Source organism: Zoogloea dura, from assembly GCF_012927165.1.
Classification (GTDB): Bacteria; Pseudomonadota; Gammaproteobacteria; order Burkholderiales; family Rhodocyclaceae; genus Zoogloea; species Zoogloea dura.
Window position 1 is genome coordinate 1 of record NZ_JABBGA010000017.1, and the last position, 56,319, is coordinate 56,319.

Here is a 56,319-nt window from a genome sequence, read left to right on the forward strand (position 1 = left end):
AGCAGGCCGCCACCATCGTCACCAGCAACCTCGACTTCACCGAGTGGGACCAGGCCTTCCCGGGCAACCGGCTGCTCGCTTCGGCCACCGTCGATCGGCTGCGCCACAACGCCTATTGCCTGACCCTTGACGGGGCCTCCTACCGGGCCCCTCGACAGGGTCCAAACAAGGCCAAAACAGCACTTGCCAGCACCCCGAAAAACAACCAACCTTGAACCCCCGAAGACGTTCGTCAGAGCCTATTCAAACTGGCTCCTATATGCCGATCATCGGTGGCTCTATTGTGCCGGTCAGTGACAGGCGGTGAAGGCGAGGTAGGACTCGACGTCCTTCAGCGTTTGTTTGGGGGATACCTGAGTGCTTTCGCTGACGTTGTTCATGCTGTCTCCTGATGTGTTGTGGGTGTGCGACGGGGCACGTGTTGATACTAGAATCCCATATGCATACATACAAGACATCAGCATTCTCGAAACACTATCTTTCAGTTGGCGATGGCTGTGCCGGGCGGCCGGAGGGGTGTTGCAGGGGAGTGGATGCGGGATGCGTGGGGGCCTGCCTTTGATACGGCGCCATTGGCCCCCAGGCCGGAGCTTTTATTTCAGGCTCGTGCCTTCTTCAAGCCCATGCCTTTCGCGGAGATGCTGAGGCGACAGGCGGGTGGCGCTGGCGGTTTGCCTGGTTGTCGTCTGCGCGCTGGCCAGGGACAGATCGGGTCGCATGGAGAAGTGCCATGCCGCGGCGAGCACCGCGGGCACGTTGAAGCGGAAGGCGCTGTTGTCGGCGTTAGCGAGGACGTCGCAGCTTTTGTGATAGCAAGCGTCGTAGGCGACCCCGCTGGTTCCGCCCCAGAGTGCCGCCTGCTCTGCCGACTTGATGCCGTCGTGGCCGGAGAAGATGCCGCCGACGGGGATTCCGGCCGACGCAAACGAGAGATGGTCCGTCGACAGCTTCAGGTCCACGCTATGCGGCTGAACCCCGTGCCTCCGGTAGTAATCTCCAAGCACGCTCTCGATCTCGCCGGAGCCCGGTGGCCCGGCAAAGCCACTGCTCGATCCGTCGCCGTCGTAGACGAAGAACCCGGCGTTGGGCGAGCCGATCATGTCGAAGTTGAGGTAGAGCGCCAAGGCTTCCTTCTGCGCGGGCGAAAGCGCTCCGACGTAGAACTGCGATCCCAGGTCGCCCAGCTCTTCGGCGCCCCACAGCGCGATACGGACGGTGTTGGAAGGCCTGGATCTGGCCAGTTGTGCGGCCGCCTCGAGCAGTGCGGCCACGCCGCTCCCGTTGTCGTTGATGCCCGGCCCGGCATTCACCGAATCGAGATGGGCGCCCAGCATAACGACGCGCCCGGGCTTGGAGCCCGCCAGCTCGGCGATCACATTGCTGCTGCGGATGTTGCCGCGGACGGTCTGCGCCTCCAGGCGCATCCTGAGCCCGGCCGTCCGGGCCAGACGCTCGCCGTCCTCCTGCGAGATGGAGACGACCGGGATGTTCGGGGTGAAGTCGGCCAGCAGGTTGATCCTGAGTTCGCCCTCCACATTGTTGTAGAACAAGACCCCGCTGGCACCTGCCAGGTAGGCGTTGTTCGCCTTCACCGGAAAGGTGCAGTCGCCACGCTTGATCAGGGCGATGTTGCCCACGGGAAAGCCGGCAAAGGCCGCGGCGGTGCACCCCGTTGCCGAAGAAGGCTGAGCGACGGCGGCCGTTGCGCTGCCGCTGCCGGAATACAGCGCAATGACCTTGTCCAGGCTGCCGCTGCCCGCAGCCGGGGCGACCTGCTCCAGGCGGCCCGGCGTAACCCAGTAGAATCCATCAAAGTTGAAATACTGCCGATTCACCGTGAAGCCGGCGTTCTGCAGGGCGCGTTCGGCATAGGACGCCGACTCGTCGAAGCCCGTCGATCCGGCGGCGCGGTGGCCGCCGTTGGCGTCGGCAATGGCCTGCAGCGCGACGAGATGCTTGCGGGCTGCCGCCGCGGTCGTGTTTGTCAGGTCCGCGCGAAGCACCGCAAAGCCGGCACCGCTGGAAAACTCGGCGCCGCGGTACCTCCGTCGCCCCGCAGAGATGTACAGCGAGTTGTCTGGCCCTATCGCGAGCACGTCGGGCAGTCGCAGGCGACCAGGCAATGCCCCGGTCGTCACCGCTCCGCCGATGACATAGGGGTTGTCGTCTGTGACACCCAGATTCGGTGCGTTTGCGGGTAGCACACCGATCACCGTGCTGACGCTTCCGTCGGGCGCTATCTTCCTGATGGCCTCGTTGAGCACGTCGGATAAGTAGACGTTCCCGACACTGTCCACGGCGATGTCTGCGGCGTAGTTGAAGCGTGCACCATTGGCAGGCCCGTCCGCTGCGCCGACGGTCCCGGTCGTCGTCGATCCAGCCAGGGTGGTCGCGTTGCCCGCCGTGTCGATCTTGAGCACCGAAGAGCTGTTGATGGCTGTGTAGCACCGTTCGATGCACGGCCCGATCACTCCCGTCTTTACCGTAAGGTAGAGCGACCCGACCGAGTCGACAGCCATTCGACCCGGATTGGAAAGCGCGCCCAGCGCGCCGCCGGCAACACGCTTCACCTCTCCTGTCGCGAGCAGCTTGCGCACGTGTCGGCCAGCACTTGGGTCGGCTCCAAGGTTGTCCACGACGAAGACGTTTCCGCCACGGTCCACCGCAATCTCGCGGGGCGCCATCCAGCGCACCGAGCTGGCTGGGCCGTCAGTGAAGGCCGCTGCGCCCGCAACCCCGGATACGGTGATGACCTGCCCTGATGGGCTCACCTTCCGGATGACCGCATTGCCCGTGTCGCTGACGAACAGGTTTCCATCCCTGTCCGATGCCAGGCCGTAGATCCTGTTGAAGCGGGCCGCCGCCCCATTGCCATCGCTGTGACCGCAGGTGCCACCCACGAAGTCCTGCACCACCTTGTCGGGGCCGACACGCTTGATTGCGCAGTCGTAGGCCAGGTACAGCACACCCGAGGGGGCCACCGTCATGGCCGTGAAGTACTGGTCGTCGGATTTTGACAACGCGGGCCCGCGCTCTGAGTCCGGATCACCGATCACGATGGATAGCGTTCCCTGGACTGTCGGTGTCCCACCTGGCGCGGGGGGTTCGCCAGTTGTTCCAGCCCCATCACCGCCCCCGCCGCCACACGACGCCAGGAGGACTGCACCGATCAAGACAACCATCTCAGCGGCACGCCTGCCGTTCAACACCTTCATTCCGAACCCTCTCTCAACAGAAACCGCCATTGCACGATGTGTCGTGGTCAGGTTCCACAGCACGCGCAGATACTAGAATCCCATCTGCATTCCCACAAGACAAAAGCATTCTCCAAACACTGTTTTTCAGTGCGAGATGGAGGCGCCGGGTGGCTGGTGGGGTGTTGCGGGGCGACGGATGCGCGGTGCGCGAGGGCTTGCTTGAGATCCGGTGCCGGTTTACTCGATCAAGCGGCGGCGGATTTGAGTTCCGAGGTGCCGGATTTGAGTTCCGGGGTGTCGGATTTGAATTCTGGAGGTCCGGATCTCAATTCTGCGGCAGCGGATGTCAAATCCGTGGGTCCGGATGTCAATTCCGGCGCTGCGGATTTGAGTTCCGGGGTGCCGGATTTGAGTTCCGGGGTGCCGGATTTGAATTCTGGAGGTCAGGATTTCAATTCCGTGGCGGCGGATCTCAAATCCGCGGGTCAGGATCTCAATTCCGGTGCGGCGGATTTGAGTTCCGGGTGTGCGTGATCGAGATCGCGGGGCGATGCAGGGCCCTCGGGTGCCCGGTACATCAGCAGCAACAGTTTGTATGCCACCGAACACGTGGCCACCACGATGCCGACGGTGATGAGGATGGCGTCCAGCATGAGAGCAGCTCCTTGGTTGCCGGCGGGAGGGTCGAGGCCGGCCGATGACGAACAGGGAGATGATATGAATTCTGTGCCGGGTGCGGCATGACAAATCCAGATGTGTGCATTCTCAAAAGGAGATTGACAGCTGGGCCACCCTGGGGGGAGATGGTGCTACCAGGGGGGTGGATTCAGGGGCGGCTTCAGACGGATGTCGTCAGGCCGGCAAGCTTCATCAGCAGGCGCATCAGCCAGGCGACGACGCCGAGGGAGAGGACGCTCGCGGTCCAGATTGCCAGCAGCCACCCTAGCTGGCGCAGGCGTGAGGGCGGCTGGGGTGGCGTGCCGGGCTTGTGTGTTGCGCCGCGCATCAGTGATAGCCCTCGCCGGGATCGACCTTGCCGCGGAAAACGTAGTAGCTCCAGGCTGTGTACATCAGGATCAGCGGGATGATCAGCAGCGCGCCGACCAGGGCGAAGCCCATGCTCTGCAGGGGGGCCGCGGCGTCCCGGATCGAGATGGCCGGCGGGATGATGTTGGGCCAGATGCTGATGCCGAGCCCGCTGTAGCCCAGGAAGACGAGGAAGAGGGTCAGCACGAAGGGCGCAGCGTTCGGCTGCTTGTCGAGTTGCCTGAGCAACTGCCAGACGGTGGCCACCACGAGCAGCGGCACCGGCATGAACCACGGCAGGTTGCTTCCGTTGAACCAGCGGGCAGCGATCGCCTCGTGGGCGAGGGGCGTCCACAGGCTGATGACACCGATGACCGCCGCCAGCGCCCAGATCAGCGGGCGGGCCAGGGCGATCATGCGTGCCTGCAGATCGCCAGCGGTCTTCATGATCAGCCAGGTGCAGCCGAGCAGTGCATACGTCATGACCAGCCCGAGGCCGGTGAACAGCGAGAACGGCGTGAGCCAGTCGAACACGCCGCCGGCATAGGCGTGATCGACGACGCGGATGCCCTGGATGAAGCCGCCCAGGGTGACGCCCTGGCAGAAGGTCGCGACGAGCGAGCCGCCGATGAAGGCCTTGTCCCACCAGGGGCGGTGCGCCTCGTCGGCCTTGAAGCGGAACTCGAAGGCCACGCCGCGGAAGATCAGGCCGAGCAGCATGAGCATCAGGGGCAGGTAGAAGGCGGTGAGGATCACCGAATAGGCGAGCGGAAAGGCCGCCAGCAGGCCTGCCCCGCCCAGCACCAGCCAGGTTTCGTTGCCATCCCACACCGGCGCGACGGAATTCATCATGACGTCGCGGTCGGTCTTGTCGGGCAGGAAGGGATAGAGCAGGCCGATGCCGAGATCGAAGCCGTCCATGACGACGTACATCATGACCCCGAACAGGATGATCACGGCCCAGATCAACGGCAGATCGATACCCATGGCGTTCAGCTCCGTGTGGAAGAAAGGGCGGCGATGCCAGCGGTAGCGCTCGGCGGCGGATGCCCGCCTGCGTGCGCCACCGGCCCGTGGCCGATCAGGCGCAGCAGGTAGCCGACACCCGCGCCAAAAACCATGACATAGACGATGACAAAGAGGGCAAGGCTCACGCCGAGCTGGCCGGCGCCCACCGGAGACACCGCATCGGCGGTGCGCTGCAGGCCGTACACGACCCAGGGCTGGCGGCCGACCTCGGTGGTGATCCAGCCGGCGAGCAGCGCGACCAGGCCGCTCGCGCCCATCCACAAGGTGAAGCGCAACAGGCGCCGCGACCGGTACAAGGCCCCTCCCCGGCGCGCCGCGAAGGCCCACAGCGCCAGTGCGATCATGAGCATGCCGAGCCCGACCATGATGCGGAAGCTCCAGAAGACAATGGTGGAGTTCGGGCGGTTCTCCGGCGGGAATTCCTTGAGCCCGGGAAACTGGCCGTCCCACGAATGGGTCAGGATCAGGCTGCCCAGGCGCGGGATCTCGAGCGCAAAGCGGGTTGTCTCGTGCTGCATGTCGGGCCAGCCGAAAAGGATCAGCGGCACGCCGGCCCCGGGTTCGTTTTCCCAATGGCCTTCCATCGCGGCGATCTTCGCCGGTTGGTGCTCGAGCGTGTTGAGGCCGTGGAAGTCGCCCACCACCGCCTGCAGCGGTGCCACCGCCAGCAGCATCCACATGGCCATCGACAGCATCGTGCGCACGGCCGCGCTGTCTCGGCCGCGCAGCAGGTGCCAGGCGGCCGAGGCGGCGACCAGCAGGGCCGTCGAGATGAAGGCGGCCAGCACCATGTGCACCAGGCGGTAGGGGAAGGAGGGATTGAAGATCACCGCCAGCCAATCCACCGGCACCACCCGGCCGTCGATGATCTCGAAGCCCGCGGGAGTCTGCATCCAGCTGTTGGAGGCGAGAATCCAGGTCGCAGAGACCAGGGTGCCGAGCGCGACCATCACGGTGGCGAAGAAATGCAGCCCCGGGCCGACGCGCTTCCAGCCGAACAGCATCACGCCGAGAAAGCCGGCCTCGAGGAAGAAGGCGGTCAGGACTTCGTAGGCCAGCAGCGGCCCGGTGACGCCGCCGGCGAAGGTGGAGAAGACGCTCCAGTTGGTGCCGAACTGGTAGGCCATGACCAGGCCCGACACCACGCCCATGCCGAAATTAACCGAGAAGATCTTTGACCAGAAGTGGTAGAGATCGAGGTAAACCTCGCGGCCGGTACGCAGCCAGCACGCTTCCAGCACGGCAAGAAAGCTCGCCAGGCCGATCGTGATCGCCGGAAAGACGATGTGGAAGGAAATGGTAAATGCAAACTGGATCCGCGCCAGCGTCAGCGCATCAAGCGTATCCATGTCAGGCCTCTCCGGTCATCAAGACAGTATGGGGTCGCAGGCCTGGACAGCTCGACGTGCCAGCCGGGTCTGACGGTGGCATACAGTACAGCATCACTTGCCCGGCGAGAGCAGGTTCAGATCATACAAATTGTCTCCGGCACAGATCGGGCGGAGCCCCCCTCTCCCCCTCATCCCCCAAACCGGCCGGGGCAAAACAAAGCCCCCGGCAGGCGGGGGCTTTGTGGGGTGATGCTGCAGCGGGGGCTGGGTATCAGCGGGCCGGCACCATGATGTCGGCTTCGCCTTCGACCACCACCTTGCCGCGCACGGTACACACGGTGTCGAACTTGGCCTTGCGCTTTTCGGGGGTGAGTTCCTTGATGGTGCAGCGGGCCACCACGGTGTCGCCGATCTTGACCGGGGCCTTGAACTTGAGGGTCTGGGACAGGTAGATGCAGCCCGGGCCGGGGAACTTGGTGCCGAACACGGTGGAGATGAAACCTGCGGACAGCATGCCGTGGGCGATGCGGCCACCGAACATGCTGGCGGCGGCCAGCTCTTCATTGACGTGGACGGGGTTGAAGTCGCCGGTGACGCCGGCAAAGGCGAGAATGTCGGCCTCGGTCACGGTGCGGGCATAGACGCCGCTCTGGCCTACCTGGAGATCCTCGAACTTGCTGCCGTAGAACTCTTCGAAGCTGTTGTTTTGATCGCTCATGTAACTGTTCCCTTCTTCGTGTGCTGCTAGGGTTGTTGGTCTGACTGCCTGGATTCCCATCCCACGGCCACGACACCTCTTGTCTGTGGCGTGCCCCATGAGCATACCCGAAAAGCGATGACGGATTTCGTACCGGGGCGCGGGCCCCGGCGGCGGGTTGTCAGACCTCGGCGAGCAGGCCCTGCTTCTCGATGAAGGCGATGATCTCGGCCAGGCCCTGGCCGGTCTTGAGGTTGCTGAAGATGAAGGGCCGCTCGCCGCGCATCTTCTTGGCGTCGCGGTCCATCACCTCGAGGGAGGCGCCGACCAGCGGGGCGAGGTCGATCTTGTTGATGACCAGCAGGTCGCTCTTGGTGATGCCGGGGCCACCCTTGCGGGGGATCTTGTCGCCGGCGGAGACGTCGATGACGTAGAGGGTCAGGTCGGACAGCTCGGGCGAGAAGGTGGCGGCCAGGTTGTCGCCGCCGGATTCGACAAAGATCAGCTCCACATCGGGAAACTTGCGGATCAGGCGGTCCACCGCCTCGAGGTTGATGGAGGCGTCCTCGCGGATGGCGGTGTGGGGGCAGCCGCCGGTCTCCACGCCGATGATGCGCTCGGGCACCAGGGCTTCGTTACGCACCAGGAACTGGGCGTCCTCGGCGGTGTAGATGTCGTTGGTCACCACGCACAGGTCGTACTTGTCGCGCAGGGCCTGGCACAGGGCCAGGGTCAGGGCGGTCTTGCCGGAGCCGACGGGGCCGCCGATGCCGACGCGGAGGGGTTGGCCTTTCATGGGGGAATCCTTTGTCTTTCTGGGTTGTACGGGTTTCAGACAGTCACCAGGCGGCGCCATTGGGCGGCCAGGGCCGGGTCGTCGAGCAGGCTTTCCAGCTCGGCGGGATCGGGCCAGGCCGGGTTGGGGAAGTCGAGGGCGCAGGCTTCGGTCATGCTGTGGTGCGGGCGCACCAGCTCGTGGCCCGTGGCGGCGCGGTGGGCGGCGGCAATGCCTTCGGCCATCAGCGCGTCGATGAAGTCCGGGTCGCGGTTGAGCTTGGAGGCGTAGTTGAGCCGGTAGCGCGACAGCGGCCCTTCGGGGCGTTCGCCAAGGCGGATGAAGCACACCGTCACCGGCTTGTAGTCGGCCAGCGGGCCTTCCAGCCTGGGCAGCTCGGCCAGCTGGAAGGCGATCCGGTTCACCACGTCGATGGCGCGCAGCTCCTGGGCCAGCGACAGGTTGCCCGACAGCTCGTTGCGCCGGTCGTCCTGGTCGTCGGGGGTGAGCGGGCCGCCGGGGCTGCCTTCGTAGGTGTTGGGGTTGATCTGCACCACCCACAGCAGGTCGGGCTTGCAGTTGCGCTGGCGGTTGATGAAGAAGTCGTTGATCGGCGGGTTCTGGGAATACAGGCCGTCCCAGAAGATCCGCCCCTCGCGCTGGCCGGAGCCGTCGCCTTTGTCCACGCTGAGCGGCTGGGCGACGAAGAGCTCGGGAATGCAGGCACTGGCGAGCAGCTCATCGAGGCGCAGGCCGGCCTCGGGGCTCTCGGGAAAGGTGCGGAAGGCTGTCTCGGGCTCGCCGCCGGGATTCACCACATCCACCGCCCCGACAAAGAGATCGAGCCCCTCACGGCCAAAGAAACGGTCGGCATCCGCCGTCAAACCGACCACCGCGCGCATGTCGTCACGCATGCGCTCCTGCACCAGGGACGAGGTGAAGGGCGACGGCGGCAGGTTCACCGCAGGTAGCCAGTTCTGCCAGGCGCTGGCCAGCTGGGCGGCGGCGTTGGTGAAGTACTCGCCCCACCACAAGGGCAGCTTGCCCTTCAACTCCAGGCTGGCCTTGTTGCGGTTCCAGTAGTGCAGCACGCGCCGGGCGCCTTCTGACCAGCTGCCGTCGGGCGCAGCGCTCCAGGCCATCGCCGCGGTGATCGCCCCGCCCGAAGTGCCGGAGAGCCCCACCAGGCTGAACCACTTTTCGTCCTCGCCGCGGCGGCGGAAATGCTCGAAGGACAGGAACAGATAGGCCAGCACGCCGGCGGTGAAGGCCGTGTGCGCGCCGCCCCCCTGGCAGGCGATGCCGAGGCGGGGAGCGGGGGACGAAGACTTGGGAGTCGAAGGCACGGGTGCCTTGCGGGGCTTCTTGGTAGGCATATCGGGATCAGGACCGGAACAGGCGCGAATACTGGGTTTCGTGGCGGGCGCTGGCGATCGCCAGGCCGGGCTGGAAATTGGACCAGTTCTGCGGCGCCATGACAATCGCTTTATCCACCTGTTGCGGCACCCGCGCCGACAGATCCGACAGCAGGCGCTGGCCCGCCGCCTGGCCGAGGGGCACGGCTTTCACCGCCGCCATCACCATGTTCTCCAGCCAGGCCCAGGCGTAACCGGCCAGCGCATCGGCCGGCGCCACGCCCCAGGCCGTTGCGGCAGCCGACCACACGGCGGGAAACACCGGCTCATCCAGCGCGCGGACGCGTGCCAGCCAGCCCGGCAGCTGGGCAAAGGCCGGCAGATCGACCAGCAGGCGAACCATCGAATAGCCCATCTGCACCGTCTCGGCGCGCAGCTCGGAAGTCTCGCGGCTGGCCAGGGCGCGGGCGTTGAGATCGGCCACGGCCGCATCGTCCCCCGCCGCCCAGGCGTCCATCAACCGTGCCAGCAGGGGCAGTTCGTAGTTGCCGAAGGCGCCGTCCAGCGCATCGCCGATCCACTCGCCCACCTGGGCCTCGGTCTTGACCCGGCCCGCATCGATGACCCACTCCAGGCCCTGGGAATAGGTGTAAGCGCCCACCGGCAGCGCCGGGCTGACCAGTTGCAGCAGGCGGATCAAGGGCAGGCTCACGAGTACTGATGGATCTTCGCTTCGGTGGCACCGCGCTCGGCATGGTGGTGACCATGGGCGTAGGCGCCGGCTTCCGGCTCGAAGGGCGCGGCCAGCGCATGCACCTGGGCGCCCAGGCCGGTCAACATGGTTTCCAGCACGTGGTCGGCCTGGATGCGCAGCCAGCCCTCCCCCACCTGCACCGCGACGTGGCGGTTGCCCAGGTGGTAGGCCGCCCGCGCCAGCGCAAAAGCGTCGGCGCAACGCGCCTCGAGCAGATCCTCCGGCGCCGAAGCCACCTCGACCACCCGCCCGTCCTGGGCCAGCAGCCGGTCACCGCCACGCAGGATGGTGCCGCGCGGCAGAAACAGGCCCACCTCCTCCCCATCCGCCAGCCGCGTGCGCAGCCGGCTCTTGGTGCGGGCATCAAAGTTGAGTTCAAGACGCGCCGCGGGGGCGGCGTCGCCGGTGTAGAGGGATTCGATGAGGAGCATGTTCAGAACAGGAAATAACGTTGGGCCATCGGCAGCACGCTGGCCGGTTCGCAGGTGAGGATCTCGCCTGCGGCGCGCACTTCGTAGGTTTCGGGGTCGACGCTGATCTCGCCCTGCCAGTCGTTGTGGATCATCGAGGCCTTGGTGACGCTGCGGATGCCGCGCACGGCTTCGAGGGGCTTGGCGAGGCGCAGGCTGTCGAGGGCGCCGCTGGCCAGGGCGATCTGGGAGACGAAGGTGAGGGAGGTCTGCAGGCCGCCGGCAAAGGCGCCGAACATGGGGCGGTAATGCACCGGTTGCGGCGTGGGAATGGAGGCGTTGGCGTCGCCCATGGCGGCCGCGGCGATCATGCCGCCCTTGAGGATGAGGCTGGGCTTGACGCCGAAGAAGGCCGGCTTCCAGATCACCAGGTCGGCCAGCTTGCCCGGCTCGATGGAGCCCACCACGTGGCCGATGCCGTGGGTGATGGCCGGGTTGATGGTGTATTTGGCGATGTAGCGCTTGGCCCGGAAGTTGTCGCTGCGGGCCGTGTCCCCGGCCAGGGCGCCGCGCTGCACCTTCATCTTGTGGGCGGTCTGCCAGGTACGGATGATCACCTCGCCGACCCGGCCCATGGCCTGGGAGTCGGACGAGAACATGGACAGGGCGCCGATGTCGTGCAGGATGTCCTCGGCGGCGATGGTCTCGCGGCGGATGCGGCTTTCGGCGAAGGCCACGTCCTCGGCGATGGCCGGGTCCAGGTGGTGGCACACCATCAGCATGTCGAGGTGCTCGTCGATGGTATTGACGGTGTAGGGCCGGGTCGGGTTGGTGGAGCTGGGCAGCACGTTGGGCAGGCCGGCCAGCTTGACGATGTCCGGCGCATGGCCGCCGCCGGCGCCTTCGGTATGGAAGGTGTGGATGCTGCGGCCCTTGAAGGCAGCGGCGGTGGTTTCGACGAAGCCGGATTCGTTGAGGGTGTCGGAGTGGATGGCGACCTGGATGTCCATCTCCTCGGCCACCGTCAGGCAGTTGTCGATGGCCGCCGGGGTGGTGCCCCAGTCTTCGTGCAGCTTGAGGCCGATGACGCCGGCCTCCACCTGCTCGCGCAGGGGGTCGGGCAGGCTGGCGTTGCCCTTGCCCAGGAAGCCCAGGTTCATCGGGAAGGCGTCCGCCGCCTGCAGCATGCGGGCAATGTGCCAGGGCCCGGGGGTGCAGGTGGTGGCGTAGGTGCCGGTGGCCGGGCCGGTGCCGCCGCCGATCATGGTGGTGACGCCGCTCATCAGGGCCTCTTCGATCTGCTGCGGGCAGATGAAGTGGATGTGGGTGTCGATGCCGCCGGCGGTGACGATCATGCCTTCACCGGCAATGACCTCGGTGGCGGCGCCGATGGCTATCGTGACGCCCGGCTGGATGTCGGGGTTGCCGGCCTTGCCGATGGCGCTGATGCGGCCGTTCTTGATGCCGATGTCGGCCTTGACGACGCCCCAGTGGTCGAGGATCAGGGCGTTGGTGATGACCGTGTCGGCCACTTCGGCGGCCAGGCGCTGGCCCTGCCCCATGCCGTCGCGGATCACCTTGCCGCCGCCGAACTTCACTTCCTCACCGTAGATGGTGAAGTCCTTCTCGACCTCGATCCACAGCTCGGTGTCGGCCAGGCGCACCCGGTCACCCACCGTGGGGCCGAACATTTCCGCGTAGGCGCGGCGGGAGATCTTGGCCATCACAGGGCTCCCATCACTTGAGCGTTGAAGCCGAATACCTTGCGGTCGCCGCCCAGGGCCACCAGCTCGACGCTGCGGGTCTGGCCGGGCTCGAAGCGCACGGCGGTGCCGGCGGCGATGTTGAGGCGGAAGCCCCGTGCCGCAGCCCGGTCGAAGTCGAGCGCCGCATTGGTTTCGGCAAAGTGGTAGTGGGAGCCCACCTGGACCGGCCGGTCGCCGGTGTTGGCGACCACCAGGGTCAGGGTCGGGCGGCCGACGTTGAGCTCCAGCTCGCCGTCGAGGGTGTCGATTTCACCGGGGATCATGCTGGCTCCTCAAACAATCGGCTGGTGGACGGTGACCAGCTTGGTGCCGTCCGGGAAGGTGGCTTCCACCTGGATCTCGGGGATCAGCTCGGGCACGCCCTCCATCACGTCGGCGCGGCCCAGCAGGGTGGTGCCGTAGTGCATCAGCTCAGCCACGCTGCGGCCGTCGCGGGCGCCCTCCAGCAGGGCGGCACTGATGTAGGCCACCGCCTCGGGGTAATTGAGCTTGAGGCCGCGGGCCTTGCGCCTTTCGGCCACCAGGCCGGCGGTGAAGATCAGCAGCTTGTCTTTTTCGCGGGGGGTCAGTTCCATGCGCAATCCCTTTCTGTTCGGTCGTGTCGGGCGGGCACCAGGCGCGCCGCAAATGATAGGGGTGGTGCCGTGTGCCGGCCATCCGCCCCGGCCAATATCATGTATGCCAGATTCGCGGCACCTCCGCGGCCCGCCCCGCCAGGGCCGGGCGCAGTGCGGCCCACAGGGCGACGAACCAGGCGCGCGCGGGTTCCGCCGCAGGCCCCAGGTAGCGCGCCACCAGCAGGCCGGGCAGGCGCGTCACGCCGCCCTCCCCCACCGCCGGGCGGATCTCCCGGCAGGCCTCGAGCAGGCCCGCATCGATCGCCTCCGAGGCCACCAGCAGGGTGCCGGTGACCGGCTGCCCGGCCAGGCCCACCGGCGATTCGAGCAGGCGCGAGCCCCCCTCGATGAGGCCCTGCTCGCTCCACATCAGGCGACCGTCCCGCTCGATGCGCGAGGCCATGCCCAGGCTGCCCCGCTCCAGCCGCTCGCCGGACGCGGTGCGCCCCAGGCACAGCAGATCGAGGCCGATGTAGCAGGCATCGCCGGCCAGCCGCACGCGGGTTTCGGTGGCACCGCGGACCCGGTCGAAGACGATGCTCTCCTGGGGCAGCCATTCGAGAACTCCGCCTGCTGCCACCTCGAAATCCAGCAACTGGGTGGCCAGCGGGCCATTGCTGCGATACCACTTGCCGGCCCCCGGCGTGGTGACCAGCGCATGGGCGCCCTCGCCCACGCGCACCTGCACGGTCAGCGCATCGCCCCCGGCAATGCCGGCCGGCGGATGCAGCAGCAGGGCATGGCAGACCGCCGGGCCTTCGGGATAGAGGGCCTTCTGCACCCGAAGGGGGCCTTCGTGGCGACGATGGACGAGCACGCTGCGGCCGTCACTGGCCGCAAAACCCAGTTCGAGCCGTGCCCGCCAGCCTTCGCCCGGCGCCCCCGGGGACACAGGCGGCTCGGTGGAACTCAAGGGAAAGGGGGGAGCAAGCAACATGGGTGCAAAAGATAGCAAAGGCTGTGCCGGAGCCCTCGTTGCGGGCCGAACCGCGGGGCGGAACAGCGTGGAGACCGGGGCAAAAGCCGCAATAAAAGCCCACCACAGCCCGCCCACGGAACTTCCAGCCTCATGAATGGAGCCTGGCGCCATAAAAATGTGGCTCGAAGCCCGGCGTTTATCCCACAACGGTGCACGGCCGGCGCACCCACCCGCAAAGAAACACCAATCTGGTGCGCGCATGGAGCATGCGAGATCCATTTATATACCGTGAAGCTACTTTTATCCGGCGCCCACCCCTTTGAATGCACCAAAAATGGGCGCCCATATACCCGGCAGCCCCGGGCATGGCCCTTCGACTTGTCATCTTGCAGCTCGCCGGCTATTTTGCGCGGCTGCAAGGGGCAAACACTGGGCAGGAATGGACCAGGAATGGACCAAGCATGGGGCACGTCGCGGCGCGCCCGGCCACTGCTGCCCCTCCGTCCAACTCCGCCGCCGACCCGCCTCATCATGGACACCATCGCACTGGCACTGCTCGGCTGCGGCCTGGTCATCAATGGCCTCTCGCTGCTTGCAGGCCTCCACTACCTTGCCCGCCTGCGCCTGCCGGCAACGGCCCGGCCGGCGCAGGTCTCGATCCTGCTGCCGCTGACCGGCGACCTTCCCCGCCTGCACGCCCTGCTGGCCGCGCTGGCGGCGCAGAGCCTGCCGCCGCGGCGCCTCATCGTGGCGGTGGAGAGCACGGCCGACCCGGCCTTCCGGCAGGTCCGCGCGCTGGCCGCCAACCAGCCCTTCCCGGTGGACCTTGTGGTGGCAGGCGAAGCCTGCGGACAGGCCCAGAAGTGCCGCAACCTGGTGGCCGCCGCCGCCAGCCTGGACGGGGACGACGACGCGGTGGTGCTGATGGATGGCGACATCGAGCCGCCCACTTGGTGGCTGTCGGCCCTGGCCACGCCGCTGATCGACGGCCGTGCCGACATCGTCACCGGCTACCGCTGGCAGATGCTGGCCGCGCCGCGCCTGGGCGCCCACCTGATCAGCCTGGTAGACCGGGCCCTGCCCCTCATGCCACGCCTGGACACGGCCTGGTCGAGCGTGGTGTGGGGGGGCTCCACGGCCTTGTCGCGGCAGGCCCTGGCGACCCTCAACCTGGCGGAGTGCTTCAGGGCCACCCTCTCCGATGACCTTGCACTGGCCCGCCGGGCCCACCGCCTGGGCCTGCGCATCCTCACCCGCGGCGCCCTGCTGCTGCCCACGCCCAACAGCCATGGCCTGGCCTCGGGCTGGCGCTTCGGCCGCCGCCAGTACCAGATGATCCGCCTCTACCGGCCGGGGCTGTGGTGGCTCGCCAGCGGCCTCATCACCCTGCGCCTGGGCGCCTGGGCCGCCGTGCCCGTCCTCGCCGGCATGGGCTCGGCCCTGGCCGCCCCGGGGCTGGCGGGCCTGCTGCTGCTGGCCCTGGCCAAGCTGCGGGTGGTCGATGCCGTGGGTGCCCGCCTGGGCTTCCGCGAGGCCAGCAGCGCACAGGCCCTCCGCTACACCCTGGGCGGCCCGCTGCAGGCCGGCGTGGACGCCTTCCATCTGAGCATGATCCTGGCCGCCGCGCGCCCCCGCGAAATCGTCTGGGGGCATGTCCACTACGCGGTCGCGGCACCGGACCGGATCCGCATCAGCGCACGCCAGCCCTGGCCGCCGGCCTGAAGGCGTGCTCCAATCCGGCCTCCTCCGACCTGCCCTTCCCACCCCACCGCCATGACGCAGCCTGCTCCAGCCGCCGCCCTGCCCCCCTGTCCGATCACCGGCCGTCCGGCCCTGCGCCGTGTCCATGGCGTCGCGGCGAGTACCCTGCGCGGCCTGTGGCGGCATGGTCAGGGGGTGGACGTGGACCGCCTGCTCGACGGCACGACCAGCCTTGGCCTGTACGAATCCGATTGCGGCCTGATGTTCTTCGATCCGCTCATCGCCGGCGACGGCCGCTTTTATGCCGACTATTACGCGCGCCAGAAGATCCACCTGCACCTGTCCCGCCTGGCCGCCACCCGCAGCGACTTCCTGCAGGCCGCCAGCCATATCCCCCGGGGAGCCCGCGTGCTGGACGTCGGCGCAGGCAGCGCGGCCTTCCGCCAGCACCTGGCCCACGCCGACTACCGCGGGCTCGACCCCTACGCCGACCACGACGACCCGGCCATCCACCGCGAGAGCCTCGAGGAGCACGCTGCACGCCACGCCGGTGAATACGACGCCGTCTGCGCCTTCCACGTCATCGAGCACCTGGCCATGCCGCTGCAAGCGGCGCGCCTGATGGCCCGCCTGCTCAAGCCCGGCGGGCTGCTGATCCTGGCTGCGCCACTGCATCCGTCGCCCCTCACCGAGATCCCCAACCTACCCTTGAACCTGCCGCCCCACCATCTGAGCTGGTGGAACCCCCGGGCCTTCTCGGCCCTGGCCGGGGCCCTCGGGCTGGAGGTGCGCGAAGCCTGCGCCCTGCCCCCGTCACCGCACGCAGGCCTGGTGTACTGGATCCATCGCCTGCTGCCGCTCCGCAGCAGCCCGCCGCCCGACGAACGCTACGTGGCCCACCGGCTGCGCTGGCACCTGTCCCTGCTGATTGCCTACGGCCTCGCCCGCTGCATCGCTCCCGTCATGCCCCTGCCCGCCGGCGCGCGCCCCATCGATGCCTTCCTGGTGGCGCGCAAGTCAGCCTGAGGGGCTCACACCGACAGCATCTCCCGCACCTTGTTGGCCTCCATGTCCTCGCCCTTGCCGGCGCTGATGATCTCGCCGCGTTCCATCAGCAGGTAATGGTCGGCCAGGGAGCGGGCGAAGTCGTAGTACTGCTCGACCAGCAGGATGGCCATTTCGCCGGTTTCGGCGAGGGCGCGGATGGCGCGCTCGATGTCCTTGATGATGGACGGCTGGATGCCTTCGGTGGGCTCATCGAGGATCAGCAGCTTGGGCCCCGGGGCGAGGGCGCGGCCGATGGCGAGCTGCTGCTGCTGGCCGCCGGAAAGGTCGCCGCCGCGGCGCCGCATCATCTGCTTGAGCACCGGGAACATCTCGAAGATGCGGGTCGGCACCTGGGCGCTGGCGGGCCGGGTGGCGAGGCCCATCAGGAGGTTCTCCTCGACGGTCAGGCGCGGGAAGATCTCGCGCCCCTGGGGCACATAGCCGATGCCGGCGCGCACCCGGCCATAGCTGGGGGCGCGGGTGATCTCGGCGCCGTCCAGGGTGATGCTGCCGGTGGCGGCGGGCACCAGGCCCATGAGGGTCTTGAGCAGCGTGGTCTTGCCCACCCCGTTGCGCCCGAGCAGGGTGGTGACCTTGCCCATCGGCACCTCGAAGCTGAGGTTGCGCAGGATGTGGGAGCCGCCGTAGTACTGGTTGAGGTTGGTGACGGTGAGCATGGGTGGCCTCGATTCGATTGTTCGGTGGGGCGCGGGCCCTGCGGCTCAGCGCCCCAGGTAGACCTCGATGACGCGCGGGTCGGCCTGCACGGTGGCGAGGTCGCCTTCGGCCAGCACGGAGCCTTCGCACAGCACGGTGACCTTGCCGCCGAGGGCTTCGACGAAGGCCATGTCGTGCTCGACGACCATCAGCGAGTGCTTGCCCTTGAGGCTGACGAAGAGCTCCGCGGTGCGCTCGGTTTCGTCGTCGGTCATGCCGGCGACGGGCTCGTCGAGGAGCAGCAGCTTGGGGTCCTGCACCAGCAACATGCCGATCTCCAGCCACTGCTTCTGGCCGTGGGAGAGCAGCCCGGCGGGCCGGTCGGCCTGGTCGGCCAGGCGGATCTGTTTGAGGGTGTCGGAGATCTTGTCGAGGTCGTCGCCGAACAGGCGGGCAAACAGGCTCTTCTTGACCCGCTTGTCGGTCTTGAGGGCCAGCTCCAGGTTCTCGAACACGCTGTGGTTCTCGAACACGGTGGGCTTCTGGAACTTGCGGCCGATGCCGGTGTGGGCGATCTGCGGTTCGGTCAGGCGGGTCAGGTCGATGGTCTGGCCGAAGAAGGCCTTGCCGGAGTCCGGCCGGGTCTTGCCGGTGATGACGTCCATCATGGTGGTCTTGCCGGCACCGTTGGGGCCGATGATGCAGCGCAGCTCGCCGGCGTCGATCTGCAGCGACAGCTTGTTGAGGGCGCGGAAGCCGTCGAAGCTGACCGTGATGTCGTCCAGGTAGAGCATGACCCCGTGGGACAGGTCGAGCTCGCCGGGCTTGAGCACGTGGCTGGTGCTGGCGGCGCCGTCCCAGCCTTCCTTCTGGCCGTCGGCGGGGGCATTGCGGGAGATGGAGGATTCGACGCGCATCTCAGGCTCCTTTGGCCACGGTGGCAGCGGTGCCGTTGGGGATCTTGGCTTCGGGGGCGGCCGTGGCGCGGGGGGCGGCGGCCACGCTGGCGCGGGCCTCAGCCAGAGCGGCTTTCTCGGCCTTGCGGGCCTTGAGCCTGGCCCACAGCCCGACCACACCCTGGGGCAGGTAGAGGGTGACCAGGATGAACAGCAGGCCCAGGAAGAACAGCCAGTATTCCGGAAAGCTGGTGGTGAACCAGGTCTTGGAGAGGTTCACGATGCCGGCGCCGAAGACCGGCCCGATCAGGGTGCCGCGCCCGCCCACGGCCACCCAGATGGCGATCTCGATGGAGTTGGCGACGGACATCTCCGAGGGGTTGATGATGCCCACCTGGGGCACGTACAGGGCCCCCGCCAGGCCGCACAGCATGGCCGACAGCGTCCAGATGAAGAGCTTGTAGTGGAGCGGGTTGTAGCCGATGAACATGACCCGGTTCTCGGCGTCGCGGATGGCGGTGAGGACCTTGCCGAACTTGGAGGCGATGAGGGCCTTGCCCAGCACGATGGTGGCCAGCAGCAGGGTCACCGACAGGCCGAACAGCACCACCCGGGTTTCCGGCGCGGTGATGGAATAGCCGAGGATGCGCTTGAAGTCGGTGAAGCCGTTGTTGCCGCCAAAGCCGGTCTCGTTGCGGAAGAAGAAGAGCATGGCCGCGTAGGTGAGGGCCTGGGTGATGATCGAGAAATACACCCCCTTGATCCGCGAGCGGAAGGCGAAGTAACCGAAAATGAAGGCGATCACGCCGGGCACCGCCATGGCCAGCAATAGACACCACAGGAAACTGTCGGTGCCGGCCCAGTACCAGGGCAGTTCCTTCCAGTCGAGGAAGACCATGAAGTCAGGGATGGCCGCCCCGTAGCTGCCGTCGCGGCCGATCTGGCGCATCAGGTACATGCCGAAGCTGTAGCCGCCCAGGGCGAAGAACAGGCCGTGGCCGAGGGACAGGATGCCGCCGAAGCCCCAGATCAGGTCCATCGCCACCGCCACCACGGCGTAGCAGAGGATCTTGCCGAGCAGGGTGATGGCGTAGGTGGAGACGTGCAGCGGATGGCTCTCGGGCAGCATCAGGTGGGCCAGGGGCACCCCGACCCAGGCCACCAGGGCCACGGCGGCAATCGCCAGCCAGCCCTTGGGGCCGAGGCCGGCCACCAGTCTTACGCTTGCAGGTGTGCGCATTGTCGTGCTCCCTGTATCAATCGACGAACCGGCCCTTGAGGGCAAACAGCCCCTGGGGTCGCTTCTGGATGAAGATGATGATGAAGACCAGCACCAGGATCTTGGCGATCACCGCACCGGCCCAGCCTTCGAGGAACTTGGTGACAATGCCCAGGCCGAGAGCCGCCCACACGGCGCCGGCCAGCTGCCCCACCCCGCCGAGCACCACCACCATGAAGGAATCGACGATGTAGCCCTGGCCCATGTCCGGCCCCACGTTGGCGATCTGCGACAAGGCCACCCCGCCCAGCCCGGCGATGCCGGAGCCGATGCCGAAGGCCAGGGTGTCGATGCGCGCGGTGGGCACGCCCACGCAGCCGGCCATCGGGCGGTTCTGGGTGACGGCGCGGACGAACATGCCGAGACGCGTCTTGTTCATCATCAGCCACACCACCAGCAGCACGAAGCCAGAGAAGGCCACGATGACCAGGCGGTTCCAGGGCAGCGACAGGTTGTCGGCCAGTTGCACCCCGCCGGACATCCAGGCCGGGTTAGCCACTTCCACGTTCTGCGCGCCGAAGAGCAGGCGGGCAGCCTGGATCAGCACCAGGGACAGGCCCCAGGTGGCCAGCAGGGTTTCCAGCGGACGCCCGTAGAGGTGACGGATCACCGTGCGCTCCATGGCCATGCCGACGGCGGCGGCGACGAAGAAGGCCACCGGCACGGCGGCCAGCAAGTAGTAATCGACAAACTCCGGAAACCTGGCCCGGAACAGGGCCTGCATGGCGTAGGCGGAATAGGCACCGACCATCAGCAGCTCGCCGTGGGCCATGTTGATGACGCCCATCACCCCGTAGGTGATGGCCAGGCCGAGGGCGGCCAGCAGCAGGATGGAGCCGAGGGAGATGCCGGTGAAGATCTGGCCGGCGGTGTCGCTCCAGGCCAGGCGGCCGTCGATGGCCTTGATGGCGGTCTGGGCGGCCAGGCGCACCTTCTCGTCGGGCTCGGCGAAGTCGTCGCCCTGCTTGTCGAGCAGGCCCAGCAGCAGGGCCTTGACCGCCGGGCTGGCGGATTCGCCCAGCTCCTGCACGGCCTTCAGGCGCACCGCCGCGTCCGGGCTGCCGAGGCTGGCCTGGGCATGCAGGCGCACCAGGATGTCCTTGATCACCGGGTCCTGCTCGTGGGCCAGGGCCTTGTCGAGCAGCGGCAGCAGCACCGCACCGTCGCCCATGTCGGCGAGGAGCAGTCTTGCGGCGGCCAGGCGCTCGGCGGTGTCGGTGGAGAACAGGCGCAGCGCCGCCAGGGCGCCATCGACCTGCTGGCGCAGGCTGTTGTTGAGGCTGATGGATTCGGAGTTGGCCGGGGCCGGCTTGATGGCGGCGCCGCTGGCCGCATCCAGCACCTGGTCGCCCGCCACGATGACGACCCGCTCGCCGGCCACGGCCACCGCATCGTCGGACAGGGCTTTCAGCAGGCGCTGGGCATCGGCGTCATCGCCGGCGGCGGCGAGGCCGGCCACGGCGGCCTGCTTCGCATCGAAATCGTCGGAGGCCAGGCCCTTGAGGATGGCCGGGTCCAGCGCTGCACCGGCGCTCCCGGCCCACAGACCAAGCACGAGGCTCAACAGCAAGAATATTCGTTTCATCGTTTTCCCCGATTACGGGTCATGCAGGGGTCTGCACACCCCGGCATTCCCTGCAAAAAGGCCGGCGACGGGCCCGGAGCCCTTCCGCCGGCCAACACTGCTTTCGCGAGAGGAGGTCGCGAGCGCTTACAGCTTCTGCTTGCCTTCGTTGCCCGGGATGAAGGGGCTCCAGGGCTGGGCGCGGATCGGGCCCTTGGTCTTCCAGACGGTGTTGAACTGGCCGTCGGCCTTGATCTCGCCGATGAAGACCGGCTTGTGCAGGTGGTGGTTGGTCTCGTCCATCTTCAGGGTGAAGCCCGACGGCGCCTTGAAGCTCTGGCCGGCCATGGCGGCGATGACCTTGTCGGTGTCGGTGGATTTGGCCTTCTCGACGGCCTGGGCCCACATGTGGATGCCGACGTAGGTGGCTTCCATCGGGTCGTTGGTGACCACCGACTCGGCCTTCGGCAGCTTGGCCTTCTTGGCCCAGTCGCGGTACATCTTGATGAACTTGTCGTTCTCGGGGTTCTTCACCGACATGAAGTAGTTCCAGGCCGCCAGGTGGCCGACCAGCGGCTTGGCATCGACGCCGCGCAGTTCTTCCTCACCCACCGAGAAGGCCACCACCGGCACGTCCTTGGCCTTCAGGCCGGCATTGCCCAGCTCCTTGTAGAAGGGCACGTTGGAGTCACCGTTGATGGTGGAGATCACCGCCGTTTTCTTGCCCTCACCGGCAAACTTCTTGATCTTGGCGATGATGGTCTGGTAGTCCGAGTGACCGAAGGGGGTGTATTCCTCCATGATGTCCGCATCCGCCACGCCCTTGCTGTGCAGGAAGGCGCGCAGGATCTTGTTGGTGGTGCGCGGATACACGTAGTCGGTGCCCAGCAGCACGAAGCGCTTGGCCGAGCCGCCTTCCTTGCTCATCAGGTATTCCACCGCCGGGATGGCCTGCTGGTTGGGCGCGGCACCGGTGTAGAAGACGTTCTTCTCGAGCTCCTCGCCTTCGTACTGCACCGGGTAGAAGAGCAGGCCGTTGAGTTCCTTGTAGACCGGCAGCACCGACTTGCGGGACACCGAGGTCCAACAGCCGAAGGTCACCGCGACCTTGTCCTGGGACAGCAGCTGGCGGGCCTTCTCGGCAAACTTGGGCCAGTCGGAGGCCGGATCCACCACCACCGGCTCGAGCTTCTTGCCGAGCACGCCGCCCTTGGCGTTGATTTCCTCGATGGTCATCAGCGCGGTTTCCTTGAGGGCGGTCTCGGAGATCGCCATGGTGCCGGACAGGGAATGCAGGATGCCCACCTTGATGGTGTCGGCGGCGTAGGCGCCGGCCGGCAGGCCACCGATGGCGGCGATGGAGGCGGAGAGTACGGCGGCCTTGATGAAGGAACGGCGGTTTTGCATCGAAGACTCCTTGGTCAGTGGGTTCGGTATTCGGCGTAATGCGGTGCAGCAATGGAACGCAGGTTACGGAGCCCGCCCCGGCACCGGAATACGTCAGATTGCGTAGGTGATGCGCAGGCCGCACGGCTCAGGCCGGGGTCGGCTAGAATCGGGGCGTTCCCAATCTCTCCCAGCCTCCTCCCCCGCCATGTCCCTACCCGATCCCGCAGAAGTCGACCGTCTTCTCAAGGGCATCAGCATTCCGCCCCGCCCCGAAGTCCTGACCCGCCTGCAGAAGGAGATCGACTCACCGAACATGTCGCTGACCACGGTGGCCCAGATCATCAACAGCGACGTGGCCCTGGCCGCGGCGGTCATGAAGGTGGCCAATTCGCCGGGCTTCGGGCTCAGCCGCAAGGTCAGCACCGTGCAGCAGGCCATTCCGGTGCTGGGCTCGCGCACACTGGCCAGCCTGGTGGCCGGCGTCACCCTGCGCAACAGCCTGTCCTCCGGGCCGGTGCGCCTGGACCGCTTCTGGGATTCCAGCCTCCGCTGCGCCCAGCTGTGCGCCCGCCTGACCCGCGAGTTCCGCGGCGTGCCGGCCGAGCACGCCTACACCTTCGGGCTGTTCCACGACTGCGGCATCGCCGTGCTGATGCAGCGCTTCCCGGACTACCGTGACACCCTGCAACTGGCCAACAACGACACCAGCCGGCCCTTCACCGAGGTCGAGGAAGCACAGCACGCCACCCACCATGCGGTCATCGGCTACCTGCTGACCCGCAACTGGGGCCTCCCGGAGGACATCAGCCAGGCAACCCTGCTGCATCACGACCTGGGCATCTTCGACGGCAATGCCGACGCGGCGGCGGCCCGTTGCCGCACCCTGGTGTCGCTGGCCGAGCTGGCCGGCTGCTACGTGGGCAGCTTCATGCGCATGAACGAAGACTCCAGCTGGCTGCGCAGCCGCTCCGCGGTGATGGCCCACCTGGGGCTGGGCGAGAACGACTTCCACGATCTGCGCGAGATGGCCTTCGAACTGCTCGAGCAGGTTTCCTGACAGCCTCTGCAAGCCCCCCATGCACGCCGCGCCCCTCCCGATCTACCCCGTCAGCGCCATCCGCGACCTCGAGGCCTTGGCCATCCCGGGCGCCATGCCGCCACTGATGGAACGGGCCGGCGAGGCCGCCGCCACGCTCGCCCTGTCCCTGCTGAAGACGCCCGCTGCAGTGCTGATCGCCTGCGGGCCCGGCAACAATGGCGGGGACGGCTTCGTGATGGCCCGCCTGCTGCGCGATGCCGGGCACGCCGTGCATATCGCCTTCGCCGCCGATCCCGAACGCCTGCCCGCCGATGCCGCCTCCGCCCACGCCGCCTGGCTGGCCGCCGGCGGCGAGACGCTGCCCGAGCTGCCGCCCACTCCGCCCGGCGGCTGGGCGCTGGTGGTGGATGCCCTCTTCGGGATCGGCCTGCAGCGTCCTCTGGAAGGCCGCTACGCCGAGTGGATCGACAGCCTCAATACCCAACCCTGCCCGCGCCTGGCCCTGGACATCCCCAGCGGTCTCGACGCCGACACCGGGCGTTGCCTCGGCCCCTGTTTCGCCGCCACCCACACGCTCAGCTTCATCGCTCTGAAGCCGGGCCTGCTGACCCTCGACGGGCCGGACCAGTGTGGCCTGGTCCAGGTTGCCGCGCTCGGTCTTGATCCGCAAGCGCTGCTGCCAGCCCCCGGCCACAGCATCGCGCCGGGCCTGTTCGAAACCCGCCTGAGGCCCCGCCGCCGCAATTCCCACAAGGGCAGCCACGGTGACGTGGCGGTGATCGGCGGCGCGCCGGGCATGGTTGGTGCCGCGCTGCTGGCCGGACGGGCCGCAGCCAGCCTGGGCGCCGGACGGGTGCTGGTCGGCCTGCTCGATCCGAGCGCGCTGAGCGTGGACCCACTGCGTCCCGAGTTGATGTTCCGCACAGCCACCGCGCTGCTTGAAGGCCCGCTGCCGAACGCCCTGGTGGTCGGCCCCGGGCTGGGCCAGTCAGACAACGCCGGCCGCTGCGTCGACCAGGCCATCGGACTGCCGGTGCCGCTCCTCCTCGACGCCGACGCCCTGAACCTGCTGGCCCTGTCGGCAGCCCGCCAGGAGACCCTCGCCCGTCGCCAGCACCCCACGCTGCTGACCCCCCACCCCGCGGAGGCAGCCCGCCTGCTGGCCTGCGGCACCACCGAGGTGCAGGCCGACCGCCTCGCGGCGGCCCGACGGATCGCCCGCCGCCTGCAGGCCTGGGTGGTGCTGAAGGGCTGCGGCAGCATCGTCGCCGCGCCGGACGGCGCCTGGTGGATCAACTCCAGCGGCAACCCGGCCATGGCCACCGCCGGCATGGGCGATGTGCTGAGCGGCCTGGTCGGCACGCTCCTGGCCGGCGGCTGGAATGCCGGCGAGGCGCTGCTGGCCGGCGTGCATCTGCATGGCTGCGCCGGCGATCACCTGAGCGCTACGCTCAACATCGACTCAGGCCTGCTGGCCGACGAAATGTCCACGGCGGCCCGCCACTGCTTCAACGCCTGGATCCGCCCACCCACCATGAGGGACACGGCAACGTGGGACGGGCCGGCACACCCCTGAGCCCCATGCAGTCCGAACCCACTCCGTGAATCATCCGCAACGCCCGCTGTTCGGGGCCGGCCTGGCCATGGTCGCCCTCATCCTGTTCGTGCTGCTGGACGCCACCGCCAAGCATCTGAGCAGCCGCTATCCGGTGCCTCTGCTGATCTGGGCACGCTACACGGTGCATCTGGCCCTGATGCTGGTGCTGCTCGCCCCCCGCCTGGGCCACCGCCTGTATCGCACCCGCCGGCCGGCACTCCACCTGCTGCGCGCCGGCCTGCTGCTGGGCACCAGCCTGTGCGGCCTGGCGGCCTTCAACCGCCTGCCTCTGGCCGAGGCCACCGCCGTGATCTTCGCCTCGCCGGTGATTGTCGTGCTGCTGGCCCGCCCACTGCTCGGCGAGCAGATCGGCCCCTGGCGCAGCACCGCCGTGGTGATGGGCTTCGCAGGCGTCCTGCTGGTGGCCCGGCCGGGCGGCGGGCTGGGTCCGGAAGGCATCGCCTTCGCGCTGGCGGCCGCCGTGTTCTACGCGATCTACCAGATCCTCACCCGCAAGATGTCACGCACGGAGAGCCCGGTCACGCTGCTCTTCCACACCGCGCTCACCGGCAGCCTGGCCATGAGCGCAGCCCTGCCCGGCTTCGATCACGGCCCGGCGCCCGATACCCGTGAATATCTGCTCTTCCTGGCCATGGGCACCCTGGCCGCAACGGCCCATTTCCTGCTCACCAAGGCATTCAGGGAAGCCCCTGCCTCCCTGCTGTCACCCATGCTCTACGTGCAGATCGTGTGGGCCACCCTGTTCGGCTGGCTGGTCTTCGGGCAGGTGCCGGACACAGTCGCCCTCGCCGGCATGGCTGTTATCGGCGTGGCCGGCATCCTCATCGCAGTGGACGGGCGCCGCAGCAGCCGGCCTGGCCCGGTCGGCTGAGGGCCAGGCCGGGAGGAAGTGAGTCAGCGGGCTTTCAGTGCCTCGACCGCGGGCGGATAGCCGCCGGCAGCCGCAGCCTTCAACCAGCGCAGGGCCTCGACCGGATCCCGTGCTTGCCCGACCCCGGTCTCCAGCATGACCGACAGGGCATACCCGGCCTCACTCTCCCCCGCCTCCGCCGCACGGCGAAAAAGCCGGGCCGCCTCATCAAGGTTCCGGGGCACCCCACGCCCGGCCTCATACAGCCAGGCCAGCCGGGTCACCCCACGTGCATCCCCCTCGTCCGCCAGCCCCTGGTAGGCCGTGACGGCATCGACGAGGTTGCCGTCGGCCTCAAGGCGACGCGCCTCGGCCAGCCGTCGATCGCGGGGCCCGAGCGGCACCGGGCTGCGCCCTTCGAGCACGGCGAGCTGGACTGCCGCCTCCTCGTCCCCCATCCCAGCCGCCAGCACAAGCCAGCGCCGCGCCGCCACCGGGTCGGCCGCCCCCAGCCGGTTGCCCTGCAGCGAGATGCCCAGCCGCAGGGCCGCATTGCGACTGCCAGCCAGCGCGGCCTGCTCGTAGCGGCGGCGCGCCTCAGCGGCGTCCCGGGGCTCACCCAGCCCGTCTTCTGCCAGGATCCCGAGATTGAACCAGGCCTCCCCCATGCCCCGCTCCGAGAGCGCCGTCCAGATCTGACGTGCCTCCGCGTAGTGGGCCATCTTGAACTCCGCATAGCCCTTGTACAGCCCGATCGCCGGCTTGCGGATCACGTCGGCAAGCTCATCTTCACCGAGCAGCTCCGCGTGGGCCATGGGGGCGATCACGATCAGCAACAGTGCAGCAATTCGCGTACAGCGGGTCGGTACATGCACCATCTTGTCTCCGTTGTTGTTGTACAGCCTGTGCCCACGGACTCCGGGAAGAGGAGCGCCGCGAACAGCGCCTGCATGAGTCTGCATGGTGTCAGGAAATTGGAGGACTTAATGAGGGATGCGGGACACAAAAAATATTTCTTCGAATTTTCTTGACACACCCCAGGTCGTTAACTACAATGCGTGCTCATCACCTGCCGGGCGGTTAACTCAGCGGTAGAGTGCCACCTTCACACGGTGGAAGCCACTGGTTCGATCCCAGTACCGCCCACCAAATTAAGAATGGAGATGGATTCAATTTCTTCATTCAATAAAAAGGCGCCTTCGGGCGCCTTTTTTATTTCCCATCTATTCCCCCTCGCCTGCAATGAAATAGCGGACAAGGCGAAAAAGCATCGCACCACCCTCTCTCGCCCCCCTCCACGCAAGAGCAATAACGCCAGCCGCGAACCGGAGAGCCAATTCCGCCCGACAAGCCCACCGCAAAGCAGACAGGCAGGCAGGCACCTCTGGGCACATATACGGGAAAGCCGGAACGTAATAGCACCAGGACCGGACAGACCGAACAAGAGAATCCAGCAGCAAGCCTCACGCCCTCACGCCCGAGAACAAATCCAGCCAAAGGCACAAGCTCTCCACCCGGCCCCGGCAAACTCGCAGCGTGAAAGAAAACAGGCCGCATCCGCAATGTGCGGAACACACCCCACACTACCAGTGACACAAGGCAGATCAAGCCCACCTCACCCAGCCTGCACTCCCCGGATGTCACCTTACTTGAGAGAGAGGCCAACCCTGAAACCCAAAACAAAAAAGCCACTCTTTCGAGTGGCTTTTTCGCGGGATTGGTGGTCGGGGAAAGAGGATTCGAACCTCCGGCCCCTGCGTCCCGAACGCAGTGCTCTACCAGGCTGAGCTATTCCCCGACGCTTATTTGAAAGACCTTATCGATCAATCAACACAACCGAGTCGCACATTATATTTACTGTTCAACTCTTTGTAAAGCTTTTTGCACTTCAATTACTGCGGCAAAAAAAACCAGCTGCCTCAATACTTTCGTGCAACAGCGAACTTTGACAATTCTATCAACGATTCCCTGAAAATGGAAGGGGGCAATGCAGAAAGCGCCTCCAGCGCCAATTGCGCTTCAGCCTCTGCAACCCGACGGGTTTCCTCGAGAGCTCCGGTGGCACGAATAGCCGCCAGCACCGCAGGGAAATCATCGCGACCGCCATTCTCGATTGCCTTGCGAACACAGGCCGCCTGTTCGGCATTGCCGTGCTTCATCACGTGAATCAGTGGCAGGGTCGGCTTGCCCTCTGCCAGGTCATCGCCAATATGCTTGCCGGTATCGGCTTCCTCGCCGGAATAATCAAGCACATCGTCGATCAGCTGGAAGGCGGTTCCGATATGCATGCCGAAAGCCGCCAGCTTGTCTTCAAGTTCCTCGCCGACATTTCCGAGAATGCCGCCCAGACGGGCCGCCGCCTCAAACAGCTTGGCCGTCTTGTAGCGGATCACGCGGAGATAGCCCTCCACTTCCACATCCGCGTCATGGCAATTGAGGAGCTGGAGGACTTCGCCTTCGGCGATCACGTTGGTGGCGTCTGCGAGAACCCGCATCACCTTCATGTTGTCCGCGCCGACCATCATCTGGAATGCCCGGGAATACAGAAAGTCACCGACAAGAACAGAGGCGGCATTGCCGAACATGGCGTTGGCGGTCTTGTTTCCGCGCCGAAGCTCGGATTCGTCCACCACGTCGTCATGAAGCAGGGTCGCGGTATGGATGAATTCCACCACTGCAGCCAATTCGCGGTGATAGCTGCCCGTATAGCCGGCAGCCCCGGCGGTGAACAGCACCATGGCGGGACGCAGGCGTTTGCCGCCGCTGCCGATGATGTACTCGGCCACTTGGCGGATAAGCACCACGTCGGAGTAGAGGCGATCCCTGATGACGGCATCGAGCGCCTTCATGTCTTCGGCGATCGGCGCGTAAAGCTGCGAGAGAGACAAGGCAATGCCCAGACTAGAAAAAACGCGATGTTAGGGGGCTTGGCAGACTTCCGTCAAGGTGGCTGGATCAATGCAATTTCCGCAGCCTTATGTACGAAATGCTCATCGGATGAGATCGGGACGATCGGAAAATACACCGGTCACGCCCCAAGCCCTCAGCCGCGCCGCTTCCGGCGCATCGTTGACCGTGTAGACCAGCACGTGCAGGCCCGCTGCAGTTGCCTGCCGCACGTGTTCAGGGAGGAGACCCCGCCGCCCCAGATTGAGCCCACCACACCCGAGTTGCAGGGCCCGGGCCTGCGCAACGGTCGAATACGTTTCGGTCAACAAGGCCCTCGGCAGATGGGGAGCACGCTGCGCCGCAGCCTCGAGTGCCTCGGCTGAGAAGGACGACAGGAGCACATCCACACCGTGCTCCCGACGAACGAGCATGTCACCGACAACCCTCCCCGTCTCCACCTCGAAGCCTTGCGCAGGCTTGATCTCCACGTTGGCAACCAGGCTCAGCCCGGCACAGGCCGCCAGGACGGACTCGAAGGACGGCAGAGTCTCGCCCCGGAAGGCGGGATGAAAAGCCTGGCCGACATCCACAGCCAGCAGCTCCGCGGCGGCCATGCGGGAAACCCGCCCCTGCCGTCCGGCAGTGCGCTCCAGGGTTTCATCGTGGATCACGATCGGCACGCCATCGGCCGACAGCATGACGTCGAACTCCACCGCCGCGCAGCCCAGCCGGCCCGCGATGTTCAGGCCGGCCAGGGTGTTCTCCGGCGCCAGGGCACCGCCACAGCGATGCACGTAGAGCGCGGGGCCGGGCCAGGCAAACATATGGCAGTGGAGCGGACGGAAGACGTCAGTCGAGCTGGCGGGAGCGCACGACAGCCGTGTCAAGGGCCAGCTTGGAAGGCTTGCGGTCTTCCCAGACAGACTCCAGCTCTTCTTCGATGATGCGGCGCACAGCCACTTTCTGGGGATAGGTGCTGGCCTTGCTGGCGGCAGTGACCTTCTTGTTGACCAGTTGCTGGACCCCCACGTGGATGTTGGCCAGATCGTCGGCCAGCAGGCGGCTCTCGGAGGCCAGCAGACCAGCGCGGTTTAGGGGCAGGTAGCCGGCGTTGCGCTGCCATTCCACCTGGCTCTCGCCGGTCAGCCAGAAACTGACGAAGCGCGCCGCAGCCTTGTACTCCACCGGTGTCTTGCCTGCCGCGACCCACATGGCGGGACCATCGGCGAGGGTGTTCTGGGGTGCGCCGTAGTACTCCTCATGGTAGGGCAGCGTGGCCACGCCGACATCGAAACCGGCCTGACGGCGCAGTGTAGGCCAGTCGCCTGAAGCGGAGGTCAGCACCGCGCACTCACCCTTGGCAAAGTGCTCGGCCGCTTCGTCACCACGACCGAACAGGTGCAGATAGCGGGCCTTGACCCAGGAGGACAGCATGGCCACGTGCTTGACCTCAAGCATGCCGTTGATCGCCAGGGAGGCCTTCTTGCCCTCGGCGACTACCGGCTCGTTGTGCCAGGCGCTCATGTTCTCCACCAGGATCCAGGCCGGCTGGGTGGTGGTGTAGGGGCAGGTCTGACCTGCGGCGACCAGTTGCCCGAGGGAGGCCTGCAGCGCCTGCCAGGTCTTGGGCGGGGCGTCAGGATTGAGGCCGGCGTCCCGGAAGGCCTGCTTGTTGTAGAACATCACCGGGGTGGACAGCCCCACCGGCAAGGCCAACAGACGACCCGAGCCGTCGATCGGGGTCGGGGTCATCACAGCGGGCGCGCGCAGGGTTTCAAAGCGCTCGCCGGCGTCCTTCATGACCTGGAACAGGGGGCGATAGCGCTGCGGCCCATTCAGGAAACCAGGCAGCTCACGCTCACCGAGGATCATCAGGTGCGGAACACTCCCATCGTTCCAGGCGCGCTCATGGACGACGATGCGGGTGTTGCGATTGGCTTCGTTGAAGCGATCCACCAGTTTCTGCAGCTGGGCGCCCTTGTCGGCCCCCAGGCTGTGCACCAGTTCGATCTCGGTGACTGCTGCGGGCGCCGCAGCGCGGGGCTCTTGAGGTTTGGCGGCCGGCTTCTTGGGCGCGGCAAAGGCAGGAGAGGCAAGCAGGGTAGCCAGGGCGAAGCCCAGGACGGTACGGCTGAAGGTGTTCATGGGGGTCCGGTTCATCGACGGCAAAAACGATCAGTCCTGAATTATAAGTTGAAGGGCTGGACTTGGCTCCCGCCACTTTGCAAGCATCTGTTCAAGTCAGTTCCGCGCGCGCCGTAGACTTCGGCAAAGCAACCGGCCTTCAACGCCATGACACCTGTGTTCATCCGCATCCGACTCATCGCAGCCCTGCTGGCGTGTGCAGCGCTGGCCAGCGCCTGCGATCGCATCGGCATTCCCGACCCGACCAAGATCGCCGCGCAGACCGAAGCGGAGGGCAAAGCCATCGGCAGCGCCTGCCGCCACGCAGGGCGGGCCATCGAGGACTGCTTCACGCTCAACCAGGCGGCCCCGAAAGCAGCCGTCTTCGCGGGCTGGAAGGAAATGAACGACTACATGGTCGAAAACAAGATCGCCGAGGTGACCCCGGTGCTGCCCCCCCCGCCGCCTCCGGCTACGGCGGAGAGCAAGCGCAAGGCCAAGAAGGCCAGCGCGGAAGCCGACAAGGCGGCAGAGAGCGAACACGGCGACGCCGAAGCCACGGCCAAGGAAGACAGCGAGACGCCCGCCGAGCCGGAGCCGCGCAAGCGCCGCAAGATCAGGGAATGACCGGCAGAGCCCGCCTCAGGTGGGTTCGTGCGGCGTGTTGAGCCGGGCTTCCCACCAGGCAATGAACTGGTCCACCGGCATCGGCGGCGCATAGAAGTAACCTTGGGCCCGGTTGCACCCCATGTCCCGGAGCACCGCTTCGGTGGCGGCATCCTCGACGCCTTCGGCCACCACCTCAAGCCCGAACGTATGGGCGATCCTCACCATCAGGGCGACGATGGCCCGGTCGCTGTCACCCAGGGTGATGCGCTCGACAAAGGACTTGTCCAGCTTCAGCTCGTCGAGCGGCAGGCGGCGCAGGTAGTCCATGGACGAATAGCCTGTCCCGAAATCATCAAGGGCCAGGCGCCCGCCCCCTTCCCGTAAGGCCTGCAGATTGCTGACCGACATGCCATCCCGAGACACCAGCCCGCTCTCCGTCAGTTCAAAACACATGCGCGACACGGGGATCCGCCAGGTATCGCAGGTCTGGCGGATGAACAAGGGCAGCTCAGGATCCTTGAGGTCGTCCGCCACCAGGTTGACCGACACCCCCACGTCACAGCCCACGGCATCAAGGGCCGCCAGGTGCTGGGCCGCCTGCTGGACCACCCAGCGGGACAGCTCGGCCATCAGACCGATGCGCTCCAGCACCGCGAGGATGTCCGGCGGCGAGGCATAGGCACCGTCGCGCTGCCAGCGCAGCAAGGCCTCAGCCCCCACCAGGCGACGGGACGGCAGCTCCACCTGGGGCTGCAGGAACAGCTGGAACTGGCGGGACTCGAGGGCCCGCGCCACTTCGGACTCGAAACCGGCATCCCCCATGGCACGGGCCGCCACATCATCGGAAAACAGAGCAAAGGCGCGCCCCTCCGACTTGGCCGCCACCATCGCCGAACGGGCCGCCTGCTCCAGCCCGAGCGGGTCCCGGGCGTGTTCGGGAGCCCAGGCGCCGCCGGCGCAAAAACGCCCGCGCAGGGACGGAAAGTTGTTGCCCCGCGTCACTTCGCAGACATCCACCAGTTTGCTGCCAGCCAGGGCAACCTGGGCCGGGTGCATCAGGTCGGGCAGGATCACCGCCCATTCATCCTCGCCTAGGGTGCACAGCACGTCGCCCGGGCGCAGCTGGGCACGCATTGCATCGGACAGGGCCAGGCGGAGATGGTCGCGCTCGTCGAGAGCCAGCACGTCCACCGAGCGCCCCCACTCCATGCGCAACACCAGCAGCCCCAGGAAGCCGCGCTGCCCGGCCAGTCCGAGAAAATCGGTCAACAGGGTCAGGAAGCGGCGCCGGTTCGGGATGCCGAGCACCGTGTCGCCATCTTCGGCATGCATGCGGAAGGCCTGCTCCTGCACCACCGAGGCTTCCGACAGCAGGCCGCCGAGACACCAGCCGAGACGGACCAGGGCCGCGAGGATGTCAAGCTCCAGGCGATGGACCATGGCCCGATCGGAAAACAGCTGCTCCTGGCAGGCGCTCATCAGGGCCTCGATGGCGACGAAGGGAAACTCCGACACCGCACCGGCCAGATAACAATCGCTCCACAAGGCCACCAGACGCGACGGCCAGGCCGGCGAGAAATCCCAGGCCGTGACCCTGGCGAGCTCCACGCAGAAGGCCCGCAGCGTCGGCGCGATGGCGCTGCCCGCTCCATCGCCACTGAGCTCGAAACGCTCGAGTAGCGCATCGACCAGCGCATCGGCAGGGATGATGCGGCCGAAGGCCCGCACCGCAGCCTGCTCCGCCTGGCCAATGCCATAGCGCACCAGGAGACGGGCCAGGGCGTCCTCGTCCAACTCCGACTGGAAAGGACGCACGAGTTGGGGCGCGGGGAGGTTCATGCCAGGTAAAACTCCGAAGGCTCCACGCCGTGGGAGCCGGGGGGCAATGCCCGGCTGATCGCATAGGGTTCGCCGGTCGCCGTGGCGGGATCGTAGAGCAGGTCGAGACTCGGCGGATAGGCATTCGGCTTCTTGTCCGGGCCAAGCAGGATCATCACCCTCGGCTTGAGGCGGCGGATGCGGTTCTGGGCAATGACGACCCCCACCTCCCCGGTATTCAGCTCGACCAGCGTGCCCACCGGATAGAGACCGATGCACTGGACGAACTGGTCCACCATGCTGTTCGAAAAACGTGTGCCCCGCTGCGCGCGGATCGCATCCAGGGCCACCTGGGCACTGGCCGCGCTGCCGTAGGGACGTGCCCGGGTCATCGCACAATAGACATCGCAGATCCCGGCGATCTCGGCCATGACGCCAAGCTCCTCACCCTTCAGGCGGGCCGGATAGCCCGAACCATCGCAGCGCTCATGGTGGCGGCCGATGATCTCCAGCATCAGGGGCGTGGCCTGCGGGCAGCGGGACACGATATGCAGGGAGAAATCCACGTGGGTCTTGAAGATCTCGTACTCCCGCGGCGACAGGGCGCCCGTCTTGTGCAGCAGGCGCACCGGCAGACGCAGCTTGCCCACGTCCTGGAGAATCCCGGCCATCCCCAGTGCGGTGACCGCGTCCTCGCCCAAGCCCAGGGCACGTCCGAAGATCATCACATGGGCGGCCACGTCGAGGGAGTGGTCGTAGCTGTACTGGTCGGTCTGCTTGAGGCGGAGCAGCCAGAGCAGCGCATCCGGGTTGCGGATCACGCTCAGCACCATCTCGGAAACCACGCTGCGCAGCCGGTCGAGGTCGGGATTGAGGTTGTTCTGCACGTCCCTGGCGACTTCGGCGAGCAGCCCCTGGGCCTTCACCAGCATTGGCAGGGCCGTGACGATCTCCTCCTCCACCGGCACCCGGGGCTCGGCCTGCCGCATGTTTCCGAAGGCGGCCCCCTCCTCATCCTGCCGTTCGTCGCGGGATGCGCCGGCCGCCGATGTGCGGCCGGGCTCATCCTGGTAGATAAGTGGGCGGGAAGCATAGGCAGCCGCCACCTCCCCACTCTCCGAGACACCACCGGCAGGCAGCTTGCGTGATTCCGAGTCGGGATAGACGTGAATCCAGGGCGCGCTGCCGGATCCGGCCTCAGCCCCGGCAGGCATGTTCTCGCCCACCTCGCCGGCAGCCGAGCGGAGGGATTTGAGCAAGGCGAAGAAATCCAGCGGGCGCCGCCGCGCCGCAGGTGCGGTCACCAGTCCGGCCTGCGAGACCGACTCCCTGCGCCTCACCGCAGCGGGAGGCGCCACCGGCTCGGGGCGCCAGGCGTCACCCGCCGAACGGGTGCGATCCACGTGCACGAAGCGACACAACTCGCGCAGCTGCTCGAGCGTCTCCCGGTCTTCGATGATGAACCCCTGCAGCAGGAAAGGCGACTCTAGCCAGGGGCGATCCAGTTCGGTCACGAACATCCCGATCCGCAAGTCCTGCGCCGCCACGATCTCCCTCAAAACACCCTCCGTACCTGCATCTGGATTGCGGCACCAACCGCCATTTCATCGGCCTATTACGGCAAGGCGCCCGCCAACTGGAGCCCACATCATTCAATTTGACTGCAGCGGCACCAGGCATCGAACCTGCAGCCACGGCCCACCGCCCGCCACCGCTGCGGGCCTGGATCGATCGGGTATCATTCAGGCCCGTTCAGGCCCGGCGTGAGCAGCGCAGGGCCGGAAAACCCGGCCAGCCACGGCCCCACGAACTCATTGTACTCCCCTCGCCTTCGCCCCCATGCAGCCTGCCCAGACGCCCTGCCCCTCCACCGGCATCCTTGTCCAGTGCCGCCCCGGCTTCGAAGCCGACGCACTCCTCGAGCTGGAGGCCGCGGCCAGGGCGGCCCGGCTCATCGGCAAGGGTGAGGCGGTGGGCACACCCGGCGCCACCCTGTTCCGCCTGGACAGTCCCCAACCCCACGACGAGCTGCGCCGTCGCCTGGATGTCTCCCACCTGGTGTTCAGCCGGCAGGCCTTCCAGCTGATCGGCCGCGTCGAGGGCTTCGCAGGGCGCGACCGCCTGGGGCCGCTGCTCAAGGCCCTTGAGGCCCTCGGCGAGCGCTTCTCGGCGATCCTCCCGGAAACCCCCGACACCAACGACGGCAAGGAGCAGGCCGGCTTTCTGCGGCGCTTCGTGCCGCTGCTGGAAGCCGCCCTGGCCGAAACCGGCCAGCTGCGCCCGGACTCGCCCCACCTGCCGCGCCTGCACGTGTTCCTGCCTGGCGGCGATGTCGCCCTGCTCGGCCTGAGCGTGGCCAGCGAGGGCTCGGCGTGGCCGATGGGCATTCCCCGCCTGCGCATGCCCAAGGACGCCCCCAGCCGCTCCACCCTGAAGCTGGCCGAAGCCATCCAGACCCTGCTCACCCCGGAAGAACAGCACTCCACCCTGCGCTCCGGCCTGCAGGCCGTGGATCTGGGCGCCTCGCCGGGCGGCTGGACCTGGCAGCTGGTCAGCCGCGGCCTGCGCGTCACCGCCATCGACAACGGCCCCATGGCGCCGTCGGTGGTCGCCACCGGCCTGATCGAACACCTGCGCGTCGACGGCTTCACCTGGAAGCCCCGCAAGCCAGTCGAGTGGATGGTCTGCGACATGGTCGAGCAGCCTTCGCGGATCGCCCCGCTGATGGCCGAATGGGTCGCCGGCGGGCGCTGCCGGCGCAGCATCTTCAACCTCAAGCTGCCCATGAAGCGGCGCCACGATGAAGTGGAACGCTGCCGCGCCCTGATCGACCAGCGCATGCGCGCAGCCGGCCTCAAATACATATTGCGAATCAAGCACCTCTACCACGACCGTGAAGAAGTGACCTGCTATCTGACGCGGCGTTGATGCCGCGCCGATGTATAATGCTGGACTACTTGAATGGTGCAGTGCACTAAACCAGTCCACGCACCCCCATCGTGACCACATCCATGTCGTTTTCCGAACTCGGACTCATCCCCGAAATCCTGAAGGCCGTCACTGACGCCGGCTATACCGAACCCACGCCCATCCAGCGCCAGGCGATACCCGTCGTGCTCGCCGGCCACGACGTGATGGGCGGCGCCCAGACCGGCACCGGCAAGACCGCGGGCTTCACCCTGCCCCTGCTCAACCGCCTCGCCCGCCACGCCAGCAGCTCGACCAGCCCGGCCCGCCACCCGGTCCGCGCCCTGATCCTCGCGCCGACCCGCGAGCTGGCCATGCAGGTGTTCGAGTCGGTCAAGATGTACTCCAAGCACCTGCCCCTGCGCAGCACCTGCATCTACGGCGGCGTCGACATGAACCCGCAGATCCAGGAGCTGCGTCGCGGCATCGAGATCGTGGTGGCCACCCCCGGCCGCCTGCTCGACCACGTGCAGCAAAAGACCATCGCCCTAGGCCAGGTCGAGTTCCTGATCCTCGACGAAGCCGACCGCATGCTCGACATGGGCTTCATCCCGGACATCCGGCGCATCCTCGCCCTGCTGCCGGCCAACCGCCAGAGCCTGCTGTTCTCCGCCACCTTCTCGGACGAGATCAAGAAACTCGCCGACCAGATGCTGAAGAACCCGCAGCTGATCGAAGTGGCCCGCCGCAACATGGTCAGCGAGACCATCACCCACATCGTTCATCCGGTCTCCAGCGGCCTGAAGCGCAACCTGCTGGCCCACATCGTGCGTCACGAGGACGAGGCCAACCAGGTGCTGGTCTTCGTGGACACCAAGTTCGCCTGCAGCCGCCTGGCTCACTTCCTCGAGCGTCATGGCATCTCCGCCGACTCCATCCACGGCGACAAGACGCAGCAGGCGCGTACCGAGACCCTGGAGAACTTCAAGTCCGGCAAGGTCCGCGTGCTGGTGGCCACCGACGTGGCTGCCCGTGGTCTGGACATCGAAGATCTACCCTCGGTGATCAATTTCGAACTGCCCCACACCGCTGAAGACTACGTGCACCGCATCGGCCGCACCGGCCGTGCCGGCAAGTCGGGCAAGGCAGTCTCCCTGGTCAGCTCCGAGGAGCGTCACCGCCTGGCCGACATCCAGAAGCTCATCAAGCTCGAGATCCGCCAGGAGATCGTCCCCGGCTACGATCCGGAGCCGGACTTCTTCGATGGTGAAGGTGGCCGCCGCCGCCGCAGCGGCCCGAGCTCCCGCCCCGCCGAAGCACCGCTGCCGGCTGCCGACCGCGAGCGCCGCAGCAAGCGTCCGGAACGTGGCGACCGGCCGGAGCGCGGCGAGCGTTCCGAGCGGCATGAGCGGCCCGAGCGCAGCAACCGGCCGGGTCGCCAGCCCTCGCACATCGCGGCGGACGGCTTCGACTTCAGCAAGCCCTACGAGCAGAAGAACGTGCCCGCCCCGCTCAACCCCGACGGCAGCACCAGTGACGAGGCGCGTCCGCCCCAGAAGGGCCAGCGACCCATCGCCTTCCTGCTCGGAGGCCTGGGCCGCAAGCACTGAGCAGTTCCACGTGCGCGATGTAAAAAGGCCACCCTCGGGTGGCCTTTTTCGTTCCGGCGCCTTCTTCCCGGAATAGCGCCGGACGCTCAGGTCAGCATGTCGGCCCAGATGTTCTTTGCCCACGACAAGGCATAGGCACCTTCCAGCTCATTGGCCGCCGCCGATACGCCACCGGCCCCCGGCACCGGCATCACCACCTTTTTCTCTGCATCGTACTGATGCACCGAGGCCACGTGGATCACGTTCTTCGAGTCCACGAAGCTGTAGCAGGTGTTCATCACCACCGGGTTCGGAGCAGGTGCCTGTCCGGCCAACAGGTTGAGGATGGCCGCAGCCGCCACCTTGGCGTGCTGGTTGGCCATATGGCCGGACTTGGGCATGGTCGGCGCCGGGAAGATGGCGTCGCCAATGACATGGACTCCCGGCGTGCTGACCGACTCGAAACTCAGCCAGTCGATGTCAACCCAGCGGTCGTTGATCAGCTTGAGGCCGGCCCGGGCGGCAATGTCCCCCGCCCGGTGGGGCGGCACCACGTTGAGCACATCGGCGCGCACGGTATCGAAATCCAGCCTGGCCGTGCGGCTGCCGGCATCCACCTCGCGCAACTCGCTGCCCGGCCGGTATTCGAGGATGCCCTTGTATTGCTCGAAAGCCTTGGTAAACAAGGCCTTCTTGGAAACGATCTCGTCGTTGGCGTCGAGCACCAGGACCTTGGACTTCGGCTTGGTCTTCTTCAGGTAATCGGCCACCAGGCAGGCCCGCTCATAAGGCCCCGGCGGGCAGCGGTAAGGTGCTTTCGGGATGGTCAGGGCGTACACACCGCCGTCCCTCATGTCCTCGAGCTGCTTGCGGAGGGCCACGGTCTGGGCACCGGCCTTCCAGGCGTGGAGGATCGCCCGCTGCGCCGCCTCGCTCTCCAGGCCCGGCACCTGGTCAAATTGGAAATCCACGCCCGGCGACAGCACCAGGCGGTCATAGCGCAGGGTGCCCCCCGAGGCCAGGCGCAGCGTGCGGCCCGCCGGATCGATGGCCAGGGCCTCGTCCTGCAACACCGTCACCCCCCAGGTGTTGCGCAGGCCGTCGTAGCCCAGGGTGATATCGGCGAGGGTCTTGTCCCCGCTGATCACCAGATTGGAGATCGGGCAGGAGATGAAGCGGGGATTGCGCTCCACCAGGGTAACGGCAACCCCCCTGTCACTCCACATGCGCAGGTACTTGGCCACCGTGGCGCCACCAAAGCCGCCTCCCACCACCACCACGTGGCCACCCGGGCGGGTACCCAGGGCGCAGCCGGAAAGGCCCGGCAGAGTCGCCGCGCCGCCGGCCATCAGTGAACGTTTCAGGAAATCGCGTCGATTCGTCATGCATCGCCCCTTATTTGCGAGCGGCAAAGTAGGCCGCGATCAGTTCGAGTTGAGCCTCGGTATACCCCTTCGAGATCTGATGCATGATGGTCGCAGGCCTGGCGCCGGACCGGAAATCCCGGAGTTTCTGCATCAACACCGCGCTGTCGGCCCCCGCCAGCGGCTCGACGGCCGAGCCAGGCACCGTACGGCCTCCAGTCCCGTGACAACCGGCGCAAGTAGCGGCCAGATTGCGGGCGAGATTGGGATCGGGCTTGTCCTGGGCACTCGCAGTGCCCGCACCGGCGAGCAGAGCCAGGGCCAGCGGGGTCCATCGAAGCAGCTTCATCGTTTCGTCTCCTGTGTTCAGCCCGCCGCGCAGGCCATGGAATGCGCTTTGCGCGCTGTTGTGCCATGGATCCTGCAACGCGGCAAGCGGCCATCGACGTCAGCTTCAATCGGCACTCAGGTCACTCCTGCCGCACCGCTCTCCTGCTCCAGCATCTCCCGCACCGTGTAGGACACCGGGCGCCCGGGGTAGCGGCATTCTCCAGCGGTGAAGCCCTCGCCGTCGCTGCCGTTGAGCAGCGGGCACTGGGCAAAGAGTTCGGCCACCCAGTCGGCAAAGGCCCGCACTTTGGGCGACAGGTGACGGTTCTGCGGATAGAGCACCGACATCGGCAGTGCGGCCGGCTTCCAGCGCGGAAGCACCTCCCGCAGCTCGCCGTTGTCCAGGTGGGGCAGCGCCATGAAGCGCGGCGCCTGGAGCAGGCCGAAGCCCTGCAGACCGCAGGCCATGTAGGCATCCGCATCATTCACCGCCACCCGCCCCTGCACACGCACCGGCGTACTGACGCCGTTCACCACGAAATCCCAGTCGATCACCCGCCCGGTGCGGCTGGAGAAGTAATGCACGGCCTGATGCTCGGCCAGGTCTTCGAGGGTCTGCGGTTCGCCGTGACGCTCCAGGTACTCCCGGGAACCGCAGGTGACGAAGCTGAGGCTGCCGATCCGCCGGGCCACCAGGGTCGAATCCTCCAGACCACCGGCCCGGATCACACAGTCCACCGCCTCCTGGACCAGGTCCACCGGCCGGTCGCCCATGCCGATCACCAGCTCCACGTCCGGGTAGCGGTTATGGAACTCGCACAGGCGGGGAATCAGGATGCGCCGCCCGATGGGGCCCGAAACATCCACCCGCAGCCGTCCCTGGGGCCGCCGCGCCGCGTCCTGGAAGGAGGCTTCGATCTCCTCCAGCTCGTGAATGATGCGGGTGCAGCGCTCGTAGTACGCCGCACCATCCGGCGTCAGGCTGACGCTGCGGGTGGTGCGGTTGAGCAGGCGCACCTTGAGCAGGTTTTCGAGGGCCTGGATGGTGGTGGTCACCGTCGCCCGGGGCAGGCCCAGGTTGTCCGCTGCACGGGTAAAGCTGTTGGCGTCCACCACGCCCATGAACACCCGCATTGCCTGAAATCGGTCCATCCGCCACTCCTCTGCTCGCCGGCCTCCCATCGATGCCGTACTGAATTATTAGTCAACTCCGAACAGTGAAGTCAACTTTTGTGTATTTATCCCACCACAACCAACAACCAAAATGCAGCCATTCCCCATTCGACCCTCGCTTTCACGAACAGAGAGGACAGCATGCATACCCCCGACTTCACGCCCACGACCAAATCCCCCCCCCGCTCGCACCGGCGCACCCTGATCGCCGCCGCGCTGGCGGGCTTCGTCATCACCGGCTCCGGCATCGCCGCCTACACCGCCCGGGCCGAAGCGCCGGCCGCCGCGGCTGCCCCTGAGGCCGCCCAGGTGGACACGGCCCAGGTCATCCACCGCAGCGTCACCGAATGGCAGGACTTCTCCGGCCGGCTCGAGGCCGTGGACCGGGTCGAGATCCGACCGCAGGTGTCGGGCATCCTCACCGAGGTGCACTTCAAGGATGGCAGCGCAGTACGCAAGGGTGACGTGCTGTTCACCATAGATCCCCGCCCCTTCGCTGCCGAGGTCGCCCGTGCCGAGGCCCAGCTCGCCGCGGCTGAATCCCGTACCGCCTACACCGCCTCGGACCTGGCCCGGGCCGAGCGCCTGATCGCCGACAACGCCGTGTCGCGGCGCGATTTCGAGGAAAAGCAGAATGCCGCCCGGGATGCAGCCGCCGGCGTGCAGGCTGCCCGCGCCGCCCTGCGCGTGGCCCGCCTCAACCTCGAATACACCACCATCAAGGCCCCCATCGCCGGGCGCATGTCGCGGGCGGAAGTCACCGTGGGCAACCTCGTCAATGCCAACAGCGGCCCGGCCCTGACCACCCTCGTCTCAGCCGACCGCATCTATGCCGCCTTCGACGTGGATGAGCAGACCTTCCTCAAGTCGGTCAATCCGGCGCGCACGGCGCGGGGCACCACCCTGCCGGTGCATCTCGGCCTGGCCGACCAGGATGGCCACCCCTTCGAGGGACACATCCACTCGGTGGACAACCGGCTCGATACCCATTCGGGGACGATCCGCGTCCGGGCCGTCTTTGAGAACCCCGACGGCCGCCTCGTGCCCGGTCTCTACGCGCGGGTCCGTCTGGGCGGCGGCACACCCCGTGAAGCAGTGCTGATCGACGACCGTGCCATCGGCATCGACCAGGACAAGCGCTTCGTGCTGGTGGTCACCCCGGACAACCGCAGCGCCTACCGGGAGGTGCACCTGGGCAGCCTGCAGGATGGCCTGCGGGTGGTCGAGAAGGGGCTCGCGCCGGGCGAGCGCATCGTCGTGAACGGCCTGCAGCGGGTCCGCCCGGGCGACCCGGTGAGCCCCCGCCCGGTGGCCATGGAAGGCAGCGCGCCGGTAGCCGCCGTAGCCCTGCCCCGCGCCGACAAGACGCAGATCTGAGCCCCGGCCGGAACGCACACCATGAATATCTCGAAGTTCTTCATCGACCGCCCCATCTTTGCCGGGGTGCTGTCGGTCCTCATCCTGCTGGCCGGCCTGTTGTCGGTGTTCAAGCTGCCCATTGCCGAGTATCCCGAGGTGGTGCCGCCCTCCGTGGTGGTGCGCGCCCAGTTTCCCGGCGCCAACCCCAAGGTGATTGCCGAGACCGTCGCCGCGCCGCTGGAAGAAAGCATCAACGGCGTGGAAAACATGCTGTACATGCAATCCCAGGCCAACAGCGACGGCAACCTGACCCTCACCGTGCATTTCCAGCTGGGGGTCGATCCCGACAAGGCCCAGCAACTGGTGCAGAACCGGGTCTCCCAGGCCCTGCCGCGCCTGCCCGAGGACGTCCAGCGGCTGGGCGTGACCACCGCCAAGAGCACGCCCACCATCACCATGGTGGTGCACCTCACCTCGCCGGACGACCGCTATGACATGACCTACCTGCGCAACTACGCGGTCCTCAACGTCAAGGACCGCCTGGCGCGCATCCAGGGCGTGGGCGAAGTGGGGCTGTTCGGCTCCGGCAACTACGCCATGCGGGTGTGGCTGGACCCGGGCAAGGTCGCCGAGCGCGGCCTCACCGCCAGTGACGTGGTGCAGGCCATCCGCGAGCAGAACGTGCAGGTGGCCGCCGGTGTCATCGGCGCGCCCCCCAACGACAGCCACACGCCCCTGCAGCTCAGCGTGAATGCCCAGGGCCGCCTCAAGGACGAGGCCGAGTTCGCCCGCATCATCCTCAAGACCGCCCCTGACGGCGGCGTCACCCGCCTGGGCGACGTGGCCCGCATCGAGCTGGCGGCAGCCGAGTACGGCCTGCGCGCCCTGCTCGACAACAAGCCGGCGGTGGCCATCCCGATCTTCCAGACGCCGGGCGCCAACGCCCTCGACATCTCCGCCCAGGTGCGCGAGACCATGGCCGAGCTGGCCAGGGATTTTCCGCCCTCGGTGCAGTACAGCATCGTCTACGACCCCACCCAGTTCGTGCGGGCCAGCATCAAGGCGGTGATCACCACCCTGCTCGAAGCCATCGCCCTGGTGGTGCTGGTGGTGATCGTCTTCCTGCAGACCTGGCGCGCGTCGATCATCCCGCTGCTGGCGGTGCCGGTGTCCATCATCGGCACCTTCTCGCTGATGCTCGGCTTTGGCTACTCCATCAACGCCCTGTCCCTGTTCGGCATGGTGCTGGCCATCGGCATCGTGGTGGACGACGCGATCGTGGTGGTGGAGAACGTGGAGCGCAACATCGAGGCCGGCCTGACGCCCCGGGAGGCCACCTACCGGGCCATGCGCGAGGTGTCCGGGCCTATCATCGCCATCGCCCTGACCCTGGTCGCGGTGTTCGTGCCCCTCGCCTTCATGACCGGCCTCACCGGCCAGTTCTACAAGCAGTTCGCCATGACCATCGCCATCTCGACGGTGATCTCGGCCTTCAACTCGCTGACCCTGTCGCCGGCCCTGGCCGCCCTTCTGCTCAAGGGCCACGACACGCCCCCCGACTGGCTCACGGTACAGATGCAGCGCTGGTTCGGCGGCTTCTTCGCAGGCTTCAACCGCTTCTTCAAGCGCAGCAGCGAGCGCTATGGCCAAGGCGTCACCGGGGTCATCCAGCGCAAGGCCTCGGCGATGGGCGTATATGCCGTGCTGCTCGGGCTGACCGTGGGCATCTCCTGGCTGGTGCCGGGCGGCTTCGTGCCCGCCCAGGACAAGCAATACCTGGTGAGCTTCACCCAGCTGCCGGCCGGCGCCTCCCTCGACCGCACCGAGGAGGTGGTGCGCCGCATGGGCGAGATCGCCCTCAAGCAGCCCGGCGTGGAAAACGCCGTGGCCTTCCCCGGGCTGTCGATCAATGGCTTCACCAACAGCTCCAGCGCCGGCATCGTCTTCGTGACCCTCAAGCCCTTTGCCGAACGCAAGTCGGCGGAGCTGTCGGCGGGCGCCATCGCCGGGGCCCTCAACCAGCAGTACGCGGCCATCCAGGAAGCCTTCATCGCGGTCTTCCCGCCCCCGCCGGTGATGGGCCTGGGCACCGTGGGCGGCTTCAAGATGCAGATCGAGGACCGGGGCAGCCTGGGCTACGCCGAGCTGGACAGCGCCGCCAAGGCCTTCATGGCCGCCGCCGCCAAGGCACCGGAGCTGGGCCCGATGTTCTCCAGTTACCAGATCAACGTGCCCCAGCTGGACGTGGACCTGGACCGCACCAAGGCCAAGCAGCAGGGCGTGGCGGTCACCGACGTGTTCGACACCCTGCAGATCTACCTGGGCTCGCTCTACGTGAATGACTTCAACCGCTTCGGCCGGGTGTACCAGGTGCGTGCCCAGGCGGATGCCGGCTTCCGTGCCCAACCGGAAGACATCGGCCGCCTCAAGACCCGCAACGCCAACGGCGAAATGGTGCCCCTCTCGTCCCTGCTGCGGGTCACACCGACCTACGGGCCCGAGATGGTGGTGCGCTACAACGGCTTCACCGCCGCCGACATCAACGGCGGGCCGGCCCCCGGCTTCTCCTCGGCCCAGGCCGAGGCCGCTGCCGAGCGCATCGCCGCCGAGACCCTGCCGCGTGGCGTCAAGTTCGAATGGACCGACCTCACCTACCAGAAGATCCTGGCCGGCAATGCCGGTGTGTGGGTCTTCCCGATCAGCGTGCTGCTGGTCTTCCTGGTGCTGGCGGCCCAGTACGAGAGCCTGACCCTGCCCCTGGCGGTGATCCTGATCGTGCCGATGAGCATCCTGGCGGCCCTCACCGGCGTATGGCTCACCGGCGGCGACAACAACATCTTCACCCAGATCGGCCTGATGGTGCTGGTGGGGCTGGCCTGCAAGAACGCCATCCTGATCGTCGAGTTCGCCCGCGAGCTGGAGATGCAGGGCCACAGCCCCGTGCGTGCCGCCATCGACGCCAGCCGCCTGCGCCTGCGCCCCATCCTGATGACCTCCATCGCCTTCATCATGGGGGTGGTGCCGCTCGTCACCTCGACCGGGGCCGGCGCCGAGATGCGCCACGCCATGGGCATCGCGGTGTTCTTCGGAATGATCGGGGTGACGCTGTTCGGGCTCTTCCTCACCCCGGTGTTCTACGTGCTGCTGCGCACCCTCGACAAACGCCATCCCCTGCACTCGGCGGCGCCCCACGAGGCTCCGCTGGTGGCGGCCCCCGCCGGCCAGGAGTAAGACCATGCAAAACCAACTCCTCTTTCCCCTCCCCCGCCGCGCCATCGGCCTGCTCGCCAGCCTGCTGCTCCTGGCCGGCTGCTCGGTGGCCCCGACCTACCAGAAGCCGTCCGTCGCCACCCCGGCGGCCTTCAAGGAGGCCCCCGCCACCGATGCGGCCTGGAAGCCCGCCGAGCCCGCCGACCAGCTGCCCCGCGGCGACTGGTGGTCGGTGTTCCACGATCCGCAGCTCGACCGCCTCGAGCGGGACGCGGTGGAGGCCAACCCGAACCTGGTAGCCGCCGCCGCCCGCCTCGGCCAGGCCCGGGCCCTCGAACAGTCGGCCCATGCGGCCCGCCTGCCACAGGTCGGCGTCGGCTTCGGCCCGACCCGCCAGCGGCCCTCGCCGGCTTCCCAGGGCCTCGCCGCAGACGCCGACACCCGCAGCACCACCCTGTGGCGTGGCCAGGCCACGGTGGCCTACGAGGTGGACCTGTTCGGCCGCCTGTCCGGCACCGAGGACGCCGCCCGCCTCGACACGGAGCGCAACGAAGCCTTGTTCGGCGCCACCCTGCTGGCCCTCCAGGCCGACGTGGCCCAGGCCTACTTCCTGATCCGTGAGCTGGACGCTGCCCAGGCGCTGTATGTGGACACGGTCAAGCTCCGCAGCGACACCCTGCGCCTGCTGCAGCGCCGCTTCGACGAAGGCGACATCGACGAGCTCGACCTGGCCCGGGCCCGCAGCGAACTGGCCGCGGCCCGCTCGGAATCCCTCGGTCTGGCACGCCAGCGGGCCGTGGCCGAACACGCCCTGGCGATCCTGCTGGGCAAGCCGCCGGCCGAGTTCAGCCTGCCTGCCCAACCCCTGGCGCGGATGGCCATCCCGGTGCCGGCCGGCCTGCCCTCGGCCCTGCTCGAGCGCCGCCCCGACATAGCCGCCGCCGAACGGGCCATGGCCGCGGCCAATGCCCGCATCGGCGTCGCCCAGGCGGCCTGGTTCCCGCGCCTGGCGCTCACCGGCGCCCTCGGCTACGAGGCCGGTGGTCTCGGTGATCTATTCAAGTACGCCAGCCGCAGCTTCGTGCTGGGCCCCCTGGTGGGCACCGCCCTGAGCCTGCCCGTGTTCGACGGCGGAGCCCGTCAGGCGGGCCTGGACCAAGCCCGTGCGGCTTACGCGGAGGACAGCGCGCGCTACCGCCAGACGGTGCTCCAGGCCTTCCGCGAAGTGGAGGACAACCTGGCCGGCCTGCGCCTGCTGGGTGAGCAGCACGGCGAGCAGGACCAGGCCGTGGCCGCCGCCGAACGGGCTGCCCGGCTGGCCCGCCTGCAGTACCGGGAAGGCGCGGTCAGCTACCTCAACGTACTGGATGCGGAGCGCAGCGTGCTGCAGCAGCAACGCACGGCCGTCAGCCTCGACGGCGAGCGGGCCCGCGCCACGGTGAACCTGATCCGCGCCCTCGGTGGCGGCTGGACGGCAGCCGCGCCGCAGGCCGCCATCAACGGGCCCGCGCGCGGTGGCTGATGTGAGCAGCTCGGTTGACCACCAAGGCGGGCCGAATCGCCTGCTGCTTTGCATCAAGGGGGTGAAGACCGATAAGCTACGGGGCTGACGGTCTTCAGCCCTGCCCATCATCATGCCCCCAGCCTTCCGCCTGCTGGCCGCCGCCGCGGCCCTCGCCCTCGCCCCCCTGCCAGCCTTCGCCGGCAAGACCCTCGACGCCATCAAGTCCCGCGGCCAGCTCGCCTGCGGCGTCAGCACGGGGGTGATCGGCTTCTCTGCAGCCGACAGCCAGGGCCAGTGGAAGGGCCTGGACGTGGACGTCTGCAAGGCCATCGCCGCCGCCGTGCTGGGCGATCCGAACAAGGTGCGCTGGGTGCCCCTCAGCTCCCAGCAGCGCTTCACCGCGCTGCAGTCCGGCGAGGTGGACATCCTGTCCCGCAACACCACCTGGAGCCTGACCCGGGATGCCGGCCAGGGCCTGCACTTCGCCGGTGTCACCTACTACGACGGCCAGGGCTTCCTGGTCGCAAAGAAGACCAAGGTGAGCAGCGCGAAGCAACTCAGGAATGCCGAGGTGTGCGTACAGTCGGGCACCACCACCGAAAAGAACCTGGCCGACTTCGCCCGCGCCCAGGGCATCAAGATCAAGCCGGTGGTCTTCGACAAGTTCGAAGCCTCCCTCAAGGCCTTCTTCAGCGGCCGCTGCCAGGCCTACACCACCGACGCCTCGGCCCTGGCCTTCATCCGCGCCAAGGAAGCCCCCAACCCGGACGATTACCAGGTACTGCCCGAACTGATCTCAAAGGAGCCCCTCGGCCCGGCCGTACGGCGCGGCGACGACGAGTGGTTCGCCATCGTCAAATGGACCGTCAATGCGCTGATCGAGGCCGAAGAGCTGGGCATCACCCAGGCCCGGGTGGACAGCCTCAAGTCGTCCGCCGACCCGTCGGTACAACGCTTCCTCGGGGTAGGCGAAGATCTCGGCAAGAACCTCGGCCTGGACCGCAACTGGGCCGCCCGGGCGGTCAAGGCGGTGGGCAACTATGGCGAGATCTTCAACCGCAACCTGGGGGCCGAGTCACCCCTCAAGCTGCCCCGCGGCCTCAACGCCCAGTGGAACAAGGGCGGCATCCTGTACGCCCTGCCCCTGCGCTGACCCATGGCCGGACGCCGCCGCAGCGCCTGGCTGGCCCAGGCCCTGATCCTCGCCGCCGTGCTGGCGCTGGCCGCGCTGCTGGCCACCACCACGGCCGGCCACCTGCAGGAACGGGGCATCCGCAGCGGCTTTGATTTTCTGCTGGAACCGGCGGGCTTCGCCCTCGGCGAAAGCCTGCTGCCCTTCGAGCCCGGCGACACCACCCTGCGGGCCTTTGCCGCCGGCCTGCTCAACACCTTGCGGGTGGCCCTGCCGGCCGCTGCCCTGGCCCTTCTGATCGGCATCGCCGCGGGCTTCGGCCGACTCGCCGAAAACCCGCTGCTGCGCGGCCTGGCCGGCGCCTTCGTCACCGGCGTGCGCAACCTGCCGCTGCTGCTCCACCTGCTGGCCTGGTACTTCATCCTGACCGACCTGCTGCCGCCCGGCGACGCCGCCTTCAACCCGCTGCCCGGCGTGTTCCTGAGCAAGTCCGGGCTGGCCCTGCCCTGGTGGGGCGAGGCCGGATTCGAGATCCCGCAACCTGCCGGCTTCGGCCTGGAAGGCGGCGCCAACCTGACCCCCGAATACCTGGCCCTGCTGGTCGGCCTGTCGGTCTACAGTGCCGCCTACATCGCCGAGACCCTGCGCGGCGCAGTGCTGGCCCTGCCCCCCGGCCAGCGCCTGTCAGCGCTCGCCCTGGGCATGAGCGCGCGCCAGGCCTTCCTGCTCGTCCTACTGCCCCAGGCCTGGCGGGCAGCCCTGCCGCCGGTGACCAGCCAGATCCTCAACCTGCTCAAGAACGCCTCCCTGGCGGTGGCCATCGGCTACCCCGACCTGGTGTCGGTGGCCGGTACCAGCCTCAACCAGACCGGCCGGGCGATCGAATGCCTGAGCATCGTGGTGGCGGTGTATCTGGCCCTCTCCCTGTTCGCCGCGGCAATCAGCCACCGGCTGGAAGCACGCCTGTTCCGGGAGCAGGGGGAATGAGCTTCGGCAGCCTGCGCCGGACCCTCTTCGGTGACCCCCTCAACACCCTGCTGAGCCTGGGCGTGCTGGCACTGCTGGCCTGGAGCCTGCCGGCCCTGTTGCGCTGGGCCGTGCTGGAGGCACAGTTCGCCGCCGACGTGGGGGCCTGCGAGGCCCTCGATCACCGGGGCGCGTGCTGGGGCGTGGTGGCGGAGAAAGCCCGTTTCATCCTGCTCGGGCGCTATCCGGCGGAGCAGGCCTGGTGCCCGGTGCTGGCGGCCCTGCTGATCATCGGCGGCTGGCTGGGAGCGGCCTCCGGCCGCCTGCCCGGTGCCGCCGTGGCCAGCTGCCTGCTGCTGCCCCCGCTCCTCGCCTTCCCACTGCTAGGCGGCGGCTTCGCCGGGCTGGAGACGGTGCCCACCGAACTGTGGGGCGGCCTGCCCCTGACCCTGCTGCTGACCGGAGCCGGGCTGGCCGGCGCCCTGCCGCTGGGCATCGCCATCGCCTACGGGCGCCGCTCGTCCCTGCACCTGCTGCGCGCCCTGCTCACCGCAGGGGTCGAGCTGGCGCGGGGCATTCCTCTGGTGGCGGCACTGTTCATGGCGTCTTTCCTGCTGCCCCTGTTCTTCCCGGAAGGCGGAGGGCTGGACATGCTGTGGCGGGTGCTGATCGCCATCGTGCTGTTCGCCGCGGCCTATCTCTCCGAGATCGTGCGCGGCGGGCTGCAGGCCTTTCCCGCCGGGCAGCGGGACGCCGCCGCCGCCCTGGGTTTCAGCCCCTGGCAGACCGAGCGCTGGATCGTCCTGCCCCAGGTGCTGCGCCAGGTGGCGCCTTCGCTCGCCAACAGCGCCATCGCCCTGTTCAAGGACACCTCTCTGGTCACCGTGGTGAGCCTCTACGAGCTGACCGGCTCCCTAGGCCTGGCCCTCGCCGGGGACGCCCAGTGGCGCCCCTTCTACCTCGAGGCCTGGCTGTTCATCGCGGCCATCTACTGGATCGGCTGCAGCCTGATCGCCCGCCTGGCCCAGCTGGCAACCCGCGGTGCCGCCCCCCGCCCCCAGGCCGATCCACCCGGCAATTAGCCGACCGGCGCGCTCAGCGGGACGGGAGGCGCGTCCCGCCCCCCCTGCCGGGCCAGCCAGGCCGAGAACCAGACCGTCACCCCTTCCCGCTCCTCCATCAGGACGCCGGCCTCGCCCCCCATCTGCGCAGCCAGGTGGCGCAGATGCAGGAGGCGCAGACCGAATGCGCCGGAGGTCCCCAAGGCTCCGCCGCCGCCGGGCTCCGCGTCCTGCATCAGTTGCGCAATCTGCCCCGGTGCAAGGCCGACCACACAGCCCCTGAGCCTGAACTCGACGAGCACCCCAAGACGGCTCTCCCTTGCGCTGCGTACCTCCAGCGTGATGCTGCCGGGCCGGGCCGGGCTGAGGCCCTGGGCCACCAGGCTGTGCAGAGCGTGGGTCATGCGCGCTCCGTCACCTAGCAGGCATGCGGGCAGCGGTGTCATGTCGACATGCAAATACGGCCCCCGCCCCGCAGCAGTAGAGGTGTGGCTGACGATGACCTGTCCGATGATTTCATCCAGCGCCATCCTGTCCACATTCAGCGAGAAGTCAGCGGCATTGGCGTTGGCACGGGTGATATCAGCGACCGCATCGACCAGTCCCAGCAAGTGCCGAGCCGCGCCGCGCAGGCGTTCGCGACGGCCCGCGTGCTGCAGGCCATCACCCTGTCCATCACCCTGCAACAGACCCAGGATGGCATGAACCGCCGGCCTCATCTCGCCGGCCGCCGCCACCATGAAGTCATTGCGGGCGCGGCCGTCGCGCTGTGCCTGCTCGAGCCCGGCCTGCAAGGCCCTCAGGCGGGAGGGCTCCCCGGTCTCCAAGGCAACGAACATCAGGACATGGACCAGGACGACCGCGGCCAGCAGGTAATCCAGCGGAGTCCCGGCCTGCAGCAGCAGGGTCAGCATCGGCACGCCTAGCAGGCCTGCGCAGATCCGCAGCCTGAGCGGCTCGGCAGCCACCAGCGGACGGACAAAGCGCGCCACACCACTGAGCACCCCCGCCAGCAGGAAGCACAGTGACTCACTCGCCTCCTGCGCCAGCAGCGGGACAACGATGGCCCAGGCCGTGGCCAGCAGCACCGCGGCGTCCGCGCAAGAACGCGGATCCTCCCGAGCGGCCTCCGCGGCCATGGCATCCCGCTGTGCCCTGACCAGATGGAGGCCCGCCAGGAAAATGCCGGCAAACCACGCCAGCAGTGACAGCATTGACTGCCTTCCCTCCACAGCCACGGCGGCCAGCAGCAACAAGCCGAGGCCGAGACTGGCCACCCAGGCCGCGCGGAAGTCACGAGCTGAGGCCGCAATAATGCGGACGGAAGCAGGCAGCGAATACATCATGGACAGCGCACCTCACCCTGCATGGGGAACAAGCCCCCATTATGGGGAAAATATGCGCTGGAGCGGAAAGCCTCAGCGGATCGTCGTCCCCGCCTCCTCGAGCATGCAGGCCAGTCGTGAGACGCCCGGACCGCACAGATCCGGATCGGCAAGCACCAGGTACATGTCGGCAAAGCGCACTTCCATGCCCCCCAGCGGCAGGACCTTCAGGCTCCCCTCTTCCAATTCACGGCGGATGCGGGCCTCCGGATACCAGGCAAAGCCATGGCCGGCCACGGCTGCGGCAATCGACGTGGCCATGCTGCTGAAGGTCCAGCGCTGTTCCACCTCGATGGTGAGGCTGCGGGAAGTACGGCTCGATCCCGTTTCCCGCACCATCAGGTGGCGATGGGCACGCAGATCCTTCTCGCCCAGCACCCGCCCGGCCTGATGCAGGGGGTGCGATGCAGCGGCCACGGCCACCAGGCGCATGCGCAGCATTGGCTTGCCAAGGAAACCCGGCGGCACGTGGGGAGTCACCGCCAGATCGGCCTGGCCGGTGAGCAGAGCTTCACCGGTTCCGCCCATCACCGATTCGATCACCTCCACCCGGGTTCGCGGGGCTTCGGCACCAAAGCGGGCCAGGCAATCGACCAGCACCTCCGGCGGAAAGAGGATCTCCACCGCCAGGCCGATCTCCGCCTCCCAGCCCGCGGAGAGCTTGCGGGCGGCCTGCTCCAGGTCACTGGCCTCGGCCACCAGGGCCAGGGCCCGGCGATGGAGCATGCGCCCGGTCGGCGTAAGCACCGCCTTGCGCCCCTGGATCTCGAAGGCTTTCACACCCAACTGGGACTCGATCTTCTGCACCGCGTAGGTGACCGCCGACTGGCTCTTGTGCAAGGCCTCGGCAGCCTGGGCATAGCCCCCCGCTTCAACCACCGCGATGAGCGCGCGCCACTGCTCCAGGGAAATGTGGGGAGTCATCTGCACGGGCCAAACCTATCCATTAATTCGATCATTAGAAGCTAAATCTTCTTCTTTTTTATCTTCCTGGTAAATCATTAAATAGCAACACCAACCCACCCGATGGAGCAATCAAATGAGCACCCTTCTGAAGATCAATGCCAGCCTGTTTTCCAGCCAGGGGCAGTCCAGCCAGTTGGCCGACCGCTTCGTGGCCGCCCGCCTCGCCGCCCATCCGGACACCCGGGTGATCAGCCGTGACCTGGCCGCCGAAGCGGTGCCCCACCTGGATGCCGCCCGCTTCCTGTCCTTCCTGGCCAAGCCCGAGGAACGCAGCGCCGAACAGCAGGCGGTGGTGAGCTTCTCCGACGCGCTGATCGCCGAGATCCGCGAGGCCGACGAGGTCGTGATCGGCCTGCCCATGTACAACTTCGGCATTCCTTCGACTCTGAAGGCCTACTTCGACCACATCGCCCGCGCCGGCGTGACCTTCCGCTACACCGCCAATGGCCCCGAAGGCCTGCTCGGCGGCAAGAAGGTGCATGTCTTCGCGGCCCGCGGTGGCCTGTATGCCGGTACGCCGAAGGACAGCCAGACCACCTATGTGCGAGACTTCCTGGGCTTCATCGGCATCACCGACGTGGAATTTGTGTATGCCGAAGGCCTGAACATGGGTGAAGACAGCAAAAGCGCCGCCCTCAGCGCCGCCCACCGCCAGCTCGAACAACTGGCCGCCTGACACAGGAGACACGCCATGACCACACGCAGCCTCGAACGGATCATTCCCTCCATCCCCGTCTCCGACGGGGCCGGGGTCAAGCTGAGGCGCAGCCTGGGCCAGAGCCAGGGGCTGCGTCTGGACCCCTTCCTGATGCTCGACGAGTTCGCCTCGGACAATCCGGACGACTACATCGCCGGCTTCCCGCCGCACCCCCACCGGGGCTTCGAGACAGTGACCTACATGCTGGCCGGGGACTTCGAACATGAAGACCACCTGGGCCACAAGGGCCACCTGCGCGGCGGTGGCGCCCAGTGGATGACGGCCGGGCGCGGCATCATCCATTCGGAAATGCCCCTGCAGGAATCAGGTCGCCTGCACGGCTTCCAGTTCTGGATCAACCTGCCGGCGGCCGAGAAGATGAAGCCGGCAGCCTATCGGGACATCCAGCCCGAAGAGATTCCCCTGGTGAGCATTGCCGGTGGCACAGCCAAGGTCGTGGCGGGGCAGATGGAAGACAGCGAGGGGCGAGGCATTGCCGGGCCGATCCAGGGGCTCAGCACGGCCCCGCTCTTCCTCGACGTACGACTGGAAGCTGGCGCTACCTTCAGCCAGGCAGTTGCCGAGGGGCACTCGGCCTTCCTGTACCCCTATGAAGGCACGCTGCAGGTCGGCGACAGCCCGGCATCCCGCACGCTGGCAGCCCGTCAGGCGGGTGTGCTGTCCCCTGGCAGCCGGATCGCGGTACAGGCCGGTCCGGCGGGTGCGGCCTTCCTGCTGCTGGCGGCACGCCCCCTGGGCGAGCCGGTCGTCCAGTACGGGCCTTTCGTGATGAACACGCGTGAGGAAATCGAGCAGGCTCTCGACGATTACCGGACGGGGAAGCTGGCGGCCTGAACCGGAATCACGCGAGTCTGATCACCCGGGTCTGCCCGGCCCGGCCGGGCCTCCCGGAGACATCCCCTGACGGGTGAGCCCGGGCCCCGGCATGCTCAGCCGGCCTTGACGGCCATATCCCCTTCGTCCTCGGGTTCGTCCCGGAAATTGCGGGCGATGGCGGCGAAATCGCCCGCCACCCGCATCAGGGCGTCCACCAGGTCGGGATCGAAATGACGGCCTTTCTCGGCGGCGATCATCTCGAGCGCCTGCTCATGGGGAAACGGCGGCTTGTAGACCCGCCGTGAGATCAGCGCATCGTAGACATCGGCAACCGCCATCAGCCGCGCGGAGACAGGGATCGCGTCGCCGGCGAGCCCCTGCGGATAGCCGCTGCCATCCCAGCGCTCATGGTGCCCATAGGCGATCTCGGCGGCGTAGCGGAGGAAGGAGGCATCGGCCTCGCCTCCCAGGGCCTTCTCGGCCTGCAGAATGGCCTTCTGGCCGTATTCGCAGTGCTGCTTCATGATGAACCACTCTTCCGGCGTCAGCTTGCCCGGCTTGAGCAGGATCGCATCCGGCGTGGCCACCTTGCCCACATCGTGGAGAGGGGCCGACTTGAACAGCAGCTGGATCACATCCTCGTCCAGTTCATGGCGGAAACGCGGATGGTCCCGCAGTTCCTCGGCCAGGATCCTCACGTAGTGCTGGGTCCGCCGGATATGGTTGCCGGTCTCGTTGTCGCGGGCCTCGGCCAGGGCACAGAAGGCGGTGATGGTGGCCGCCTGGGCCGCGATCACCTCCTGCTTGCTCGCCACCAGGCGCCGGGATTGCTCGCTGATCTCGGTGGTACGCTCGGCGACGATCAGCTCCAGATCGGCATTGCGCCGCTCCAGGGCACGGGTGGCCCGGGACAACGCCAGATGGGTACGTACCCGGGCAAGCACCACGGTCGGCGAGATCGGCTTGTGGATGAAATCCTCCGCCCCCAGGGAGAAACCCAGCTCCTCGTCTTCCGGCCGGTCGAGGCCGGTCAGAAACATCACGGGGATCATCCGGGTGGTCTCCGACGACTTGAGACGCCGACATACCTCGAAGCCGTCCACTTCGGGCATCATCACATCGAGCAGGATGAGGTCGGCAACGCCACCGTCCGTCAGGTAAGCAAGCGCCTCCGTGCCACTGAAAGCCGGATGCACTTCGTAATGCTCCGACAGAATATCCTCCAGGATCAGGAGGTTGTCTGCCTGGTCGTCCACAATCAATACATGGGCGCGCTGTTTCATGCCTTCGTCCTGATGTTCATGTTATCCGCCCTGCAGCCACATTCCCTACCGGCTTGATATCGGCAGTCGCCGCTGCTTTTTTCAATCGTAGCCAAAACGAGCCAAGCATGCTTCAGATTCAAGGTTTTCCACCCGTCGCCACCGCCTCCGCCCACACACTGATCCTGGGTAGCATGCCCGGCGAAGCCTCCCTGCAGGCGGGCCGATATTACGCGAATCCGCGCAACCATTTCTGGTCGGTGATGGGGCATCTGATCAATGCCGGCCCCGAATTGCCGTATGAAGTCCGGTTGCGGCGGCTGACCGACGCAGGCTTCGCCCTGTGGGACGTACTCGAAGCCTGCGAGCGGCAGGGCAGCCTTGACAGCAATATCGTCCGGGACAGCATCGTACCCAATAATTTTGAAGACTTCCTGCGGCAATATCCGCACATTACCCGCATTTTCTTCAACGGCACGACAGCGGAGGCCGCCTTCCGGCGCCATGTGCTGGACAGCTTGCCGGTGACGGGGATCCAGCTCGTGCGCCTGCCGTCAACCAGCCCGGCCAACGCCCGCTATACGCTGGAGAAACATCTGCAGGCCTGGCAGGTCATCTGCAGGGCCGGCTGAAGGCGCCCGGCCCTTGAGCAAGAACGATCAGTGTTCCAGCACGTAGGTCCCTGGCGCGTCGGCCAGCGCGGGATAGGCCTCGGTGGCAACGGGCCCGGCATCGACGAGGTCTCCAGCCTGCGGCTTGAGCCAGGCCATCCAGTCCTCCCACCAACTCCCCGCCTGCTCCCGGGCACCGTTGCGCCAGCCGTCCGCCGTATCGGAGCGATGGGCCGGCGCCACCCAATAGCTTCGCTTGGGCGGCTTGACCGGTGGATTGACGATGCCAAGGATGTGCCCGGAGCTGGACAGCACATAGCGCTTGGGCCCGGTCACATGATTCATGGTGCGGAAGGTCTGGCGCCACGGCGCGATGTGATCGTCCTCGGCGGAGACCGCGTACACCGGTTGGGTGATGGTCGCGAGATCAATCGGCTGGCCCGCCACGGTAAGGGCGTCCTTGTCGATCAGCTTGTTGTTGAGATAGAGCTCGCGCAGATACCAGGCGTGCATGGTGTAAGGCATGCGGGTGGTGTCCATGTTCCAGTAGAGCACATCGAAGGGCGGTGGCGTCTCGCCGTACAACCAGCCATGCACGACGTAGTGCCAG

Annotated in this window: 50 protein-coding genes and 2 tRNA genes (1 of these 52 only partly in view); 19 read left to right on the forward strand and 33 right to left on the reverse strand. The window is 67.2% G+C overall.

Annotated elements, in window-relative coordinates:
- The coding region (locus HHL15_RS17880) for an ATP-binding protein (RefSeq protein WP_169147169.1) at window positions 1-215 on the forward strand (215 nt) is incomplete at its 5' end.
- Window positions 216-593: 378 nt separating this feature from the next.
- Here HHL15_RS17880 and HHL15_RS17885 read toward each other — a convergent pair.
- The 14 genes from HHL15_RS17885 to HHL15_RS17950 form a co-directional block, all read right to left on the reverse strand.
- Window positions 594-3,056, reverse strand: coding sequence for a M20/M25/M40 family metallo-hydrolase (locus HHL15_RS17885; protein WP_169147170.1), 2,463 nt, complete (start codon window positions 3,054-3,056; stop codon window positions 594-596).
- Window positions 3,057-3,682: 626 nt separating this feature from the next.
- On the reverse strand, window positions 3,683-3,850 hold the full coding sequence (locus tag HHL15_RS17890; RefSeq protein WP_169147171.1) for a hypothetical protein: 168 nt from the start codon (window positions 3,848-3,850) through the stop codon (window positions 3,683-3,685).
- A gap of 185 nt (window positions 3,851-4,035) precedes the next feature.
- Window positions 4,036-4,203, reverse strand: coding sequence for a DUF2474 domain-containing protein (locus HHL15_RS17895; protein WP_169147172.1), 168 nt, complete (start codon window positions 4,201-4,203; stop codon window positions 4,036-4,038).
- Window positions 4,203-5,210 carry a cytochrome d ubiquinol oxidase subunit II gene (gene cydB / locus HHL15_RS17900; RefSeq protein ID WP_169147173.1) on the reverse strand — a complete coding sequence of 336 codons (1,008 nt, stop codon included), beginning with the start codon at window positions 5,208-5,210 and terminating at the stop codon, window positions 4,203-4,205. Before cydB ends, HHL15_RS17895 begins: the two co-directional genes overlap by 1 nt.
- 5 nt (window positions 5,211-5,215) lie before the next feature.
- On the reverse strand, window positions 5,216-6,601 hold the full coding sequence (locus HHL15_RS17905) for a cytochrome ubiquinol oxidase subunit I (protein ID WP_169147174.1): 1,386 nt from the start codon (window positions 6,599-6,601) through the stop codon (window positions 5,216-5,218).
- Between the two features lie 253 nt (window positions 6,602-6,854).
- Window positions 6,855-7,301, reverse strand: a complete 447-nt coding sequence (locus HHL15_RS17910; RefSeq protein ID WP_169147175.1) for a MaoC family dehydratase — start codon at window positions 7,299-7,301, stop codon at window positions 6,855-6,857.
- Window positions 7,302-7,461: 160 nt separating this feature from the next.
- Entirely contained in the window at window positions 7,462-8,076 is a 615-nt protein-coding gene (gene ureG / locus HHL15_RS17915; RefSeq protein ID WP_169147176.1) for an urease accessory protein UreG, read from the reverse strand.
- Between the two features lie 35 nt (window positions 8,077-8,111).
- The gene (locus HHL15_RS17920; protein WP_169147177.1) at window positions 8,112-9,431 is read right to left on the reverse strand and encodes a patatin-like phospholipase family protein; all 1,320 of its coding nucleotides are present in this window, start codon (window positions 9,429-9,431) and stop codon (window positions 8,112-8,114) included.
- Between the two features lie 7 nt (window positions 9,432-9,438).
- Complete coding sequence (locus tag HHL15_RS17925; protein WP_169147265.1) at window positions 9,439-10,116, reverse strand: urease accessory protein UreF; 678 nt, start codon at window positions 10,114-10,116, stop codon at window positions 9,439-9,441.
- 2 nt (window positions 10,117-10,118) lie between these two features.
- The gene (gene ureE, locus HHL15_RS17930) at window positions 10,119-10,595 is read right to left on the reverse strand and encodes an urease accessory protein UreE (protein ID WP_169147178.1); all 477 of its coding nucleotides are present in this window, start codon (window positions 10,593-10,595) and stop codon (window positions 10,119-10,121) included.
- 2 nt (window positions 10,596-10,597) lie between these two features.
- The gene (ureC, locus tag HHL15_RS17935) at window positions 10,598-12,298 is read right to left on the reverse strand and encodes an urease subunit alpha (RefSeq protein WP_169147179.1); all 1,701 of its coding nucleotides are present in this window, start codon (window positions 12,296-12,298) and stop codon (window positions 10,598-10,600) included.
- A complete protein-coding gene (locus HHL15_RS17940) occupies window positions 12,298-12,603 on the reverse strand; it encodes an urease subunit beta (protein WP_169147180.1) in 306 nt (101 codons plus the stop codon). Before HHL15_RS17940 ends, ureC begins: the two co-directional genes overlap by 1 nt.
- Window positions 12,604-12,612: 9 nt before the next feature.
- Complete coding sequence (ureA, locus tag HHL15_RS17945; RefSeq protein ID WP_169147181.1) at window positions 12,613-12,915, reverse strand: urease subunit gamma; 303 nt, start codon at window positions 12,913-12,915, stop codon at window positions 12,613-12,615.
- Window positions 12,916-13,012: 97 nt separating this feature from the next.
- On the reverse strand, window positions 13,013-13,894 hold the full coding sequence (locus HHL15_RS17950; protein ID WP_169147182.1) for an urease accessory protein UreD: 882 nt from the start codon (window positions 13,892-13,894) through the stop codon (window positions 13,013-13,015).
- Window positions 13,895-14,326: 432 nt separating this feature from the next.
- Between HHL15_RS17950 and HHL15_RS17955 the strand changes: the two genes are divergently transcribed.
- Together HHL15_RS17955 and HHL15_RS17960 are read left to right on the forward strand one after the other, a co-directional pair.
- On the forward strand, window positions 14,327-15,598 hold the full coding sequence (locus tag HHL15_RS17955; RefSeq protein ID WP_169147183.1) for a glycosyltransferase: 1,272 nt from the start codon (window positions 14,327-14,329) through the stop codon (window positions 15,596-15,598).
- Window positions 15,599-15,649: 51 nt separating this feature from the next.
- Window positions 15,650-16,603, forward strand: coding sequence for a class I SAM-dependent methyltransferase (locus HHL15_RS17960; protein ID WP_169147184.1), 954 nt, complete (start codon window positions 15,650-15,652; stop codon window positions 16,601-16,603).
- Window positions 16,604-16,608: 5 nt separating this feature from the next.
- On the opposite strand, the gene urtE is transcribed toward HHL15_RS17960, so the two are convergent.
- From urtE to urtA, 5 genes are all read right to left on the reverse strand, one after another.
- On the reverse strand, window positions 16,609-17,301 hold the full coding sequence (gene urtE, locus HHL15_RS17965) for an urea ABC transporter ATP-binding subunit UrtE (RefSeq protein ID WP_169147185.1): 693 nt from the start codon (window positions 17,299-17,301) through the stop codon (window positions 16,609-16,611).
- A gap of 45 nt (window positions 17,302-17,346) precedes the next feature.
- Window positions 17,347-18,198 (reverse strand): urea ABC transporter ATP-binding protein UrtD, encoded by an 852-nt coding sequence (urtD, locus tag HHL15_RS17970; protein ID WP_169147186.1) that lies wholly within the window; start codon window positions 18,196-18,198, stop codon window positions 17,347-17,349.
- A 1-nt stretch (window position 18,199) separates the two neighbouring features.
- Window positions 18,200-19,417: an urea ABC transporter permease subunit UrtC gene (urtC, locus tag HHL15_RS17975; protein ID WP_169147187.1), complete on the reverse strand. Its 1,218-nt coding sequence runs from the start codon at window positions 19,415-19,417 to the stop codon at window positions 18,200-18,202.
- Window positions 19,418-19,433: 16 nt separating this feature from the next.
- Window positions 19,434-21,041 (reverse strand): urea ABC transporter permease subunit UrtB, encoded by a 1,608-nt coding sequence (urtB, locus tag HHL15_RS17980; protein WP_169147188.1) that lies wholly within the window; start codon window positions 21,039-21,041, stop codon window positions 19,434-19,436.
- 126 nt (window positions 21,042-21,167) lie between these two features.
- On the reverse strand, window positions 21,168-22,427 hold the full coding sequence (gene urtA / locus HHL15_RS17985; protein ID WP_169147189.1) for an urea ABC transporter substrate-binding protein: 1,260 nt from the start codon (window positions 22,425-22,427) through the stop codon (window positions 21,168-21,170).
- Between the two features lie 187 nt (window positions 22,428-22,614).
- On the opposite strand from urtA, the gene HHL15_RS17990 reads away from it, so the two are divergent.
- The 3 genes from HHL15_RS17990 to HHL15_RS18000 are packed head-to-tail and all read left to right on the forward strand — an operon-like array spanning window position 22,615 to window position 25,937.
- Complete coding sequence (locus HHL15_RS17990; protein ID WP_169147190.1) at window positions 22,615-23,466, forward strand: HDOD domain-containing protein; 852 nt, start codon at window positions 22,615-22,617, stop codon at window positions 23,464-23,466.
- 19 nt (window positions 23,467-23,485) lie between these two features.
- Window positions 23,486-25,024 (forward strand): NAD(P)H-hydrate dehydratase, encoded by a 1,539-nt coding sequence (locus HHL15_RS17995; protein ID WP_169147191.1) that lies wholly within the window; start codon window positions 23,486-23,488, stop codon window positions 25,022-25,024.
- 25 nt (window positions 25,025-25,049) lie between these two features.
- Entirely contained in the window at window positions 25,050-25,937 is an 888-nt protein-coding gene (locus HHL15_RS18000; RefSeq protein WP_169147192.1) for a DMT family transporter, read from the forward strand.
- 23 nt (window positions 25,938-25,960) lie between these two features.
- Here the strand turns inward: HHL15_RS18000 and HHL15_RS18005 are convergent, their stop codons facing one another.
- Window positions 25,961-26,794 carry a tetratricopeptide repeat protein gene (locus HHL15_RS18005; protein ID WP_169147193.1) on the reverse strand — a complete coding sequence of 278 codons (834 nt, stop codon included), beginning with the start codon at window positions 26,792-26,794 and terminating at the stop codon, window positions 25,961-25,963.
- Between the two features lie 196 nt (window positions 26,795-26,990).
- Here HHL15_RS18005 and HHL15_RS18010 point away from each other — a divergent pair.
- Window positions 26,991-27,065, forward strand: a tRNA-Val gene (locus HHL15_RS18010).
- 572 nt (window positions 27,066-27,637) lie between these two features.
- Here HHL15_RS18010 and HHL15_RS18015 read toward each other — a convergent pair.
- The 4 genes from HHL15_RS18015 to HHL15_RS18030 all read right to left on the reverse strand — a co-directional run bounded on the left by HHL15_RS18015 (window position 27,638) and on the right by HHL15_RS18030 (window position 30,950).
- A tRNA-Pro gene (locus HHL15_RS18015) sits at window positions 27,638-27,714 on the reverse strand.
- 121 nt (window positions 27,715-27,835) lie between these two features.
- Window positions 27,836-28,804 (reverse strand): polyprenyl synthetase family protein, encoded by a 969-nt coding sequence (locus HHL15_RS18020; RefSeq protein ID WP_169147194.1) that lies wholly within the window; start codon window positions 28,802-28,804, stop codon window positions 27,836-27,838.
- A gap of 102 nt (window positions 28,805-28,906) precedes the next feature.
- A complete protein-coding gene (locus tag HHL15_RS18025; RefSeq protein ID WP_169147195.1) occupies window positions 28,907-29,629 on the reverse strand; it encodes a glycerophosphodiester phosphodiesterase family protein in 723 nt (240 codons plus the stop codon).
- A gap of 25 nt (window positions 29,630-29,654) precedes the next feature.
- A complete protein-coding gene (locus HHL15_RS18030) occupies window positions 29,655-30,950 on the reverse strand; it encodes an extracellular solute-binding protein (RefSeq protein WP_169147196.1) in 1,296 nt (431 codons plus the stop codon).
- 147 nt (window positions 30,951-31,097) lie between these two features.
- Here HHL15_RS18030 and HHL15_RS18035 point away from each other — a divergent pair, with 147 nt between their 5' ends.
- The gene (locus HHL15_RS18035) at window positions 31,098-31,556 is read left to right on the forward strand and encodes a hypothetical protein (RefSeq protein ID WP_206198844.1); all 459 of its coding nucleotides are present in this window, start codon (window positions 31,098-31,100) and stop codon (window positions 31,554-31,556) included.
- A gap of 15 nt (window positions 31,557-31,571) precedes the next feature.
- Here the strand turns inward: HHL15_RS18035 and HHL15_RS18040 are convergent, their stop codons facing one another.
- Window positions 31,572-33,377: a putative bifunctional diguanylate cyclase/phosphodiesterase gene (locus HHL15_RS18040; protein WP_169147197.1), complete on the reverse strand. Its 1,806-nt coding sequence runs from the start codon at window positions 33,375-33,377 to the stop codon at window positions 31,572-31,574.
- Window positions 33,374-34,903, reverse strand: coding sequence for an HD-GYP domain-containing protein (locus tag HHL15_RS18045; protein WP_328825063.1), 1,530 nt, complete (start codon window positions 34,901-34,903; stop codon window positions 33,374-33,376). Before HHL15_RS18045 ends, HHL15_RS18040 begins: the two co-directional genes overlap by 4 nt.
- 292 nt (window positions 34,904-35,195) lie before the next feature.
- Between HHL15_RS18045 and rlmM the strand changes: the two genes are divergently transcribed.
- Window positions 35,196-36,284, forward strand: coding sequence for a 23S rRNA (cytidine(2498)-2'-O)-methyltransferase RlmM (gene rlmM, locus HHL15_RS18050; RefSeq protein WP_169147199.1), 1,089 nt, complete (start codon window positions 35,196-35,198; stop codon window positions 36,282-36,284).
- 83 nt (window positions 36,285-36,367) lie between these two features.
- Window positions 36,368-37,873, forward strand: a complete 1,506-nt coding sequence (locus tag HHL15_RS18055) for a DEAD/DEAH box helicase (RefSeq protein WP_169147200.1) — start codon at window positions 36,368-36,370, stop codon at window positions 37,871-37,873.
- 86 nt (window positions 37,874-37,959) lie between these two features.
- Here HHL15_RS18055 and HHL15_RS18060 read toward each other — a convergent pair whose 3' ends face one another.
- From HHL15_RS18060 to HHL15_RS18070, 3 genes are all read right to left on the reverse strand, one after another.
- Window positions 37,960-39,237 (reverse strand): FCSD flavin-binding domain-containing protein, encoded by a 1,278-nt coding sequence (locus tag HHL15_RS18060; protein ID WP_169147201.1) that lies wholly within the window; start codon window positions 39,235-39,237, stop codon window positions 37,960-37,962.
- 10 nt (window positions 39,238-39,247) lie between these two features.
- On the reverse strand, window positions 39,248-39,565 hold the full coding sequence (locus HHL15_RS18065; RefSeq protein ID WP_169147202.1) for a c-type cytochrome: 318 nt from the start codon (window positions 39,563-39,565) through the stop codon (window positions 39,248-39,250).
- A 116-nt stretch (window positions 39,566-39,681) separates the two neighbouring features.
- Window positions 39,682-40,698 (reverse strand): LysR family transcriptional regulator, encoded by a 1,017-nt coding sequence (locus tag HHL15_RS18070; RefSeq protein WP_169147203.1) that lies wholly within the window; start codon window positions 40,696-40,698, stop codon window positions 39,682-39,684.
- 162 nt (window positions 40,699-40,860) lie between these two features.
- Between HHL15_RS18070 and HHL15_RS18075 the strand changes: the two genes are divergently transcribed.
- From HHL15_RS18075 to HHL15_RS18100, 6 genes are all read left to right on the forward strand, one after another.
- Window positions 40,861-42,096: an efflux RND transporter periplasmic adaptor subunit gene (locus HHL15_RS18075; protein ID WP_169147204.1), complete on the forward strand. Its 1,236-nt coding sequence runs from the start codon at window positions 40,861-40,863 to the stop codon at window positions 42,094-42,096.
- 21 nt (window positions 42,097-42,117) lie between these two features.
- A complete protein-coding gene (locus HHL15_RS18080; RefSeq protein ID WP_169147205.1) occupies window positions 42,118-45,309 on the forward strand; it encodes an efflux RND transporter permease subunit in 3,192 nt (1,063 codons plus the stop codon).
- 4 nt (window positions 45,310-45,313) lie between these two features.
- Entirely contained in the window at window positions 45,314-46,810 is a 1,497-nt protein-coding gene (locus tag HHL15_RS18085; protein WP_169147206.1) for an efflux transporter outer membrane subunit, read from the forward strand.
- Window positions 46,811-46,922: 112 nt separating this feature from the next.
- Window positions 46,923-47,945, forward strand: a complete 1,023-nt coding sequence (locus tag HHL15_RS18090; protein WP_169147207.1) for an amino acid ABC transporter substrate-binding protein — start codon at window positions 46,923-46,925, stop codon at window positions 47,943-47,945.
- A gap of 3 nt (window positions 47,946-47,948) precedes the next feature.
- Window positions 47,949-48,911: an ABC transporter permease subunit gene (locus HHL15_RS18095; RefSeq protein WP_169147208.1), complete on the forward strand. Its 963-nt coding sequence runs from the start codon at window positions 47,949-47,951 to the stop codon at window positions 48,909-48,911.
- Window positions 48,908-49,972: an amino acid ABC transporter permease gene (locus HHL15_RS18100; protein WP_169147209.1), complete on the forward strand. Its 1,065-nt coding sequence runs from the start codon at window positions 48,908-48,910 to the stop codon at window positions 49,970-49,972. Before HHL15_RS18095 ends, HHL15_RS18100 begins: the two co-directional genes overlap by 4 nt.
- On the opposite strand, the gene HHL15_RS18105 is transcribed toward HHL15_RS18100, so the two are convergent.
- Window positions 49,969-51,297, reverse strand: coding sequence for a sensor histidine kinase (locus tag HHL15_RS18105; protein WP_169147210.1), 1,329 nt, complete (start codon window positions 51,295-51,297; stop codon window positions 49,969-49,971). The genes HHL15_RS18100 and HHL15_RS18105 overlap by 4 nt on opposite strands.
- 72 nt (window positions 51,298-51,369) lie before the next feature.
- Entirely contained in the window at window positions 51,370-52,260 is an 891-nt protein-coding gene (locus HHL15_RS18110) for a LysR family transcriptional regulator (protein WP_169147211.1), read from the reverse strand.
- A gap of 115 nt (window positions 52,261-52,375) precedes the next feature.
- On the opposite strand from HHL15_RS18110, the gene HHL15_RS18115 reads away from it, so the two are divergent.
- Both HHL15_RS18115 and HHL15_RS18120 read left to right on the forward strand, forming a co-directional pair.
- On the forward strand, window positions 52,376-52,978 hold the full coding sequence (locus HHL15_RS18115) for an FMN-dependent NADH-azoreductase (protein WP_169147212.1): 603 nt from the start codon (window positions 52,376-52,378) through the stop codon (window positions 52,976-52,978).
- A 15-nt stretch (window positions 52,979-52,993) separates the two neighbouring features.
- Window positions 52,994-53,854: a pirin family protein gene (locus HHL15_RS18120; protein ID WP_169147213.1), complete on the forward strand. Its 861-nt coding sequence runs from the start codon at window positions 52,994-52,996 to the stop codon at window positions 53,852-53,854.
- Between the two features lie 95 nt (window positions 53,855-53,949).
- Here the strand turns inward: HHL15_RS18120 and HHL15_RS18125 are convergent, their stop codons facing one another.
- The gene (locus tag HHL15_RS18125) at window positions 53,950-55,119 is read right to left on the reverse strand and encodes an HD domain-containing phosphohydrolase (protein ID WP_169147214.1); all 1,170 of its coding nucleotides are present in this window, start codon (window positions 55,117-55,119) and stop codon (window positions 53,950-53,952) included.
- A gap of 107 nt (window positions 55,120-55,226) precedes the next feature.
- Here HHL15_RS18125 and HHL15_RS18130 point away from each other — a divergent pair, with 107 nt between their 5' ends.
- Window positions 55,227-55,730 carry a DNA-deoxyinosine glycosylase gene (locus HHL15_RS18130; RefSeq protein WP_169147215.1) on the forward strand — a complete coding sequence of 168 codons (504 nt, stop codon included), beginning with the start codon at window positions 55,227-55,229 and terminating at the stop codon, window positions 55,728-55,730.
- A 27-nt stretch (window positions 55,731-55,757) separates the two neighbouring features.
- Here the strand turns inward: HHL15_RS18130 and HHL15_RS18135 are convergent, their stop codons facing one another.
- Window positions 55,758-56,319: the 3' end of a PHA/PHB synthase family protein gene (locus tag HHL15_RS18135; RefSeq protein ID WP_206198847.1), read on the reverse strand. Its footprint extends 1,076 nt past the window's final position; the window shows 562 of its 1,638 coding nt (coding positions 1,077-1,638); its start codon lies off the right edge, out of view; its stop codon occupies window positions 55,758-55,760.

What these genes read in the sequence shown, in the direction of transcription:
- HHL15_RS18005 (WP_169147193.1), bottom strand. Translation starts at nt 26,794, where the DNA reads ATGGTGCATGTACCGACCCGCTGTACGCGAATTGCTGCACTGTTGCTG.
- urtE (WP_169147185.1), bottom strand. Translation starts at nt 17,301, where the DNA reads ATGCTCACCGTCACCAACCTCAACCAGTACTACGGCGGCTCCCACATC.
- HHL15_RS18090 (WP_169147207.1), top strand. Translation starts at nt 46,923, where the DNA reads ATGCCCCCAGCCTTCCGCCTGCTGGCCGCCGCCGCGGCCCTCGCCCTC.
- ureE (WP_169147178.1), bottom strand. Translation starts at nt 10,595, where the DNA reads ATGCTCCTCATCGAATCCCTCTACACCGGCGACGCCGCCCCCGCGGCG.
- HHL15_RS18115 (WP_169147212.1), top strand. Translation starts at nt 52,376, where the DNA reads ATGAGCACCCTTCTGAAGATCAATGCCAGCCTGTTTTCCAGCCAGGGG.
- HHL15_RS17920 (WP_169147177.1), bottom strand. Translation starts at nt 9,431, where the DNA reads ATGCCTACCAAGAAGCCCCGCAAGGCACCCGTGCCTTCGACTCCCAAG.
- HHL15_RS17990 (WP_169147190.1), top strand. Translation starts at nt 22,615, where the DNA reads ATGTCCCTACCCGATCCCGCAGAAGTCGACCGTCTTCTCAAGGGCATC.
- HHL15_RS17960 (WP_169147184.1), top strand. Translation starts at nt 15,650, where the DNA reads ATGACGCAGCCTGCTCCAGCCGCCGCCCTGCCCCCCTGTCCGATCACC.
- ureC (WP_169147179.1), bottom strand. Translation starts at nt 12,298, where the DNA reads ATGGCCAAGATCTCCCGCCGCGCCTACGCGGAAATGTTCGGCCCCACG.
- HHL15_RS17940 (WP_169147180.1), bottom strand. Translation starts at nt 12,603, where the DNA reads ATGATCCCCGGTGAAATCGACACCCTCGACGGCGAGCTGGAGCTCAAC.
- HHL15_RS18105 (WP_169147210.1), bottom strand. Translation starts at nt 51,297, where the DNA reads ATGATGTATTCGCTGCCTGCTTCCGTCCGCATTATTGCGGCCTCAGCT.
- HHL15_RS18110 (WP_169147211.1), bottom strand. Translation starts at nt 52,260, where the DNA reads ATGACTCCCCACATTTCCCTGGAGCAGTGGCGCGCGCTCATCGCGGTG.
- HHL15_RS18080 (WP_169147205.1), top strand. Translation starts at nt 42,118, where the DNA reads ATGAATATCTCGAAGTTCTTCATCGACCGCCCCATCTTTGCCGGGGTG.
- urtB (WP_169147188.1), bottom strand. Translation starts at nt 21,041, where the DNA reads ATGAAACGAATATTCTTGCTGTTGAGCCTCGTGCTTGGTCTGTGGGCC.
- HHL15_RS18075 (WP_169147204.1), top strand. Translation starts at nt 40,861, where the DNA reads ATGCATACCCCCGACTTCACGCCCACGACCAAATCCCCCCCCCGCTCG.
- HHL15_RS18085 (WP_169147206.1), top strand. Translation starts at nt 45,314, where the DNA reads ATGCAAAACCAACTCCTCTTTCCCCTCCCCCGCCGCGCCATCGGCCTG.
- urtA (WP_169147189.1), bottom strand. Translation starts at nt 22,427, where the DNA reads ATGCAAAACCGCCGTTCCTTCATCAAGGCCGCCGTACTCTCCGCCTCC.
- HHL15_RS18040 (WP_169147197.1), bottom strand. Translation starts at nt 33,377, where the DNA reads ATGAACCTCCCCGCGCCCCAACTCGTGCGTCCTTTCCAGTCGGAGTTG.
- urtC (WP_169147187.1), bottom strand. Translation starts at nt 19,417, where the DNA reads ATGCGCACACCTGCAAGCGTAAGACTGGTGGCCGGCCTCGGCCCCAAG.
- HHL15_RS17895 (WP_169147172.1), bottom strand. Translation starts at nt 4,203, where the DNA reads ATGCGCGGCGCAACACACAAGCCCGGCACGCCACCCCAGCCGCCCTCA.
- HHL15_RS18035 (WP_206198844.1), top strand. Translation starts at nt 31,098, where the DNA reads ATGACACCTGTGTTCATCCGCATCCGACTCATCGCAGCCCTGCTGGCG.
- HHL15_RS18100 (WP_169147209.1), top strand. Translation starts at nt 48,908, where the DNA reads ATGAGCTTCGGCAGCCTGCGCCGGACCCTCTTCGGTGACCCCCTCAAC.
- HHL15_RS18120 (WP_169147213.1), top strand. Translation starts at nt 52,994, where the DNA reads ATGACCACACGCAGCCTCGAACGGATCATTCCCTCCATCCCCGTCTCC.
- HHL15_RS17950 (WP_169147182.1), bottom strand. Translation starts at nt 13,894, where the DNA reads ATGTTGCTTGCTCCCCCCTTTCCCTTGAGTTCCACCGAGCCGCCTGTG.
- HHL15_RS17910 (WP_169147175.1), bottom strand. Translation starts at nt 7,301, where the DNA reads ATGAGCGATCAAAACAACAGCTTCGAAGAGTTCTACGGCAGCAAGTTC.
- HHL15_RS18125 (WP_169147214.1), bottom strand. Translation starts at nt 55,119, where the DNA reads ATGAAACAGCGCGCCCATGTATTGATTGTGGACGACCAGGCAGACAAC.
- HHL15_RS17955 (WP_169147183.1), top strand. Translation starts at nt 14,327, where the DNA reads ATGGACCAAGCATGGGGCACGTCGCGGCGCGCCCGGCCACTGCTGCCC.
- HHL15_RS18055 (WP_169147200.1), top strand. Translation starts at nt 36,368, where the DNA reads ATGTCGTTTTCCGAACTCGGACTCATCCCCGAAATCCTGAAGGCCGTC.
- HHL15_RS18025 (WP_169147195.1), bottom strand. Translation starts at nt 29,629, where the DNA reads ATGTTTGCCTGGCCCGGCCCCGCGCTCTACGTGCATCGCTGTGGCGGT.
- HHL15_RS17905 (WP_169147174.1), bottom strand. Translation starts at nt 6,601, where the DNA reads ATGGATACGCTTGATGCGCTGACGCTGGCGCGGATCCAGTTTGCATTT.
- HHL15_RS18070 (WP_169147203.1), bottom strand. Translation starts at nt 40,698, where the DNA reads ATGGACCGATTTCAGGCAATGCGGGTGTTCATGGGCGTGGTGGACGCC.
- HHL15_RS18065 (WP_169147202.1), bottom strand. Translation starts at nt 39,565, where the DNA reads ATGAAGCTGCTTCGATGGACCCCGCTGGCCCTGGCTCTGCTCGCCGGT.
- HHL15_RS18030 (WP_169147196.1), bottom strand. Translation starts at nt 30,950, where the DNA reads ATGAACACCTTCAGCCGTACCGTCCTGGGCTTCGCCCTGGCTACCCTG.
- rlmM (WP_169147199.1), top strand. Translation starts at nt 35,196, where the DNA reads ATGCAGCCTGCCCAGACGCCCTGCCCCTCCACCGGCATCCTTGTCCAG.
- HHL15_RS18130 (WP_169147215.1), top strand. Translation starts at nt 55,227, where the DNA reads ATGCTTCAGATTCAAGGTTTTCCACCCGTCGCCACCGCCTCCGCCCAC.
- ureG (WP_169147176.1), bottom strand. Translation starts at nt 8,076, where the DNA reads ATGAAAGGCCAACCCCTCCGCGTCGGCATCGGCGGCCCCGTCGGCTCC.
- ureA (WP_169147181.1), bottom strand. Translation starts at nt 12,915, where the DNA reads ATGGAACTGACCCCCCGCGAAAAAGACAAGCTGCTGATCTTCACCGCC.
- HHL15_RS18060 (WP_169147201.1), bottom strand. Translation starts at nt 39,237, where the DNA reads ATGACGAATCGACGCGATTTCCTGAAACGTTCACTGATGGCCGGCGGC.
- cydB (WP_169147173.1), bottom strand. Translation starts at nt 5,210, where the DNA reads ATGGGTATCGATCTGCCGTTGATCTGGGCCGTGATCATCCTGTTCGGG.
- HHL15_RS17995 (WP_169147191.1), top strand. Translation starts at nt 23,486, where the DNA reads ATGCACGCCGCGCCCCTCCCGATCTACCCCGTCAGCGCCATCCGCGAC.
- urtD (WP_169147186.1), bottom strand. Translation starts at nt 18,198, where the DNA reads ATGCGCGTCGAATCCTCCATCTCCCGCAATGCCCCCGCCGACGGCCAG.
- HHL15_RS17890 (WP_169147171.1), bottom strand. Translation starts at nt 3,850, where the DNA reads ATGCTGGACGCCATCCTCATCACCGTCGGCATCGTGGTGGCCACGTGT.
- HHL15_RS18095 (WP_169147208.1), top strand. Translation starts at nt 47,949, where the DNA reads ATGGCCGGACGCCGCCGCAGCGCCTGGCTGGCCCAGGCCCTGATCCTC.